The sequence below is a fragment of the Terriglobus albidus genome (genome assembly GCF_008000815.1).
Lineage (GTDB): Bacteria > Acidobacteriota > Terriglobia > Terriglobales > Acidobacteriaceae > Terriglobus > Terriglobus albidus_A.
Window position 1 is genome coordinate 115,343 of the sequence record NZ_CP042806.1, and the last position, 57,403, is coordinate 172,745.

General features: G+C 59.7%; 52 protein-coding genes (2 of these 52 cut by a window edge). 32 read left to right on the plus strand and 20 right to left on the minus strand.

Annotated features, from left to right (window positions below; all coding sequences use genetic code 11):
- Both FTW19_RS00475 and FTW19_RS00480 read left to right on the plus strand, forming a co-directional pair.
- On the plus strand, positions 1 to 929 hold the 3' portion of the coding sequence (locus tag FTW19_RS00475; protein WP_187143182.1) for a sensor histidine kinase. It extends 169 nt beyond the left edge of the window; 929 of the gene's 1,098 nt are visible here — the last part of the coding sequence; its start codon lies beyond the left edge, outside the window; its stop codon occupies positions 927 to 929.
- The gene (locus FTW19_RS00480) at positions 910 to 1,614 is read left to right on the plus strand and encodes a LytR/AlgR family response regulator transcription factor (protein WP_147645751.1); all 705 of its coding nucleotides are present in this window, start codon (positions 910 to 912) and stop codon (positions 1,612 to 1,614) included. Before FTW19_RS00475 ends, FTW19_RS00480 begins: the two co-directional genes overlap by 20 nt.
- A gap of 427 nt (positions 1,615 to 2,041) precedes the next feature.
- Here FTW19_RS00480 and FTW19_RS00485 read toward each other — a convergent pair whose 3' ends face one another.
- The 4 genes from FTW19_RS00485 to FTW19_RS00500 form a co-directional block, all read right to left on the minus strand.
- Positions 2,042 to 2,383 (minus strand): zinc-ribbon domain containing protein, encoded by a 342-nt coding sequence (locus FTW19_RS00485; RefSeq protein WP_147645752.1) that lies wholly within the window; start codon positions 2,381 to 2,383, stop codon positions 2,042 to 2,044.
- 241 nt (positions 2,384 to 2,624) lie between these two features.
- Positions 2,625 to 2,822 carry a 30S ribosomal protein S21 gene (gene rpsU / locus FTW19_RS00490; RefSeq protein ID WP_147645753.1) on the minus strand — a complete coding sequence of 66 codons (198 nt, stop codon included), beginning with the start codon at positions 2,820 to 2,822 and terminating at the stop codon, positions 2,625 to 2,627.
- 108 nt (positions 2,823 to 2,930) lie between these two features.
- On the minus strand, positions 2,931 to 3,254 hold the full coding sequence (locus FTW19_RS00495; protein WP_147645754.1) for a hypothetical protein: 324 nt from the start codon (positions 3,252 to 3,254) through the stop codon (positions 2,931 to 2,933).
- Positions 3,251 to 3,874 (minus strand): RNA polymerase sigma factor, encoded by a 624-nt coding sequence (locus FTW19_RS00500; protein WP_246153503.1) that lies wholly within the window; start codon positions 3,872 to 3,874, stop codon positions 3,251 to 3,253. Before FTW19_RS00500 ends, FTW19_RS00495 begins: the two co-directional genes overlap by 4 nt.
- A gap of 67 nt (positions 3,875 to 3,941) precedes the next feature.
- Between FTW19_RS00500 and FTW19_RS00505 the strand changes: the two genes are divergently transcribed.
- Both FTW19_RS00505 and FTW19_RS00510 read left to right on the plus strand, forming a co-directional pair.
- A complete protein-coding gene (locus tag FTW19_RS00505) occupies positions 3,942 to 4,379 on the plus strand; it encodes a hypothetical protein (RefSeq protein WP_147645755.1) in 438 nt (145 codons plus the stop codon).
- Between the two features lie 14 nt (positions 4,380 to 4,393).
- Positions 4,394 to 4,909, plus strand: a complete 516-nt coding sequence (locus tag FTW19_RS00510; protein ID WP_147645756.1) for a gamma carbonic anhydrase family protein — start codon at positions 4,394 to 4,396, stop codon at positions 4,907 to 4,909.
- A 288-nt stretch (positions 4,910 to 5,197) separates the two neighbouring features.
- Here the strand turns inward: FTW19_RS00510 and FTW19_RS00515 are convergent, their stop codons facing one another.
- Positions 5,198 to 5,977, minus strand: coding sequence for a DUF3050 domain-containing protein (locus tag FTW19_RS00515; RefSeq protein ID WP_147645757.1), 780 nt, complete (start codon positions 5,975 to 5,977; stop codon positions 5,198 to 5,200).
- Between the two features lie 6 nt (positions 5,978 to 5,983).
- A complete protein-coding gene (locus FTW19_RS00520; RefSeq protein WP_147645758.1) occupies positions 5,984 to 6,667 on the minus strand; it encodes a YdeI/OmpD-associated family protein in 684 nt (227 codons plus the stop codon).
- 345 nt (positions 6,668 to 7,012) lie between these two features.
- Between FTW19_RS00520 and FTW19_RS00525 the strand changes: the two genes are divergently transcribed.
- The gene (locus FTW19_RS00525; protein ID WP_147645759.1) at positions 7,013 to 8,164 is read left to right on the plus strand and encodes an IS481 family transposase; all 1,152 of its coding nucleotides are present in this window, start codon (positions 7,013 to 7,015) and stop codon (positions 8,162 to 8,164) included.
- Between the two features lie 187 nt (positions 8,165 to 8,351).
- Here FTW19_RS00525 and FTW19_RS00530 read toward each other — a convergent pair whose 3' ends face one another.
- Together FTW19_RS00530 and FTW19_RS00535 are read right to left on the minus strand one after the other, a co-directional pair.
- Positions 8,352 to 9,647, minus strand: a complete 1,296-nt coding sequence (locus tag FTW19_RS00530) for an Hsp70 family protein (protein ID WP_147645760.1) — start codon at positions 9,645 to 9,647, stop codon at positions 8,352 to 8,354.
- Between the two features lie 46 nt (positions 9,648 to 9,693).
- A complete protein-coding gene (locus tag FTW19_RS00535; protein ID WP_246153504.1) occupies positions 9,694 to 10,200 on the minus strand; it encodes a DinB family protein in 507 nt (168 codons plus the stop codon).
- An 84-nt stretch (positions 10,201 to 10,284) separates the two neighbouring features.
- Here FTW19_RS00535 and FTW19_RS00540 point away from each other — a divergent pair, with 84 nt between their 5' ends.
- Positions 10,285 to 11,556 carry an ArnT family glycosyltransferase gene (locus FTW19_RS00540; protein WP_147645761.1) on the plus strand — a complete coding sequence of 424 codons (1,272 nt, stop codon included), beginning with the start codon at positions 10,285 to 10,287 and terminating at the stop codon, positions 11,554 to 11,556.
- A gap of 152 nt (positions 11,557 to 11,708) precedes the next feature.
- Here the strand turns inward: FTW19_RS00540 and rpmB are convergent, their stop codons facing one another.
- Complete coding sequence (gene rpmB / locus FTW19_RS00545) at positions 11,709 to 11,897, minus strand: 50S ribosomal protein L28 (protein WP_147645762.1); 189 nt, start codon at positions 11,895 to 11,897, stop codon at positions 11,709 to 11,711.
- A 221-nt stretch (positions 11,898 to 12,118) separates the two neighbouring features.
- On the opposite strand from rpmB, the gene FTW19_RS00550 reads away from it, so the two are divergent.
- Complete coding sequence (locus FTW19_RS00550; protein WP_147645763.1) at positions 12,119 to 13,162, plus strand: galactitol-1-phosphate 5-dehydrogenase; 1,044 nt, start codon at positions 12,119 to 12,121, stop codon at positions 13,160 to 13,162.
- 3 nt (positions 13,163 to 13,165) lie between these two features.
- On the plus strand, positions 13,166 to 13,957 hold the full coding sequence (locus FTW19_RS00555; protein WP_147645764.1) for an SDR family NAD(P)-dependent oxidoreductase: 792 nt from the start codon (positions 13,166 to 13,168) through the stop codon (positions 13,955 to 13,957).
- A gap of 258 nt (positions 13,958 to 14,215) precedes the next feature.
- Here FTW19_RS00555 and FTW19_RS00560 read toward each other — a convergent pair whose 3' ends face one another.
- Both FTW19_RS00560 and FTW19_RS00565 read right to left on the minus strand, forming a co-directional pair.
- Positions 14,216 to 15,268: an IS110 family transposase gene (locus tag FTW19_RS00560; RefSeq protein ID WP_147645765.1), complete on the minus strand. Its 1,053-nt coding sequence runs from the start codon at positions 15,266 to 15,268 to the stop codon at positions 14,216 to 14,218.
- Positions 15,269 to 15,575: 307 nt separating this feature from the next.
- Positions 15,576 to 16,862, minus strand: a complete 1,287-nt coding sequence (locus tag FTW19_RS00565) for an MFS transporter (RefSeq protein WP_147645766.1) — start codon at positions 16,860 to 16,862, stop codon at positions 15,576 to 15,578.
- A 256-nt stretch (positions 16,863 to 17,118) separates the two neighbouring features.
- Here FTW19_RS00565 and FTW19_RS00570 point away from each other — a divergent pair, with 256 nt between their 5' ends.
- Positions 17,119 to 19,569, plus strand: coding sequence for a heavy metal translocating P-type ATPase (locus tag FTW19_RS00570; RefSeq protein ID WP_147645767.1), 2,451 nt, complete (start codon positions 17,119 to 17,121; stop codon positions 19,567 to 19,569).
- Between the two features lie 190 nt (positions 19,570 to 19,759).
- On the opposite strand, the gene FTW19_RS00575 is transcribed toward FTW19_RS00570, so the two are convergent.
- The gene (locus FTW19_RS00575; protein ID WP_147645768.1) at positions 19,760 to 20,134 is read right to left on the minus strand and encodes an MmcQ/YjbR family DNA-binding protein; all 375 of its coding nucleotides are present in this window, start codon (positions 20,132 to 20,134) and stop codon (positions 19,760 to 19,762) included.
- Between the two features lie 48 nt (positions 20,135 to 20,182).
- On the opposite strand from FTW19_RS00575, the gene tyrS reads away from it, so the two are divergent.
- The 5 genes from tyrS to FTW19_RS00600 all read left to right on the plus strand — a co-directional run bounded on the left by tyrS (position 20,183) and on the right by FTW19_RS00600 (position 28,545).
- Complete coding sequence (gene tyrS / locus FTW19_RS00580; protein WP_147645769.1) at positions 20,183 to 21,418, plus strand: tyrosine--tRNA ligase; 1,236 nt, start codon at positions 20,183 to 20,185, stop codon at positions 21,416 to 21,418.
- A gap of 165 nt (positions 21,419 to 21,583) precedes the next feature.
- Positions 21,584 to 22,414, plus strand: a complete 831-nt coding sequence (locus tag FTW19_RS00585; protein ID WP_147645770.1) for a hypothetical protein — start codon at positions 21,584 to 21,586, stop codon at positions 22,412 to 22,414.
- Positions 22,415 to 22,594: 180 nt separating this feature from the next.
- Complete coding sequence (locus FTW19_RS00590; RefSeq protein WP_147645771.1) at positions 22,595 to 25,261, plus strand: ribonuclease R family protein; 2,667 nt, start codon at positions 22,595 to 22,597, stop codon at positions 25,259 to 25,261.
- 134 nt (positions 25,262 to 25,395) lie between these two features.
- Positions 25,396 to 26,955 carry a flavin monoamine oxidase family protein gene (locus tag FTW19_RS00595; protein WP_147645772.1) on the plus strand — a complete coding sequence of 520 codons (1,560 nt, stop codon included), beginning with the start codon at positions 25,396 to 25,398 and terminating at the stop codon, positions 26,953 to 26,955.
- A gap of 441 nt (positions 26,956 to 27,396) precedes the next feature.
- Complete coding sequence (locus FTW19_RS00600; RefSeq protein ID WP_147645773.1) at positions 27,397 to 28,545, plus strand: hypothetical protein; 1,149 nt, start codon at positions 27,397 to 27,399, stop codon at positions 28,543 to 28,545.
- A gap of 145 nt (positions 28,546 to 28,690) precedes the next feature.
- Here FTW19_RS00600 and dusB read toward each other — a convergent pair whose 3' ends face one another.
- Together dusB and rpmE are read right to left on the minus strand one after the other, a co-directional pair.
- Positions 28,691 to 29,935 carry a tRNA dihydrouridine synthase DusB gene (dusB, locus tag FTW19_RS00605; protein WP_147645774.1) on the minus strand — a complete coding sequence of 415 codons (1,245 nt, stop codon included), beginning with the start codon at positions 29,933 to 29,935 and terminating at the stop codon, positions 28,691 to 28,693.
- 64 nt (positions 29,936 to 29,999) lie between these two features.
- Entirely contained in the window at positions 30,000 to 30,221 is a 222-nt protein-coding gene (rpmE, locus tag FTW19_RS00610) for a 50S ribosomal protein L31 (RefSeq protein WP_147645775.1), read from the minus strand.
- 355 nt (positions 30,222 to 30,576) lie between these two features.
- Between rpmE and FTW19_RS00615 the strand changes: the two genes are divergently transcribed.
- From FTW19_RS00615 to FTW19_RS00625, 3 genes are all read left to right on the plus strand, one after another.
- Positions 30,577 to 31,338: an ATP-binding protein gene (locus FTW19_RS00615; protein ID WP_147645776.1), complete on the plus strand. Its 762-nt coding sequence runs from the start codon at positions 30,577 to 30,579 to the stop codon at positions 31,336 to 31,338.
- Between the two features lie 558 nt (positions 31,339 to 31,896).
- Positions 31,897 to 32,415 (plus strand): DUF2393 family protein, encoded by a 519-nt coding sequence (locus tag FTW19_RS00620; RefSeq protein ID WP_147645777.1) that lies wholly within the window; start codon positions 31,897 to 31,899, stop codon positions 32,413 to 32,415.
- Between the two features lie 205 nt (positions 32,416 to 32,620).
- The gene (locus FTW19_RS00625) at positions 32,621 to 33,502 is read left to right on the plus strand and encodes an OmpA family protein (protein ID WP_147645778.1); all 882 of its coding nucleotides are present in this window, start codon (positions 32,621 to 32,623) and stop codon (positions 33,500 to 33,502) included.
- 162 nt (positions 33,503 to 33,664) lie between these two features.
- On the opposite strand, the gene FTW19_RS00630 is transcribed toward FTW19_RS00625, so the two are convergent.
- On the minus strand, positions 33,665 to 35,092 hold the full coding sequence (locus tag FTW19_RS00630) for an MSCRAMM family protein (RefSeq protein WP_147645779.1): 1,428 nt from the start codon (positions 35,090 to 35,092) through the stop codon (positions 33,665 to 33,667).
- Positions 35,093 to 35,202: 110 nt separating this feature from the next.
- Positions 35,203 to 35,601, minus strand: a complete 399-nt coding sequence (locus FTW19_RS00635; protein ID WP_147645780.1) for a hypothetical protein — start codon at positions 35,599 to 35,601, stop codon at positions 35,203 to 35,205.
- Between the two features lie 80 nt (positions 35,602 to 35,681).
- On the opposite strand from FTW19_RS00635, the gene FTW19_RS00640 reads away from it, so the two are divergent.
- From FTW19_RS00640 to FTW19_RS00670, 7 genes are all read left to right on the plus strand, one after another.
- The gene (locus FTW19_RS00640) at positions 35,682 to 36,635 is read left to right on the plus strand and encodes a PLP-dependent cysteine synthase family protein (RefSeq protein WP_246153505.1); all 954 of its coding nucleotides are present in this window, start codon (positions 35,682 to 35,684) and stop codon (positions 36,633 to 36,635) included.
- Complete coding sequence (locus FTW19_RS00645; protein WP_147645781.1) at positions 36,632 to 37,087, plus strand: M67 family metallopeptidase; 456 nt, start codon at positions 36,632 to 36,634, stop codon at positions 37,085 to 37,087. Before FTW19_RS00640 ends, FTW19_RS00645 begins: the two co-directional genes overlap by 4 nt.
- Positions 37,084 to 37,392 (plus strand): MoaD/ThiS family protein, encoded by a 309-nt coding sequence (locus FTW19_RS00650; protein WP_147645782.1) that lies wholly within the window; start codon positions 37,084 to 37,086, stop codon positions 37,390 to 37,392. The genes FTW19_RS00645 and FTW19_RS00650 overlap by 4 nt, the downstream gene beginning before the upstream one ends.
- Before the next feature lie 99 nt (positions 37,393 to 37,491).
- Positions 37,492 to 38,715, plus strand: coding sequence for a molybdopterin-synthase adenylyltransferase MoeB (gene moeB / locus FTW19_RS00655; protein WP_147645783.1), 1,224 nt, complete (start codon positions 37,492 to 37,494; stop codon positions 38,713 to 38,715).
- A gap of 624 nt (positions 38,716 to 39,339) precedes the next feature.
- Positions 39,340 to 40,308, plus strand: coding sequence for a class I SAM-dependent methyltransferase (locus FTW19_RS00660; protein WP_147645784.1), 969 nt, complete (start codon positions 39,340 to 39,342; stop codon positions 40,306 to 40,308).
- A gap of 192 nt (positions 40,309 to 40,500) precedes the next feature.
- A complete protein-coding gene (locus tag FTW19_RS00665) occupies positions 40,501 to 43,752 on the plus strand; it encodes a TonB-dependent receptor (RefSeq protein WP_147645785.1) in 3,252 nt (1,083 codons plus the stop codon).
- A 368-nt stretch (positions 43,753 to 44,120) separates the two neighbouring features.
- On the plus strand, positions 44,121 to 45,752 hold the full coding sequence (locus FTW19_RS00670; RefSeq protein ID WP_147645786.1) for an L-lactate permease: 1,632 nt from the start codon (positions 44,121 to 44,123) through the stop codon (positions 45,750 to 45,752).
- A gap of 13 nt (positions 45,753 to 45,765) precedes the next feature.
- On the opposite strand, the gene FTW19_RS00675 is transcribed toward FTW19_RS00670, so the two are convergent.
- Together FTW19_RS00675 and FTW19_RS00680 are read right to left on the minus strand one after the other, a co-directional pair.
- On the minus strand, positions 45,766 to 46,137 hold the full coding sequence (locus tag FTW19_RS00675) for a DUF120 domain-containing protein (RefSeq protein ID WP_246153506.1): 372 nt from the start codon (positions 46,135 to 46,137) through the stop codon (positions 45,766 to 45,768).
- A gap of 69 nt (positions 46,138 to 46,206) precedes the next feature.
- Entirely contained in the window at positions 46,207 to 48,480 is a 2,274-nt protein-coding gene (locus tag FTW19_RS00680) for a GH92 family glycosyl hydrolase (protein WP_147645787.1), read from the minus strand.
- Positions 48,481 to 48,748: 268 nt separating this feature from the next.
- On the opposite strand from FTW19_RS00680, the gene FTW19_RS00685 reads away from it, so the two are divergent.
- A complete protein-coding gene (locus tag FTW19_RS00685; protein WP_147645788.1) occupies positions 48,749 to 49,201 on the plus strand; it encodes a DsrE family protein in 453 nt (150 codons plus the stop codon).
- A 500-nt stretch (positions 49,202 to 49,701) separates the two neighbouring features.
- On the opposite strand, the gene FTW19_RS00690 is transcribed toward FTW19_RS00685, so the two are convergent.
- Positions 49,702 to 50,973 (minus strand): homoserine dehydrogenase, encoded by a 1,272-nt coding sequence (locus FTW19_RS00690; protein WP_147645789.1) that lies wholly within the window; start codon positions 50,971 to 50,973, stop codon positions 49,702 to 49,704.
- A 134-nt stretch (positions 50,974 to 51,107) separates the two neighbouring features.
- Positions 51,108 to 51,581: a nucleoside deaminase gene (locus tag FTW19_RS00695; RefSeq protein ID WP_147645790.1), complete on the minus strand. Its 474-nt coding sequence runs from the start codon at positions 51,579 to 51,581 to the stop codon at positions 51,108 to 51,110.
- A 59-nt stretch (positions 51,582 to 51,640) separates the two neighbouring features.
- On the opposite strand from FTW19_RS00695, the gene allB reads away from it, so the two are divergent.
- A complete protein-coding gene (gene allB / locus FTW19_RS00700; RefSeq protein WP_147645791.1) occupies positions 51,641 to 53,026 on the plus strand; it encodes an allantoinase AllB in 1,386 nt (461 codons plus the stop codon).
- Between the two features lie 289 nt (positions 53,027 to 53,315).
- Positions 53,316 to 53,825, plus strand: coding sequence for a 2-oxo-4-hydroxy-4-carboxy-5-ureidoimidazoline decarboxylase (gene uraD / locus FTW19_RS00705; protein ID WP_147645792.1), 510 nt, complete (start codon positions 53,316 to 53,318; stop codon positions 53,823 to 53,825).
- 12 nt (positions 53,826 to 53,837) lie between these two features.
- Entirely contained in the window at positions 53,838 to 54,176 is a 339-nt protein-coding gene (gene uraH, locus FTW19_RS00710; protein WP_187143183.1) for a hydroxyisourate hydrolase, read from the plus strand.
- A 132-nt stretch (positions 54,177 to 54,308) separates the two neighbouring features.
- Positions 54,309 to 55,163, plus strand: coding sequence for a factor-independent urate hydroxylase (gene pucL / locus FTW19_RS00715; protein ID WP_246153507.1), 855 nt, complete (start codon positions 54,309 to 54,311; stop codon positions 55,161 to 55,163).
- A gap of 313 nt (positions 55,164 to 55,476) precedes the next feature.
- Positions 55,477 to 56,676 (plus strand): allantoate amidohydrolase, encoded by a 1,200-nt coding sequence (locus tag FTW19_RS00720; RefSeq protein ID WP_147645794.1) that lies wholly within the window; start codon positions 55,477 to 55,479, stop codon positions 56,674 to 56,676.
- Positions 56,669 to 57,403 carry a (S)-ureidoglycine aminohydrolase gene (gene allE / locus FTW19_RS00725; protein ID WP_147645795.1) on the plus strand — a complete coding sequence of 245 codons (735 nt, stop codon included), beginning with the start codon at positions 56,669 to 56,671 and terminating at the stop codon, positions 57,401 to 57,403. Before FTW19_RS00720 ends, allE begins: the two co-directional genes overlap by 8 nt.
- Positions 57,400 to 57,403, plus strand: partial view of a M20 family metallo-hydrolase gene (locus tag FTW19_RS00730; RefSeq protein WP_147645796.1) — the start only. Its footprint extends 1,250 nt past the window's final position; 4 of the gene's 1,254 nt are visible here — the first part of the coding sequence; its start codon is at positions 57,400 to 57,402; its stop codon lies off the right edge, out of view. The genes allE and FTW19_RS00730 overlap by 4 nt, the downstream gene beginning before the upstream one ends.

Below are 57,403 nucleotides of genomic sequence, written 5' to 3' on the forward strand. Positions count from 1 at the left end.
TTATCTACGGCATCGTAGCCTCACATCTGCTGCATCTTGGCCTGCGCCGGTGGATCACGCTGCCGTTGCGCGCGATGTTGCCGCGTCTTGTGCCTCTGCTTCTCGGCGCGGCAGCGCTCATGAACGTCTTCATGATTGTGATCAACGATCGCCTGCTCCACATCACGCTGGGTAAGGTCAATCGTGGCATCGCGGCTTCTCTCTATGTGAACAACAGCATCATGCTCTTCGGCTGGGTCATTGTGTACGCCCTGATCCATACCGTTCGCGAGCGGCGCCGCGATGAGGCTCGCCGCCTTGAGCTCGAACTGGCCGCACAGGAGGCACAGTACCGCAGCCTCAGCGCACGTGTGAATCCGCACTTCCTCTTCAACGCCCTCAATACCATTCGCGCCCTCATGTACGAAGATCGTGCGCAGGCCGACCTGGCGCTTACCCGCCTTGCCAGTCTGCTGCGTGCCGGGCTGCGCGGCGAAGAGCGCCGCGAGATTCCGCTCAAGGACGAACTCGCGGTCGTCGACGATTACCTTCAACTCGAACAGATGCGCTTCGAACACAGACTGAGAGTCCGTTGCGAGATCACCGACGAAGCCCGGCGGGCTCTCATCCCTCCGATGGCTATCCAGCATCTGGTCGAGAACGCTGTTAAGCATGGCATCGCGCGCATCGAGCGGGGCGGCGAGATCATTCTGCGTTCCAGCATCGCAGATAGCACCCTGCAGATCGTGGTCACCAATCCTCTCCCCGCAGCAATATCTACTGCGACCGAAGTCTCCGGAACCGGACTTGAGAACTCGAGGCAGCGCCTGCGCCTGCTTTATGGAACGGATGCCGGACTCCATCTTCGTCTCGATGACTCAATCGCCACTGCAACGCTGACGCTGCCGCTCAAAGAAGAGGAGACCGACCATGCGCGCACTTCTGATTGATGATGAGCGCCGTGCGCGTGCCGAGATGCGCCGCCTTCTGGGGGCCCATCCCGAAGTGACCATTGCCGGCGAGGCAGCAAATGTCTCCGAGGCCAAGGAGATGATCACTCGCGAGCGGCCCGACCTGCTGTTCCTCGATGTAGAGATGCCCGGAGCCACCGGCTTCGATCTGCTCGATGAGATCGCAAGCCGCGAACAGACACCCGCCGTGATCTTCACCACCGCGTTCGATCGGTACGCACTGCGAGCCTTTGAGGTTCGTGCCGCCGACTACCTGCTGAAGCCGGTCACACCGGAGCGCCTGAAAGCCGCCCTTGAGCATGTCCGCACTGAAGATCGCTCCGAGCCGCAGAAGCTGCCTCTCGACCAGTTCTTTATCCGGGAAGGCGAGCGCGCCTGGATGGTACGCGCGGTGGAGATCAAGCTGATTGAAGCAGAGGGCAACTATGCCCGGCTTCACTTCGGCGAGAATCGCCCTCTCATTCTGCGCAGCCTGCAAACCCTCCAGGCCAGATTGGACGAGCACTTCTTCCGCGCTAACCGCAGCCAGATTGTCAACCTGCGATGGATCGCGCGGATGGAGCTGGAAGTTGATGGAGCTGTACGGGCAGTGTTGAAGGACGGAACCGAAGTGATCTTCTCGCGCCGTCAGTCACAGGCGTTGAAAGAACGTATGGCGATTTAAAGATTTGATAGGTCGGTCTTGGCCGTTTTTGGAGGAATCTGCTCTGCACAAATCGAAGCCGTCCCCTTAATCAAGGCATTCGCGCGTCGCGCGAACGTAGAAGCGATCTCGTCGGATTGTAAGGCAGACTTTCTAATAGTCATGCAAATCACTCGAATGAACTTGTTCATTCAGGATCTATCGCGTAATGCGCGATCGTCTTGCTTAAAGGTATGGCTTCAGCCATGCCGTACGAGGGCACGAAGGAGGAGCGGCTTCAGCCTCTGAGGTACCAAACCATTTGTGCAGAGCTATTATTTCTCCGCTACTCTTTACCCCAGCCGGCAAAGCTGGCCGGGGACCCCGTAGCTCCGAAAATGACAAACAAAGGACTCTGCAAGGTTCAGATCGCCGTGCGTTCCTTCGCTGTTTTTCTGTCGATACGGTTCTAAGCCTGCGCGATCGGCGTGCTGGAGGGATCGGGTACCGCAACCACTGCGGCTACCGGGCGCTTCTGCTGGAAACACTGGCGGCAGAGGACCGGACGTCCCTGCGTCGGCTTGAAGGGCACAGTCGTCTCTACGCCACACTCGCTGCACTGCGTACGTGTCTCTGTCCGGGTGCTGGGCGCAGAACCGGTTCCCCGCGCCGCTCGCTTTGCCTTACACGACTTGCAGCGCTTGGGATCGTTCTTAAACTGTTTATCGAAGAAAAATAGCTGTTCCCCGGCGGTGAAGACGAACTCACCGCCACAGTCGGAGCACTTCAGAATACGGTCCACAAACTCCATGGGGGCTTCTTTCATTACGTACGTAAAAGAAGGGATCACGCCAGACAGCGCGTAGAAACCATAAACCTATTTCTTTGTCAGTGCTTGGGCCCGGAGAGCCGTGGAACCGGCTCCGTATATCTCGTTAGACGACTTAGGTACGCCGAACGCCGCCGGAAAAAGAGAAGGACTTCGGCGGAGAAGTTCATCCTGGATTGGCAGGACCGCCGGCATCCATGCCGCGGTCCTGCCGGTACTACCGTTAGTCCTGCTCCTTGCGCGACTTCTTGCGGTTGCGCTTGCGGGCCAGGGCTTCCTTCACGCGCTTCTTTTCACCCGGCTTCAGGTAGAAGGAATGACGCTTTACTTCCTTGATAATGTCTTCCTGCTGCACCTTGCGCTTAAAACGGCGCAGGGCATTTTCAAGGGGTTCGCCTTCTTGAACTCGAACCTCTGCCAATGGAGATACACCTCACTCCCGTCCCGGTAAGGGATCACCTAAGAATATCCGATTTTCGCCCAATTGCCAGCAAATCCGGCCTTTTGCACTGTAAATAGTGCAACTGGATCACGCCGTTCGCCAGCGGGCGAGCCACAGGGTCAGCAGCGCCATTTCGCCGACAAAGATGACTTCCGCCACCGTGAAATTCGACGGCCTGGATGCAGCCACCACCAGCAGAGCGGCTGCCAGCAAGGCTACGCACACCATGGCCAACCGCCGCGAGTAGGTGTAGCGGAAGACCGGCATCACCGGCCGGGCCGGCGCCTGCTGCGGCAGACGGGATGCGAGACGAGCAGCGAACCCTTCAGGCACCGTGATCTGCGGTCCGCGGTCAAGGGCCTCCGCAATGCGGAGATCGAGATTCTGATTCCGGTCGAGATCTTCGGTCATACTCTTACCCTTTCGTTGATCGTAACAGCGGGCTTCGCTGCTTCCGGCTTCATCGCCTGCTCGACTCTCTGTTTCAGACGTGTTCGCGCGCGGTGCAGATGCGTCCGCACCGTATTAATCGGAAGATTCAGCGTCAGCGCAATCTGTTCGTAGGTCTGCTCTTCCTGATGGAAGAGGGTGAGCACCGTCCGCTCCATCGGCGTTAGCGTCATCATCTGCTGCTGCACCATCGACCAGAACTCTCCAGAGAGAAGCTGCTGCTCCGCACCAGGATCCCGATGTGCCAGGCGATTTTCGAGCGTTGGACCGCCATCCTCTTCGCCCGTCGACATGGGAAGCAGCGGATCGTCGACACGGCGTCGGCGCTTCCATTCATCCTGCGCTACGTTCACCGTGATGCGGTACAGATAGGTCGACAGCATCGCCTCTCCTCGAAATGTAGGCAGCGCGCGGTACAGCCGCAAGAACACCTCCTGCGCCAGGTCTTCCAGATTTTCCCGGCGGTTCACCAGCCGGGCGAGGGTACGGAAGACCTGCTGCTGGTGTTCCTGCACGATCTGTTCGAATTGGGCGCTGGTGTGCAAAGGCGGTAGGACTGAGATTGTCGCCGAAAGTTTCACCCCGGCGCCTGAAACTTTCTCTTCGACCTACAGTCTTACGCCCGCAGAACACAAGGAGCTACAGCAGATGGAAACACTACACACCCCATTCGTTATTCCCGTGGCGGCCTTCGCCATGATCGCCATTCTGGGCGTCGGAGGCATGATCTCCGGCTATCACGAGAAGAAACTCAAGGTCGAGCAGCGCATGGTGGCACTGCAGCGTGGTATCCCCCTCGAGCAAATCGAGAAGGTATTTGGCGCCGTAGAACGTGCCGAACAGGAGCGTGGCGACCCCTTGCGCGGCATGAAGAATGCACGCCGTGCAGCCCTGATTCTGATCGCCTGCGGAGCCGGCATCATCGCCACATGTCTTGTGCTGACCATGATCCTCCAGGTTCGGGAGATCCTGGCAGGCGCGGCAGGCGGCTTAATTCCGGCGGCGATTGGCATCGGATTTTGGATCGACTACAAGATCCAGGCGCGTGAGATGGAGCGCCTGGGTCTTATTGCCAGCGAAGAGTGAGTAGAATCGAGCGCATGATCCGCTCTTACCAGGGAAAGACGCCCAGTGTTGGCCAGGGCTGCTATATCGACCAGTCCGCACAGGTGATCGGCGATGTGATCTTAGGCGATCAGTGCTCGGTCTGGATGAACGCCGTCGTTCGCGGTGACGTCAATGCGATCCGCATCGCATCGAAGACCAACATCCAGGATTGCGCCGTCCTGCACGGAATGCGCCACGTCCACCCGGTCCATATTGGTGAGCTGGTCACCATCGGCCACTCAGCCGTTGTCCATGGATGCACGGTAGAGGACGCCGTCCTGGTCGGCATGCACGCCACCATCCTCAACGGCGCACGCATCGGCGAAGGCTCCATCATCGCCGCGGGAGCCTTGATCCCCGAAGGCACCGTGATTCCGCCGCGATCACTCGTGGCAGGTCTGCCGGGGAAGGTACGCCGCCAGCTCGACGACAAAGACCGCGAGATGATCTTGCAGTACGCCAACAATTATCTGGACTACACCAAGATTTATCTGGAAGAAACCAAGTAGTTGTTGGTTCCTGGTTGCTAGTTGTAGCCCATACACCGGGTGCCCCACATACGCAAAGCTTCTGTGGGAGGATCGAGCGAAGCTCGATCCGGGTGGGAGCCGTGGGCTTCCAGTCCACGGTCTATCGGCTCAATATAGAAATGGGCTTCAGCCCTGGGCCTTTTCCCCTAACAGGTAGAGAAAGCCCATCTACTTTTACGCCTTTATCAGCGGGCTGAAGCCCGCTGCTCCCACCCGATCAATCGTCTCTGTCGAGACGCCTTAGATGTCGCTTAGCAGCGATACGGTCTAAGCCAGCGAGTTCCACAACGCCAGGCGGGCTCGCAGCGCCGCCTCCGCCGCCTCCGCGGCTTCCCTCCAACGCATCGGATCGCTTCCACACAGCTTGGCTACCATCTTCAGAGCCATCGGTCCGTGCTCGCCGCCATCCACTTCAATATGACGGTTCAGATACCAAAGGAAGGTCTCGAGCTTCGGCTGCAGCTCCGGTGAAAGCCGATCGAGAAAACCCTGGAACATATCCGGGATCAGGTCCTCGCGTCCGAAGGTAAAGGCAGACGCGATGGCATGCAGCTTTCCGGTCTCAATCAGCGCAAAGGTGTGACGCACGAACGACGCGGCCCCCATGGGAGCAACAGCCGCTACCAGCGCTTTCTTCACGCCGCTGCCGCTACGAAGAAGCGCAAGAAAAGTATCAATGGACTGAGTCGAAGCTCCGGCCGAATGCATTGCGAGCAGATACAGCTCAAAGTGCGACATGTGCTGATGGGCATAGACATCGCTCTCCTCGCCCAGAACGATCTGGTTGACCAGATGGCAGGAGACCGGATCAGCCGAAGGCAGCCAGGGAACGTCGACACACGTAAGACCGCGCTGCAGCGCCTTCAGCAGCGACATAAAATCCCACACCGCGTAGACGTGCGTCTCCATGAAGCGATACAGGTCGTTCATGGTGTGGAAGGAGGAGAAGAGAGGATGCGCGGCCAGCTCATTGTGCAGCGGTTGAATCCGTTGCTGAAGTTGCGCTAACTGCTCGGCGGCAAAGTCTACGTTCACGTCGTTAAGCATCGCATGCTATCTCAATTTTTTCTCTGCAACCTTCACTGCTTCTTCCACCACCTTGCGAGCCCGCTTCTCTCGACTCTCGGGGGTACGGTAGTAGAAGATCGCCAGCAGGCTATTGCGGCGCTGCACCTTCGTCATCAGATTCCATCCCCTCTCCGCCAGCGGGTTCTGACGGAAGAGCATGACCAGGATCGGTGGCGTAATCTCCTCACCCTCCATCGTCAGCATCACGCGCTCAAGGAACCGCTCCGTGCGCTCTTTCAGAGCCTCCGGCGTCTTGGGCTCTGCCATATAACGCGCGATGTCATGCTTGGCCGAGTCAGAGAACTCGTCATAAAACTTTTTCAGCGCGCGGTCTTTCTTGAGGTAGGGCACGAGCGTAGGCGGCACGCCGAAGTCACGCTCCTCCAGATCGGGTTCCATGGTGATGGTGACCACGGAGCCCGGCGCCGCTTTTGCCCCCTTCTGCATCGTCTTGTTCACCAGGAGAAAGAAGCCGCCTCCACCGCTTTTGGGAAAGAGCGAGCTGCGAAAGGCATGACCGTTGACATCACCTCGCACCCGCAGCCGCTTCCGCTCCGGCCAAACCTTCGCCGGGTCAAAGGGAAGATACGCGACGACCCATCCCAGATTTCCCTGGAGGTGCTCCAGCGTAGCTTTGAAGGTCTTGGGTTTGTTCTTCGACGGCGGCATGGAGGCCATTATATGAACGGGTCTGTGGTGAGCGTTAGAAAGAAGTAGAATTCGTTACCTCAGCGGCTAAAGCCGCGTCTCTTTTAGCCTCTGTTGCGGGACGGCTGAAGCCGTCCCCTTAAGCAAGGCATTCGCGCTTTGCGCGAACTAAAAGCAAAGTCTTCAGGTGAGTTACAGAACTTGCATTGGAATTCGATGGATGTTTTCCTAAGTGCGATCCAAAGGCAAGATGATTCTTTTGTTTTGCTTAAGGGCACGGCTTCAGCTGTTCAGTTCCATGACATCCTTTACACCTTGTCTCCAGACATCCTTTACAGGTTTATGCCTGTTTAGGGGTGTTTTTGGATGGCATGGAGGAAGGTGGAAGTGGAAGCGCAGCGATTGCGGTTTGTGGAGGCGGCGATGATTGGAGAGCGATCGTTTTCGTCTCTGTGTGTGGAGTACGAGATTAGCCGTCCGACGGGTTATCTGTGGCTGAAGCGATACCGTGAGCATGGAGCGGCCGGCATGCAGGAAGCCAGCCGCAGGCCTCTGCTGAGTCCCCGTCAGAGCCCTGCCGAGTTGGAAGAGCAGATCGTGTCTTTACGGCGCCAGCATCCTGACTGGGGTGCACGTAAGCTTCGCGTTCTGCTCGGCCGATCTGGGGTGAAGGTGCCATCGTCGACCGTACATCGAGTGTTGCGTCGGCACGGTCTGATCCACCGGCTGGACAGCCATCCACAGGCCACTGGCAGCTTCTGTCGCGAGGCGCCTAATCAGCTCTGGCAGATGGATTTCAAAAGCCCTAAGGGATGGAACGCGCATCTTGGCCCCTTATCCGTGTTGGATGACCACAGCCGCTATGCCTTGGTGTTGGAGCAACTGTCCTCGGGTGAAGGTCTCGTCGTCCAACAGAGGCTGGATAAGGCGTTCTCTGACTGTGGGTTGCCCGAGGCCATGCTGATGGATCACGGCCAGCCCTGGTGGAACGCGCAGTCACCAGGAGGATGGACGCAGCTATCCGTGTGGCTGATGCGGCTGGGCATCCGGCTGTACTTCTCCGGAGTCCGCCACCCGCAGACCCAGGGTAAGGTGGAACGCTTCCACGGTGCCCTGGAGCGGGCACGGAGAAGGTGCGGGCCGATGGATACGCCGCCTGGCCAGTCATGGCTGGACCGCTTCCGGGAAGAGTACAACCATGTTCGTCCCCATGAAGCGCTGGACATGGAAACGCCAGCAGACCACTGGCACCCCAGCCAGCGAGAGTACACCGAACCACGTAACCCCGCGTATGCCCCGGATGCCGAAGTGCGCGAGCTCAACAGCAACGGAGCGCTCTGGCTGGACGGACGCAGCTGGCAGGTAGCCGGAGCCCTGGCTCATCAGCCTGTCCGTCTCGCTCGCATCGATCAACGCATCCTGATCTTCTACGGTGACACGCCCATCCGGGAACTCGACCTCACGGGGCAGGGTTCCACGATCGTGGAACCCTGCCCCGCAAACTCACTCAATCTGTAAAGGATGTGTGGAGACAAACTGTAAACCATCTCTGGAGACTAGACAGCTTCAGCCGTGCCGTAATAATCGCGCAAAAGATGCGGCTTTAGCCGCTGAGGTACCGCTTTTTCACGGTAGCCCGCAGTGAAGACTGAACAACAAAAGCAGATTTCTCCGCTACGCTGCGAAATGACAAACAAGCCGAACGTTACGTACTCAGCGACAGACCATGCGCCACTGAAGTGAACTCGTTGCCCGTGCGCAGCTTGCCCTCGCCGATCATGCGATGAAAGATAGCCCGCACCGCGGGGACAAAGCTGGTGCCTCCGGTCAGGAAGACACGATCGATCTGTTGCGGTTGTATCCCCGTACTCTCAAGCAGACGCGCCACCGCTCGCTCGATCGCGTCCAACTCATCGGCGATCCATCCCTCGAACTCACTGCGCTTCACCGTCGCCTGCAGCTCCAGGTCATCGTCCCGGAAGAAGAACTCGGCCGTCTCCTCGAGCGACAACTGCACCTTCGTCCGCTGCACGGCCTGGTGCAACTGGTAACCGAGATCGCGATCGATAAGCGTAATGAGTGCCGTGATCTTCTCCGGCTCGAGGGCCGACCGTTCTGCTCGTGACAAGATCTCCATCACATTGCGTGTCCGCAGGAACGAGAGATAGTGCCAGCGTTCCAGGTTGGCGAAGATCCAGTTGGGCACGGCGGGCAGCAGCTTCTTCAACGAATGCGCCAGCGTATCTGCCCCCAGTGCCGGCGAGACCAGCTTGCGCACGATCTTTGCATCGAAGGCGTCACCCGCAAGTCCCAGGCCCGAGGTCCCGAGCATCGATTTACCCCGGTCTGCCTGTGTGCGGAACGACGGCCCCACATGCAGCAGCGAAAAGTCCGAGGTGCCGCCGCCGAAGTCGCCGATCAGGATCAGCTCGTCGTGATCCAGGGAGGACTCGTAGCTATAGGCCGCACCGATCGGTTCCAGTTGAAAGTGCACCTCTTCGTATCCGGCGAGTTCGAAAGCATGGCGCAAACGCGATTCGGCGAAGGCATCATCCTCCTCCGACTCCGAGCCGACAAAACGTACAGGCCTGCCCGCCGTTACGCTGCGTATGGGATGACCGAACTGCCGCTCGGCAGCTATCCGTACGTCCGTCAAGATACGCGCGATCAGATCTTCGAGGGTGTACCTGCGGCCAAAGACCTCCGTACCGGTCAGTGACCGCGATGGCAGATAGGACTTCAGCGACTGGATCAACCGTCCCTGCGTTCCCGAGGACTCATGGTCGGCAGCGAGATAGTGCTCGATGCCACGCGGCCCAGTGTAGGAGTGCACCAGCGGACGCCCCTTCTCCCGCACCTGCTCCAGATACAGCAGTGACCGGTACGACGGCGTCTCTCCCGCCGGAGCAGCGAAGTGCGCGAGTGTCACCTCGCTGCCGTCTGCGCGGGCGATGGAGGTGTTGGTTGTGCCGAAGTCGATGCCGATGCGAAACGGACGCATCCGATTATTATTTCGCAGATTCGGTATTTCTTTGAGCCTGTCGTCGTTATGACTTCAGCGACGCTACCAGTTTCTCCATGTGGGAGACGTGGTGGAGGTCATGACCGGCGATGGTCGCGAGTTGCACGGAGAAGGGTGTGAATCCGCGTTCAGGATGCGAAGCTCCGCGCTGTTTCTGCTCGTCGGTCACGGTCGAGAGGAACTTCAGGTTCCAGTCACGGAAAGCCTCGTAGAACGCCACGGCGGTCGCGTAGTCGTATGCCGCATAGTGCTCGGCCCACTTGTCCTGGTCGAAAGGCTGCAGCACAGGGTTGTCGACGGCTAATGTCTGGCGCAGGCGGAAGCCGAAGGCCATCTCACAGTCGGCCAGATGCGCGAAGATCTCGCGGATACTCCACTTGCCCGGAGCGGGCGGCGAATTGAGCTGTTCGGCGCTTAGACCCGCGACCAGAGCCTTCAGCTTTGCCGGCGTGGTGGGCAGCACGGTTGCGGGATCGTTATCTCCGAGGGCGGCAGCATAAGGATTAGGAGCCATGGGGGAAGCATAGAGCATTTTCCCTTGCCGCTGTATGCCCTTCCGGATACCAGAAAGATGGAAAACGCCCTCGGCGCTGGCAACGATGATTGAATAAGAAATATGGCCAACATCGCCGGCAGCGAACAACAGACGCCGATTCGCCTGCCATGGAAGATCTTCTGGGTGGGACTCATTGTCCGCGTCCTCTACATAACCCTGGCCCACACCTACCGCATCCGTCTTTTTGAAGACCACTTCCAGTTCGGGTGGGAGGCCGGCCGCGTCGCCCGGGCGCTGGTCACCGGCTATGGCTATGCCGACCCCTTCCAGGGACACACCGGCCCTACCGCATGGCTGCCTCCGCTTTATACCTTCCTCATCGCTGCGTCATTCAAGCTCTTTGGCATCTATAGTCCTCTATCCGCGTGGTTCATTCTCACGATCAACAGCGTCTTCTCCGCGCTGACGGCACTGGCGGTCTACGAGATCGGCTATCGCTGCTTCAACCCGAGGGTCGCTCTGTGGTCCGCATGGTTGTGGGCACTGTACCCCGCAGCCATGCAGTTCGCCGTGAAGTGGGTCTGGGAGATGACCCTCACCTGCTGCCTTTTCACCTGGATCTTCGTGCTCGCCCTGCGTATGCGCGACAACGGCGGCACATGGCGGCAGTGGACCATCTTCGGCGTATTGGGCGGCCTGTTGGCGTTGACCAACGCCACGCCTACGGTCTTCCTTCCGGTAGCGGCGCTATGGGTGCTTTGGGGTGTTCCCGGACATCGGCTACAGGCTTTCAAACGCGCCATCGTTGCGGGCGTTGTTGCGGGTTCCCTCCTGGCTCCGTGGGTAATTCGCAATTATCTGGTCCTGCATGCCTTCATTCCTATCCGCAGCAACTTCGGCGCGGAGAACTATATGGGGAACTCTCCCTGGTCTGTTGGTTTTCCCTGGGGCACGACTGTTCCACTCGAGAACACTCGCATCATCGACGAGTACCACGCCAAAGGCGAGGTGCAATGGGTAAGGGACCGCGGCGCACTGGCCGAAGAGTGGATTCGCACCCATCGCCCCGAGTTCTGGAGACTGAGCGCACTGCGTGCCTACATGTTCTGGGCGGGCGTTCCCCAACCGGTCATTCCGCACAAGGAGTACGTCGAGTATGGCCGTGAGCTGAACTTCACCTTTGGGACCGTGGTCGGAGTGCTGGGACTGCTGCTGGCGATCAAGCAACGACGCAAGGCTGCCTGGTTAATGGCGCTGGCATTCCTGATCTATCCCCTGCCGTATTACTTCGTGACCGTACAGGCGAGGTTCCGGCACATTCTGGAGCCTCTGATCATGATTCTGGCGGTAAACCTGTTCCAGAGCGCGGAGAAGCGGAAGCTGGCACTCTAATCGGGTGCCCCGGGTCCCGCTTCTGGGACCTGGGTATTCGAGCGCATCACGTCGCTGCACCGTTTATGGTGCAGCATCCCTGTACTTAACGCAGAAAGCCCGGCAGGCTACGCGCTTGCCGGGCGACTGAGAACTTGTTCTTCTGAAAAGGCTTAGGCCTTGACGACCTTACCGGACTTGATGCAGCTGGTGCACACGCGGATGCGCTTGCTGGCGCCGTTCACAACGGCCTTCACCGCCTGCAGGTTTACGTTCCAGCGACGGCGGGTAACGTTGTGCGCGTGCGAAATGTTGTTGCCAAACTGCGGTCCCTTGCCGCAAAACTCACAGGTCTGTGCCATGACAAATCTCCAGGTCGTCTCCCGACAATCAGGTTTGACGAAGGTGTTTTCGCGCAGTGGGAGGGCGTTTCGCCTCGCTTTGGGCCGCCAGGCCACCAGAACGGGGCCGCGGGCTTGCTGCGGAAGTTAAAGAATACCGTATTTTGGGCCTAGGGGCAATCAGCAGGACAGGCATACAGAGCACCTCGTATGCTTATCCCCAACAGGAGAAAGCACAACGCATGAAAGCCCTGATGCTTGAGGCGTACGAACATCTGCAGGTCATCGACATGCCCGTCCCGGCCGTTGCCCCCGACGAGGTTCTGATCAAGGTCGCCGCCTGCGGCATCTGCGGAAGCGATGTTCACGGCTACGATGGCGGTTCCGGCCGCCGTATTCCACCCATCGTTATGGGCCATGAGGCTGCCGGCATCATCGCCGCGGTCGGCTCCGACGTGCAAGGCTATAAGGCCGGCGATCGCGTCACCTTCGACTCCACCGTCTACTGCGGCAAGTGCGAGTTCTGCAAACGGGGCGAGGTCAACCTCTGCGACAACCGCCAGGTGATGGGCGTCTCCTGCGGCGACTATCGCCGCCATGGCGCCTTCGCCGAGTTTGTCGCCGTGCCCGAACGTATCCTCTATAAGCTGCCGGAGAACTTCCCCTTCGAAGAGGCAGCCATGCTGGAGGCCGTTGCCGTTGCACTGCACGGAGTCCGCGTCTCGCAACTGAAGCCAGGCGACTCTGCCCTGGTGATCGGTGCCGGCATGATCGGTCTCCTGACAGCGCAGGCCGCTCGTGCCGCCGGAGCACGCTCTGTCACCATCGCCGATGTCGATGCGGCCCGCCTGCAGATGGCCGTCGATGTCGGTATTCCGGACACGCTGCATCTCTCGGGCAACGATCTGATCGCCGAAATCCTGCGCCGCACCGGCAATCTGGGCGTGGATGTCGTCCTCGAAGCCGTTGGCCGTGCGGAGACCGTTGTCGCTTCTATCGAATGTGTACGCCGCGGAGGCACCGTCGGCCTGATCGGCAATATTCAGCCCGAGGTTCCGCTGCCGTTGCAGCGCGTGGTCACCCGTGAGGTCCGGCTGCAGGGCTCCTGCTCCTCCGCAGGAGAGTACGTCGAAGCTATTCGCCTGATGTCCGAAGGCGCCATCACGGTAAAGCCTCTGATCTCCGCAGTCAGCACACTGGAAGAGGCTGCCGACTGGTTTGCGCGTCTGCATGCACGTGAGGCAGGTCTGCTCAAGGTCGTCGTTGCACCCGGTAAGGAGAACTAAGCGTTGAGCGAGAACCTCTTCGATCTGACAGGACAGGTAGCCGTTGTTACAGGGGCATCGCGCGGCCTGGGACAGTACTTCTCTCGCGCCTTAGGACGGGCTGGCGCAAAGCTGATCGTCACCAGCCGCAAGGCCGGCGACTGCGACGCCTTCGTGGAAGAGCTCGCCGGCATGGGCATCACCGCTCATGCGCTGACGCTCGATGTGCGTGACGAGAAGAGCATCACAGCTTTCGGTCCGGCGGCCGATGCCGTCTATGGCAAGGTCGACATCCTGGTGAATAACGCCGGATGCAACATCCGTAAGCCCGCGCTTGAGGTCACGTGGGAGGACTGGAACACCATCCTCGACACCAACCTGCGTGGAGCCTTCTTCGTCGCACAGACCATCGCACGTGGCATGATCACCCGCGGCTACGGCCGCATCATCAACGTCGGTTCAGTCACCAGCGTGTGCGGGTCTGCAGGGTTGGGGCCCTATGGGGCCAGTCGCGGCGGCATCAAGCAGTTGACGATGAGCCTTGCGGATGACTGGGGACCACACGGTGTAACGGTCAACGTCCTGGCTCCAGGTTGGTTCAAGACCAGCCAGAATCGCGTGATGTATGAAGACGAGGGCTGGGTGCAGTATCTGGTCGAACGTATCCCTCTGAAACGTCCGGGAGCTCCTAACGATCTGGACGGTGCAGTGGTCTTCCTGGCCAGCGAGGCTTCGCGCTATGTGACCGGGCAGACGATTCTTATCGACGGCGGTATTTCGGTGGGTAATACGAGGGCGCTGGTAAAGAAGAGCTAGGGGTATGAATACTCCGGGTGCCCCTCGATAAGGAAGAAGACTGTGTCAAGGGTAAAAAGAGCGTACGTCATTATTCGATGCGAGAGCACCGTTTGAGAGTCCAGAGGCAAGGGGTTAGAGGACCGGTAGCTTCTGGGGTAACTCAACGCTGCATCACATCTCTGTGGGGCCTAGCCCCACCAACCATCGATTCGACCGTATGTAACAGGCCATGATGCTTCTATGCGGACATCCAGCCTGTGCTGGATGCGAGAGCGCTCACTCAACGTCACGACCATGGATGGCCAGGGGCACCCCCGAGCTGCTCTCGATATGGGCGATCTCTGGATAGCGTTTGTTCAGCCTGAGCATCCAGTAGAGCCGCACTGCTAACCTCCTTGCTGCCGCCACCTTAGCCACTGCTTTCGGCTTGTGGTGGCAGCGAGCCTGATACTGCTTTCGAAATCCTTCATCCAGCCGGCAGGCCGTCTGTGCTGCTTCCACCAGCAACTGGCGCATGAACCGGTTGCCCTGCTTGCTGATGGCTCCCAGTTTGCGCTTGCCGCCCGAGGTGTATTCGCTGGGGATCAGGCCCAGATAGCTGGCGACCTTCCCGCTGTACTCGAACCGGCTCACATCGCCGATCGTCAGTACGAAGGCCATCGCCGTGATCGGACCCACTCCCGGCTGGCTCATCAACAGCTCCGCCTTCGCATCCTCCCTGGCCGCCTGCACGACTGCCTCATCCAGCTCCTTGATCTGCTGATCCAGACCCTTCATCAGCTCCAGCAGATCCTCCCGTCGACGAGCACTCCAGCCCTCCAGAGGAAGCTTTTCCAACTCAGCCCTCCCCCGAACGCTCCACAGCCGCGACTGCTTCTGTACGCCACGGTTCATCGCCAGGTGCTGCAGCCCGTTCTTCACCCGGGTCCGGATCTCCACCAGCTTGTGTCGGTGGATCAGCAGCTGACGAAGATCCCGCTGCTTGGCTGAAGGCGTCCACAACCGCGGAAACCGGTCCTCCACCAGCAGCTTCAGGATATGGTCCGCATCCCGGCGGTCCGTCTTCTGCTTCCGTACATAGCTGGCTCGGATCTTCGCCGCATCTCCGACCCACACCGTGTGACCCAGACTGCCTAGCAGATCAATAAACCACTGCGCGTTGCCGCACGACTCGATTCCTACAAGCGCTCCCGGAGACAGAGACCGGTAGAACCGTTCCGCCTCCCCATCACCGTTGACTAGCTTCGCTTCCCGGTACTCGCCAGTCTCCTGATCTAAAAATGAAACCTGCTGCCACTGCGGATGGAAATCACAACCTACAATCTGCATAAGAAGGCTTCTCCTGATCTTCCCGATAGGTCAGTCCTCTAACCCTTACCTATCTCGATCTTCGCTGAAGCCTTCTTCCTTATCCCATCAGGGTCCCGCTTTTGGGACCTGGGTCTCGCGCCACGCGCGACTGGCTTGGAACGAGGCGTGCGGTAGAAAAGCAGATTTCTCCGCTCCCTCCGGTCGCTGCGAAATGACAAACAGAAAACGATTCGAGCTTCGCTCGAATTTCCCACATAAGCTTCGCGTATCCACCCCAACGAACTTTGTTCGCTGGGGACCCCGGTATGTGGGGCACCGGCCTGCTCTAAGCCTCTAACGCGCGGCGCACATCGATCGGCTGAATCCGCCCCAGCAGGAAGGCGTACGACAACACACCGATTACCAGATACGCCGCGGCGATACCGAAGGCCCACGTAAAGTTGTGAGTCGCCTGCACGGTGTAACCGGTCAGAATCGGCGCCGCTATGGCAGAGAGCTGGTTCGAGAAGTTCATGATGCCGCCCACCTTGCCGGTGCTTGTATTCGGCACCAGCAGCGAGGGCAGGCTCCAGCAGATAGGCGACGCCGCGGAGAGACCTCCGATCGCAATCGAGATCGGCACCAGCGCCGAGACGGGATCATGTGCAAAAGCCGCGCCCACCAGCCCCAGGCCGCACGTCGTCCCGATCAGCAGTACCGAACGCCGCACTGTGCTCGCATCTTTGCCGCGACGTATCAAAAAGTCGACCAGCACACCACCGATGAAGAAGCCGCAGGCCGTGGCGATCAACCACGGCATAGAGGTAAAGAGAAACGACTGCCGCAGCGAGATATGCAGTGTCTCTGCAAGATAGGTCGGCAGCCACGTCAACAACAGATAGAAGACGTAGTTGTACGACCCCGCGCCGATTGCCAGACCAATCACCTTGCGCTCGCGTAACAGGCGGGCCAACGGAATCGGCGGAGCCAGGATCGCAGCCGCATCCTCTGTTGTCTCGGAACTCGGGTGGATGACGTTGCGCATGGTGAAGCGATCCGGCTCGCGATAGAGCAGCGCAAACAGACCGAGATACGCAAACGAAAGTGCAGCCGTGAAGCCAAACGACATCCGCCAGCCGACGCGTAACAGCAACAGCCCGAGCAGCGGCACACCGATCCCATTGGCGAGCTTTGCCGCACTGTCGAAGATCGCCGTCGCCAGCGATCGTTCATGCTGCGGAAACCATGCGCCGACGGCCTTCGCATTCGCCGGAAAGGTAGGAGCTTCGCCGATACCCAGCAGCAGCCGCGCCGCGAAGAACAGCAGCACACCGGGTGCAAACGCCGCAGCAATCGAAGCTATACCCCAGATGGCAATCGAGTAGAGCGAGACCTTGCGCACGCCGAAAGCATCGAGTATTACGCCAGTCGGTAACTGACACGCGGCATAGGTCCACGAATATGCCGCTGAGAGCTGTCCAAAGACCGAGGGCGTAATTCCAAACGTCTGCACCAGAGCGTCGTGCGAAACCGAAAGATTGACACGGTCGAAGTAGTTCACCAGGACGCCGACGCCGAGCAGTATTCCAACGGTCCAGCGATATGACGCAGCATTGCTGTTTTCAGTTTTCATCGGGCATCGCGACTCTATCACGCCAAAGCATTTTTCCTGTAGGGGCAGAATAGGGCTTCCGCATCTATGGGCGTTTTCCGCAATGAAAACGCCGCTGCACTTCTCTTCCGGGATACCCAGCAACAGGAAAAATGCTGAAAGCTACGGCTTGCTTACTGCCCCGATCACGACTCTCAGGTGTAATGCCGCGCTCGGTCGCCCGTTCTCCCTTGCATCACCCCATGCGGCGGAACGTCGCATAATCGAGGAGATGGCGATGGAGCATGAACACCACGGCAGCAGTCAACAGGGCGCGAAGTCGTCCCCTTTCAACATCGTCAGTCAGCCGCAGAAAGATCCCGTCTGCGGCATGATGGTGAACCCGGCCACCGCTCCTGCGAAGGCCGAATACCAGGGCAAGACCTATTACTTCTGCTGCTCAAGCTGCGCCGCAAAGTTCAAGACCGATCCTGAGAAGTATCTGAACCCAAAGCCAGCGGCTCCTCCGACCGCTGCTGAGGCCTCGGCGGAATACATCTGCCCCATGGACCCCGAGGTCAGCCAGAAGGGACCTGGCAGTTGCCCAAAATGCGGCATGGCGCTTGAGCCTGCAGTGCCCGTCGCTCTCACACGCATCGAATACACCTGCCCGATGCATCCGGAGGTGATCAGCGACCATCCTGGTAACTGCCCCAAGTGCGGTATGGCGTTAGAACCGCGGACGGTCGAAGTTGCGGAGCAGGAAAACCCCGAACTCACCGACATGCGCCGCCGCTTCTGGATCTGCGCCATCCTCACGGTGCCGGTCTTTGTTGCCGCCATGAGCGGCATGCGTGCTGAACATCTTTTCGGCGGGAGCACACTTCACTGGCTGGAGATGGCGCTCAGCACGCCGGTGGTGCTGTGGGGAGGCTGGCCCTTCTTCGAGCGGGCCGTGCAGTCCGTCCGCACACGCAACCTGAATATGTTTACGCTCATCGGCCTTGGGGTCGCTGCTGCCTATGGCTACAGTGTGGCCGCGCTGTTCTTCCCAGACCTCTTCCCTGCTGCCTTCCGCGATGAGATGGGGGAGGCTCCGGTGTACTTTGAGGCCGCCTCTGTCATCGTGGTCCTCGTACTGCTGGGTCAGGTACTTGAGCTGAAGGCACGCGCACGCACCGGAGAGGCAATCCGCAGCCTGCTTGGCCTCGCAGCGAAATCCGCGCATCGCATCAAGGCAGATGGAACAGAAGAGGATGTCCCACTCGACCTGGTTCACCCCGGCGATCTTCTCCGCGTTCGCCCCGGCGAAAAGATTCCCGCTGACGGCGTGGTGACGGAAGGTGCAAGCTCAGTCGACGAGTCGATGATGACCGGCGAACCCATACCGGTAGAGAAGCATGCAGGTGACCGGGTGACCGGAGCGACGATCAACGGTACGGGAACGCTGGTGCTGCGAGCCGAGCGCGTCGGTCGCGAGAGTCTGCTTTCCCAGATTGTGCAGATGGTCGCCGAGGCACAGCGCAGCCGAGCGCCGATTCAGCGTCTTGCCGACCAGGTTGCGGGCTACTTTGTTCCTGCTGTTATCCTCGCGGCTGCACTCGCAGCCGTTGCGTGGGCTCTCATGGGACCGCAGCCGCGGTTGGCTCACGCACTCATCTCCGCCGTCGCCGTCGTGATGATCGCCTGCCCCTGCGCCTTGGGACTGGCAACGCCGATGTCCATCATGGTTGCCAGCGGCAAGGCTGCACACATCGGTGTGCTCTTCCGCAACGCTGAAGCCATCGAGACGCTGCGCAAGGTCGATACTCTCGTTCTCGACAAGACCGGCACGCTCACCGAGGGCAAACCTCGCGTCACCGCAATCAAGTCCTATGGCATAGAGGAAGCTCGTCTGCTGCGGCTGGCGGCCAGCCTGGAGAACGCCAGCGAACATCCGCTGGCTGCTGCGATTGTTGCTGCCGCCAAGGAACGCGGCCTTGGACTGCTGCCGGTCAGGAACTTCTCCTCGATCACCGGCAAGGGCGTTCGCGGACATATCGACAATGCCACCATCGCACTCGGTAACAACGCCCTGATGCAGGAACTGGGAATCGATACGTCCTCCACAGAAGCTGACAAGCTGCGCTGTGAAGGCCAGACGGTCGTCTTCCTGGCGCAGGACAACGCGCTGCTTGGCACTCTCGCTGTCGCCGATCCGATCAAAGCCACAGCGCGCGAGGCCTTGCGCCAGCTGCACAACGAAGGGCTTGCGATTGTGATGCTGACCGGCGACAGCCGTGCGACGGCAGAAGCTGTGGCCTCGCAACTCGGAATCGACCAGGTCATCGCCGAGGTATTGCCCGCCGGCAAACGCGAGGCGATTGAGAAACTGCAGCAGGCGGGGCATGTTGTCGGCATGGCAGGCGACGGCGTGAATGATGCCGTTGCCCTGGCAAAGGCGGATGTGGGCATCGCGATGGGGACCGGCACCGACGTCGCCATGCAGACCGCGGGCGTCACGCTGGTGAAGGGCGACCTTAACGGCATTCTGCGTGCCTACCGGCTCAGTGAAGCAACCATGAGCAACATCCGGCAGAACCTGTTCTTTGCCTTTATCTACAACGCCCTGGGCGTACCTGTTGCTGCAGGAGCGCTATATCCCCTCTTCGGCATTGTGCTGAGCCCGATGATTGCTGCCGCGGCGATGAGCTTCAGTTCGGTGTCGGTGATTGCGAATGCGTTGCGGTTACGAGCTGCGAAGATCTAGGGGCTTATCGACAGAGGAATAGAGAAGCCATTGTTCTCTGTGGGGAAGATTTTGATTTGTCATTTCGTAGCGAAGCGGAGAAATCTGCTTGTAACCCCGCCGAAAAGACATGGGTAGAGAAGCAGATTTCTCCGCTCTCTTCGAGAGCTACGAAATGACAAATCAAAATGGACACCCGGAATTCTGGTGATCAGAGCGCCGCCTTTACCTTCTTCGGCAGCTTGTCGAAGACGCGCGTATGCGCCTGGCGCAGCAGGTCTTCCAGCTCGGCCTTGCGGAAGACATTCCACCCGGCCAGGGCGACCCACTTCGCCCGCGCCAGGTAGGGCGCCGGCATCACGCCTTCGATCTCCAGCAGCTCGTGAAACCGCTCCGGATCGGCGGCGAAGCTGAAGACCACCGGCTGGCGCCCAAGGCGTGACTCGTCATCCAGATTGATGAGGGCGAACATCTTGCCGCCCTTGGTCTTATCGCCTACCCAGAAGACGAGGTTGTCGCCCCATTGGCGGGTCTCCGCGACGTGAGGCAGGGAGCGCAGGAACTTGCGGACACCTTCGACATCCATGCCCGCAAGTATCCCACGCCCGCCTTCTATACTCGAAGGTGCGACATCATGACCTTTCCATCACTGCAGGAACAGCTTGACCTCATCACCAAGGGCGCGGCGGAGATCATTCCGCTGGAGGACCTGGCCAAACGCATCGAGAAGTCGATCGCGACCGGTACCCCCATGCGCATCAAAGCCGGCTTCGACCCCACGGCGCCTGATCTGCACCTTGGCCACACCGTGCTGATGCGCAAGCTGAAGCACTTTCAGACTCTGGGCCATACCGTCATCTTCCTGATCGGCGACTCGACCGCCCTGATCGGCGACCCCACGGGCAAGAGCCAGACACGCAAGCCGCTCACGCGCGAAGAGATCGACGCCAACGCCGAGACCTACAAGGAACAGGTTTTCAAGATTCTGGACCCGGAAAAAACCGAGGTTCGCTACAACTCCGAGTGGCTCGATCAGCTCGGCTACGCCGGCATCATCAAGCTGACGGCGCAGTTCACCGTCTCGCAGATGCTGGAGCGCGAAGACTTCCATAAGCGCTTTCAGGAAGAGCAGCCCATCCACGTCCATGAGCTGCTGTACCCGATGGCCCAGGGCTACGACTCGGTCGCACTGAAGTGCGATGTGGAGCTGGGCGGCACCGACCAGAAGTTCAACCTGATGCGTGGCCGCGATCTGCAGCGCACTCACGGGCAGGCTCCGCAGATCATTCTGATGACGCCCATCCTCGAGGGCCTCGACGGCGTGCAGAAGATGTCGAAGTCGCTCGGCAACGCCATCGGCATCAAGGAGCCGCCGGGAGAGATGTACGGCAAGCTGATGAGCATCTCCGACGAGCTGATGTGGCGTTACTGGGTCTTCCTCACCGACCTGCCGCAGTCTGCCATCGACCAGATGCGCACCGATGTCGCTTCAGGGGCGCTGCATCCCATGCAGGCAAAGAAGAACCTCGCGCGCACCATCACGGCCGGATTCCATTCCGAAGCAGAAGCAGCGCACGCCGAGGAGAACTGGGCGCGTACCTTCCAGCAGAAGGCCATCGCCGACGACCTGGAGGAGGTGCAGATCTCTTCGGAGACGCTCGCCATCACGGACTCCACCGTGCGCGTCGCGAAGCTTCTCGTCGCTCTGGGTCTCGCTGCTTCCGCAGGAGAAGCGACGCGAAAGGTGGCAGAGGGCGCAGTGCGGATCGACGGCAATGTCCATAAGGATGCCTTCCTCACGGTCACCGAATTGCCGGCCCGTATCCCCGTGCGCCTGGGAAAGCGCGCGAAGCTCGCAGTGATCGCCTGACTTTGACTATTCCGCAACCCGGGAGCCCTGTTTTAGACTGGTCCCGGGTTGCCTGCCTCTCCGGAGATAGCCCAATATAATCAATAGCTTGCGCGCGGCCCGTAAACCACCCGCGACAAAGATGCATCCAACTGGGTCAGCAAGTCTAAGGAGGAACCCGTACTGATGGGTACCCGATCGATTGCCGCTGTTGCAGCCCTGATTATTTTTGCTCTTCCTGCTCTCGGACAACAGGACCCCGCCGCCCAGAACATGGCGCGCCAGGTCATGCAGACGGAGATCGACGCCGACCACGCTGACCATACGCGGTGGCAGTACCGCTCGCACTATCAGAAGCCTGGCGAAGATGCGCTCTTCTACGTCATTGAGACGGATAGCGGAGCGATAAAGAAGAAGATCCGTACCGATGGCCGCCCCTTAACCCCGGCCGAACTCGCTGCAGAAGACCGTAAGATCACCGAGTTCGTCTCCAGCCCCAGCGAACAGGAGAAGCAGCGCAAGAGCGGCCGCGAAGATGACAAGCGTGCCGAAGAGATGCTGCGTATGATGCCGGATGCTTTCTACTGGTCGATAAAGTCCGAGAGTCCAGAGGCGACCACCCTCGCCTTTGTACCCAATCCGAACTTCACACCACCCTCGATGGAAGCCCGTGTCTTCGCCGCGATGTCCGGCGAGATCGTCCTGGATAAGGCACAGCATCGTCTGAAGCTGATGCACGGCACCCTCACCAACGACGTCACCTTCGGATGGGGCCTCTTCGGCCGCATGAAGAAGGGTGGCACCTTCTCAGTAGAACGCCACGAGGTCAAGCCTGGCGTCTGGCTTATTGTCGAAACCCACGTCCACATCGAAGGGAAAGCGCTGCTCTTCAAGTCCATCTCCGAGCAGGAAGATGAAGTCAAGTCCGGCTTCCGCCTCACACCCGACGCCATGACGCTGCAGCAGGCCGCCTCTGAACTGAAGTCACAGCCACCGGAGACGCTTGCTCGGCGGTAACGAGAGATACATGCTCGCTCGATAGAGCATTTTCCCTGTAGGTGTAGTGTGGGGCTTCCGCATCTATGGGCGTTTTCCGCGATGAAAACGCCGCTGCACTACTCTTCCGGGATGCCCAGCAACAGGGAAAATGCTCTAAAGGGCGCGGTCACCTCCGCGCCCGTTATGCTTGAGGGGACGATGGCAGGCCGAAACTATCCCCAGACCGACCGCGACCTCCTCCGGCTCATCGAACGCTCTCCCGGTGGACGCGCAGGCTACAAGCAACTCATCCGCGAGCTCGGCCTCGGCGGAGGCCGCGAACGCCGTCTGCTACTCGAACACCTTGCCCGCATGACTGCCAGCGGCGCACTGCAGAAGGTCAATCACGATCAGTGGGCAGTGCCGAAGCCAAACGACCGTGGGACGCAGGCCAGAGCGACCTCCACCAGGCGCGGCCGGTATCCCACGGCCGCATCGTTCAATCGCGACAACCTCGTCTCCGGGAAGCTCGACCTGCATCGTGACGGCTTCGGCTTTGTGCGCGTGCCGGGCGAGGACGACATCTTCATCCCACCGCCTGAGATCAACGGAGCCATGCAGGGTGACCAGGTGCTGGTGGAGGTTGGCCCACCGCAGCGCGATGGCCGCCGTTCCGGACGCATCGCCCGCGTACTCAACCGCAAACACCCGACGATTGTCGGCATCTTCCACTACGCCCGTCCGCAGAAGCGGCATGACTCTCCGCTGGTGCGCGGCAACTATGTCACACCGCTCGATGAACGCATGACGCAGCCGATCCTTATCCCTGACGGGTTGGAGGTCCCTCTGCAGAAGGAGGGCTCGCCGCATCGCGTGCTGGGTGAAGAGGCACGCGCGCAGCTTGAGGAAGATTGGCGCAACCTCGAAGGCATGGCCGTCGATGTCGAGATCACCGACTTCCCCACGACGGCTCGCCCGGCAACCGGCCGCGTCATCGAAGTGCTGGGCGACAAAGATGCCTTCGGTGTCGACGTCGAGATCATCATCCGCAAGCATCATCTGCCGCACGTCTTCCCTGACAACGTCCTGGGAGAGGCACGCGCGCAGGCGGCAGAGCTTAACGGAGAGTACATCCACGAGCTCGAATCGACGCCGTGGAATGGATTCGGAACACGCCCGGGTGAGAGCGGCCGCATCGACTTCCGCAGCTTCCCCATCGTCACCATCGACGGCGAAACCGCGAAGGACTTTGACGACGCCGTACACGCCCGCCTTCTGCCCAGCGGCAACTGGGAGTTGCAGGTCCACATCGCCGACGTCGCTGAGTATGTCCTGCCTGGAGGCGCACTCGATCTGGAAGCGCGGCTGCGCGGCACCAGCGTCTATTTCCCTGACCGCGCCATTCCGATGCTGCCGCAGGAGCTCTCCAGCGATATGTGCTCGCTGCGTCCGCACGAGAATCGGTTGGTTCTCTCCTGCGTCATGGAAATCGACCAGCGCGGCGAGGTGCTGCGCTACCAGGTGATGGAAGGCATCATCCGCTCCGCACAGCGCATGACGTATACCAACGTGCAGCGCGTGCTCGATGAGGACGCCAATGCTCTGCGCGAATTCGCCGACCTGCTGCCCGAGTTCAAGCGTATGGAAACACTCTCGCGCCTGCTGAATCGCAAACGTGTGCGCCGCGGCTCCATCGACTTCGATCTTCCTGAACCTGTGGTGCAGTTCAACGAGGCTGGAGAGATGCAGGGGATCGTGCGCTCCGAACGCATCTGGGCGCATCGCCTGATCGAAGAGTTCATGCTCTCGGCCAATGAATGTGTGGCTACCTGGATTGAGTCACAGGGCGTGCCGGGCATCTACCGCATTCACGAACCTCCTGACGCGCGGCGCGTTGTCGAGTTCGAAGAGACGGCGGCCGGCTTCGGCTACTCGCTCGGTATCGGCAATCTGCCGGTGCGCAAGGTTCAGACGCGCGGTGACCGGCGCGATGCACGCGGCAGTGGACGTGCCGCAAAGACTCACGAGGTCACCGAAGAGATTCCGGTGACGCCGCGCATGTACCAGAAGCTGACCGAGCGCATTGCGGGCAAACCCGAAGAGCGCATCCTCGCCTACCTCATGCTGCGCTCGCTGAAACAAGCAGCGTACTCCGAACAGAATGAAGGCCACTTCGCGCTGGCCTCGCCGACCTATACGCACTTCACCTCGCCCATTCGTCGATACCCGGATCTGATCGTGCATCGCATCGTGAAAGACCTGCTTCACAGCGGAGCCAATTCCATGGGTGGCGCCGTGCTGAGCGATAAGCCGTCCCCGTGGGCAAATCCCCGCTTCACGAAGCACGCGGCTGACCTGGAAGGTCCGATCATGGCCAGCGAATTGGCGGCCATCGCGCAGGAGTCGAGCGAGCGTGAACGCGGCTCCGAAGATGCCGAGCGTGAGCTGATCGAGTGGAAGAAGATCAAGTTCATGCAGGACCGTGTCGGCGAAGACTTCGACGCGATGATCCTGTCGGCCACCAAGTACGGCCTCTTCGTGGAGCTCGACGGTCTTTTTGTGGAGGGCCTTGTCCCGATCGACTCGTTGCGCGACGACCGCTATTACTTCAATGAGAGCTCACGCCGCATCTGCGGAGACCGCAATGGGCGCTGCTATGCCATGGGGCAGAAGGTGCGGGTATTGCTCGATCGCGTGGACCGCGTAAATCGCCGCCTGCAGTTCGCCATTCTGGAAGACGAGAGCGGTCCACTCGCGCCTGCGGACGGAGAGCGTCCAGCGAAACCCGGTGCCCATCCGTATAAACCGCCGAAAGGTGCCGGGAAGAAGCGCTCGAAGAAGTCGATTCAGCGGGAGAAGAAGGCGAAACGCGGTAAGAAGCGGTAGACATCATCGTTTCTGTCGATGGATGCCATCGTAAGAATGGCGGATTCATCCTCTTGTAACGAGCCCCTCCGCGCCCGATAATGAGCTCAGTCGTTCTCCGTTTTACAGTCCAGACGTAAGAAAGAGGCCATTCCATGAGCCCTACCCGTCGTGTCTTTATCCAGCGGATGGCGCAGCTCGGAGGCTACTCCGCTGCTTATTCCACAATGCATCTTCTCGGCCTGATGCCCGCTTCCGGCGCTTCTCCTCTCCCGGAACTCCCTGCAGATTTCGGCAAAGGGAAGAAGGTCGTCGTTCTCGGAGCGGGTATCTCCGGCCTGGTAACGGCCTACGAGCTTCGCAAGGCAGGCTTTACGGTTACGGTCCTGGAGGCCCGTCATCGGCCCGGTGGTCGTTCATGGTCTGTGCGTAACGGCACGACCGTCGAGTTCGTGGATGGCACGAAGCAGGAATGTAGCTGGGAAGAAGGCCACTATCTCAACGCCGGCCCGGCACGCATTCCCTCGCATCACACGCATATCCTCGACTACTGCCAGGAGCTGAACGTTCCGCTGGAGGTAGAGATCAACTTCTCCCGCTCTGCGCTGATGCAGTCGGATTCGCTGAATGGCGGAAAGGCCGTGGAAGAACGGCAGGTAGTGCATGACACCCGCGGCTACATCGCCGAGCTGCTCTCGAAGGCCATCAGCGGGCATGCACTCGACCAGGAGCTGACGAAGGACGATGCCGAGCGCATGTACTATTTCCTGCGCGGCTTCGGCGACCTTAATGGGCAAAGCAAGTACACCGGCACAACTCGCGCCGGCTTTGTCGCACCGCGCGGCGCCGGGCCTGCCGTTGCGAAGCTGCATGATCCCCTCAAGCTCAGCGAGCTACTCGCCGCCGATCTCTCCAAGGGAGTTCTGTACGAAGAGCAGATCGACTGGCAGGCGACCATGTTCCAGCCGGTCGGCGGAATGGACCGCATCGGCTACGGCTTCGCTAAGGCTCTGGGCGAGATCATCGTCTACGAGGCGCCGGTCACCGAGATCACCACAGGGCCTAACTCCGTGACCGTGGCATATATGAAGAAGGGCGCGGCACAGACCATTATGGCCGACTGGTGTGTCTGCACCATGCCGATCCCGGTACTGGCGAAGACGAAGAACAACTTCACTGCCGCGACGCAGAAGGCCTTCACCGGCATCCCCATGACGACCAACTACAAGATCGCGTGGGAGTCGCCGCGTTTCTGGGAGAAGGAGAACCGCATCTACGGCGGCATCAGTTTTCCCCGCCAGACCGTCGACCTGGTCTGGTACCCATCCGACAAGCTCTTCTCGAAGACCGGCATCCTTATTGGCGGCTTCAATGCCGAACGCGATGATGTCTCGCGCCAGTTCACGCCCTTCGGTGCACTCTCACGCCAGGGCAAGCTCGATGCTTCCCGTGCCGCGGTGGAGAAGCTGCATCCGGGCAAGTCTTCCCTGCTTACAAAACCCATCTATGTGAGCTGGGAGAACATTCCGTATTCGCTTGGCTGCTTCGCTAACAATCATCTCGACGGGACTGAAGCTGCCTATAGCCAGCTCGATAAACCGGAAGGTCGCACGATCTTCGCGGGTGATTACCTGTCGCATCTGGTGGGATGGCAGGAGGGTGCGGCGTTGTCAGGACATCGCGCGATCGCAAGGATTGCTGCGGAGAAGGTTTAAGAAGATGTCTCATTCTGCTACCCAAAAGTAGGTGGCCCGGCGCGGGTGAACAGGGTGAAGCACGTCATTTTGGCGGTCGTCCAGGGAATCAATGCGAAATACGATAATAGTCGTTGATGTACGACATAAATCGTAATACTCTTCTTAGCTGTGAACCTGATCGCACTTCAGCCCGAATTGTTAAAGCAAAAACGCAGGTCACGCTTCAAAAGCCTGCTACTTCTCCTTTCTGTTTTTCTTCCGACGCACTCGACCAGCGGCGCGCAGGAACAAGGAGCTGCTCTCGCGAAGGATGATCCTGTAGCGGCCTACGAAGACGCGATTCGCCCATTTGAGATTGTAAGAAACGCTCCGCAAAACTGGTCAGAGATTGAGCTTTCAGCCCTGGCTGCGGCTCGCAAGCGGGCCAAAGAAAGCTGCCTCGCAATCAGGATGCCGCAGTTGGAGAAGAGTCAGCTGATTCCATACGCCCGTCTCTGTGCCTTTGGCGAAATGTGGGAGTCCGTATACGGCGCCTCTGAGAGATATCTCGCAGTGATATCGCAACAGAGCGGAACCAGCGATCAGGAAGACGTTCATGGCCGAGGGGTTGGGCTTGGGCTGCAGGTTCAGGCCGATCTCAGGCTGGGAAAACCAGAGGAGGCCGCCCGCGCGAGCCGCACGATGTTGCGCACTCTGCCCTACGATCTGTATACGGCTGAGGCCTTGAGTTCGACGATCAACTATCTGCGGTGGAGCGAACCGGAGAAGGCGCTCGCCTTGCAGCAGGATCGTCAACCAATGCTTCTCACCAGGCTGCGCAATGTGAACACCAAAGATGAGATCAATGGAACACCGCTGGAGGTCGCGCCCTCAGAGCTGTATCGAGAAGCGATCATGCTGCCCGCAATGCTGCAGGCGGAACACAACACCAGTGCAGCAAAGACGCAGTTTGACACCCTGGAGTCGAGCCTGCCTTCTTTGCTCCCACCCAAGGACGGGCGCGTCGTCTCTGAACTGCGCAGCCGCTACCGCCTGCTTGATACCAGGCTGCCGGCGATCAAGACCGGCACATGGCTGTTGGATGTAAAGAACCTGGGGAAGCATCCGGTGGTCGGCACTCTCGGCGCAACGACGGTGTTCTTTGTCTTCCCCGACTGGTGTATCCAGTGCCTCACGCTTCGTCCGCAATTAATAGCGGCATGGCAAAGGTTACGACATGATGAGATCCGCTTCTTCGTGCTTCTCGCTCAGGACAGTGATGTTCCCGTAGCTCCCGATCAAGAAACAGCGGCGTCGCGAAAGACACTCACGGGACGCAATGATGCCGCGCCGCGCCTTGCGCCTTTTCCAGGCCAAAAGCCGGATCTTCCCCATTTCGATATCAAGGTTGCGGGCGATAACAGTCCGGCATCCCTGCTTGCGGGGACACCCACATTTGTGGTGCCGTCAGAGACTCTGGGCAGTTTTTTCACCTCTGAGATTCCATTCTTTGTCGTCACAGACAGCCATGGCATCGTTCGTGTCGTGCAGGCTGCAGACAGTACCGCTCTGGACCCCGGCGGCATGCTCGACCAGATGGTGAGCCGTATTGCACATCAGCAGCCGTAGAACCATGCAAATCGTTGCTACTGGAGGTGAGGAAAGCAGAGCCGTCACTTCTCTCCAGATGACAAAGAAAAGCGGTTCGCGCGTTGCGCGAATACCCAGGTCCCTGAGGGGACCCGGGGCACCCGGTGTATGGGTTACTCAGAGACTAGTCGCAGCCGGCGCCGAGGGCTTCCAGGGATACTTCTTCAGCGACGTCTTCCGTAACCGGCTTCATCTTGCCGTCGAAGAAGTCCTCAACGGCGATCATCACGTCCTCGCCCACCTTAGCCTCATAGATCGCCCTGCGCAGTGCGGCTCCGCCGGCTACGCCGTGCGTGAACCAGCTTGCGAACTGCTTCATCTTGCCGATGGCGTCGCGGCGGGCCGACTCGCGGTCACGCTTGCGGCGCTTTTCTTCGTCGGTCTCGGCACGGCCAGGAGTTGCGAACTCAATCTCCGGATGCTCCTGCTCGATCTCTTCGAGCAGCATCTCGAAATAAGTCCGGATCATGCGATAACGATCCATCTCTGTCGGCTGATCGTAGCGGCCGGTCGCGGTGTACTGCGCAATCTGGCGGAAGAGCCACGGATTCGCCGGAGCGGCGCGGCCGATCATCACCGCATCGCAGCCGGTCTCCGCCACCATCGCAGCAGCATCTTCCGGCGTGCGGATATCACCATTGCCGATGACAGGGATCTTCACCGCGTCCTTGACCTGCGCAATCCACTCCCAGCGTGCCTGGCCGCTGTAGCCCTGCTCGCGCGTACGGGCGTGCAGCGCGACGGCGTTCAGACCGCAATCTTCGGCCATCTTCGCTAGAGGAACACACACGATATTGGCGTCGTTCCAGCCCATACGGAACTTCACCGTAAACGGGATGGTAACTGCGGAACGGATCGCCTGGAAGATTTCACCGATCAGCGGCAGATCGCGCAGCAGGCCGCTGCCGCCATTGCAGGAGGTCACCCGCTTAGCCGGGCAGCCCAGGTTGAGGTCGACGATATCGAAGCCGGCATCTTCCACGATGCGGGCGGACTCGGCCAACGTGACCGGGTTGGAGCCGAAGAGTTGCGCCGAGATCGGGTGTTCGTCCTCGTAGTAGGTGAGATAACGCTTGCGCTTGGTCTCGCGCATACGGGCCAGACCGTCGGCGGAGGTGAACTCCGTCATGATCAGGCCACAGCCCGACTGCTGGTTGGTGACCGTCTGGTTCACATCACCGGAGGAGTCCGGCGTAAACATGCTGGCATTGCGGATGAAGCGCCGGAAGACCGTATCGGTTACTCCAGCCATAGGGGCAAGCACCGTCCCCGGAGCCACCCGGACCTTGCCGATGGTGAACTCGGCAGGAACGGCGACCCCGTTGTCGGGCATGACGTACTCGGTCGGGTTGTCCCAGTTCTTCTTCATACTGTCCGCGCAAAAACCAAAGGCCCTCGCCGTAGCAAGGGCCTCGGCCTTGATGCGTTTGTAGTTACTTGGCGGCGGCGCCAGACTTCTCGAACTTGCGGCGGAAGCGCTCAACGCGTCCGGCCGTGTCGATCAGCTTCTGCTTACCGGTGAAGAAGGGGTGGCAGTTGGCGCAGATTTCGACCGTCAGGTCGCCCTTGTGCGTCGAGCGGGTCACAAAAGTGTTTCCGCAGGCGCACTTTACGTTCATATCGGTGTAGTTGGGGTGAATTCCCTGCTTGGGCATTGAAAATAAATCCTTTTCTTGTGTTGCCGGGCTGTATTGCTATAAACCGGCTTGTTTTTGTCCAGCTCCCGGGGGCGGTTCGCTTGCTGCGGCAAAGATCACGCAACATCGATGTGCCTGTCGACTACGGGCGCTCTGTTAAGTATAACCCGGGTAAAACCGGGGTTGCACCATAGGTGGTGCAGTGGGTGAGGGCTGCGGACGTTTCCGGGAGGTCAACTTTTAGGACAGAAAAGCAGATTTCTCCGCTTCGCCGCGAAATAACAAGGAAAAGCGATATCGGCCAGCAGGAAGTTTTCCTAGATCGATAGGGGTTTTCCTAAGCCTTGCGGACAAGCATACTCATCTCATAGGTATGAGTGTCGTTTGCCCCATCTGCGAAGGAGCCGGTCTCCGCATCCTCACCCGGCCGGACGGGGAACAATACGCCACCGCCTGCGGTTGCCAGACGCAGCGCCGCGCTTTGGCGAATCTGGAACGTGCCCGTATCCCCCGCCGTTACGAGCACTGCACCCTCGACAACTACGAGACCAGCTTTCCCAGCTCGCACCGGTCATTGCTCAAGGCTCACCTTGCGGCGAAAAAGTTCGTTGAGGGGTATCCGCTGGAGACAGACGGCTCCGGCCTTTTGATCACCGGCGCGATCGGTGTAGGGAAAACCCATCTGGCGGTAGGCATTCTGCAGGCGCTCATCATGGAGCGTGGAGCCACCGGACTTTTCTACGACTACCGTGAGCTGCTGAAGGAAGTGCAGCATAGCTACAACCCGAAGGTTTCGGCCACGGAACTGGAGATTCTGAAGCCGGTCTTCGATGCCGAGATCCTGGTGCTGGACGAACTCGGGGCCTCCAAACCCACTGACTGGGTCTGGGATACCGTGGCTCACATCCTGAACACGCGCTACAACGACAAGCGCACCACCATCATTACGACAAACTACGCCAATCAGGCTCCGCTCGGAGTGGAGGCACCCACCCCACGCAACGTGATGCGCGACGAGACCCTGGGCGACCGCATCGGCGAACGCATGCGCAGCCGCTTGCAGGAAATGTGCGTCATTGTGGAGATGCAGGGCGAAGACTTCCGCCAGAAGATCAAGCGGGCCACACTGGCGTAAGAATTGTCGGGGCGTGCGTAAAAGTGTCCAACTTACGGGACACCAAGGCGGTTAAGCTACCAGAACTCCAATCACAATCAATACCGCAGCTGCGATAGCTACGGTGCGATAAATCGCCTCGTCTACTCGCTGTCTGCGGGTCGTCTCGGTCTGCATCTCTGCGCTCCTGAAAAAACTGCAAATGGGGGAAAGCTACGTTCGCTCTCTATATCTCTTTGAACGCAATCTTCCCTCCTTTAGATGCGCTCGCTTTGCAAAAATTTCGTGAGAATTTCCGAAGGTACCTGGGCGCATCCGACATACACAGCTAGAGCATTTTCCTGTAGGTGTAGTCAGGGCTTGTGCATCTATGGGCGTTTTCCTCAATGAAAACGCCGCTGTACGCTCGCCCGGGATACCCAGCAACAGGAAAAATGCTCTAATCGATGCTTCTAGACTCTGCCTGGGCTGTCATTTCGCAGCGATAGCCAGGCTGGTGAAGAGACGACCGCCGAGTACCCACGCTAACCCAGACTTGTGGTCTGTCGGAATTCATCGATACGCCCTACAATCTCTTCCATGGCCGACGACGCGCTGTTCACACCTCCGCCCACAGAACCTCGCAGCTCAATGCGTACGCCGCTGCTGATCGGTGGCGGTGTGGTGCTGCTGGCCGTTGTCCTGATGCTCATCTTCGGCCACCACAAAGTGCAGGCTCCGACGACGGTGGCTCCGCTGGATAGCTACGCTGCCAACCTTCCCTTAAGCGGGATCGAAATGTCTGAGGCGACCTCGCCCTTCGCCGGCGGCCGCTCCACCTATATCGATGGCAAGATCACCAACACCGGCACCCGAACCATCACCGGGGTGACCGTGCAGACGATCTTCCGCTCGGACGATGGACAGACGGTCTCACTTCAGACCGTCCCCCTGATGTTGATTCGCACCCGGATTCCCTATGTGGACACGCAACCTATCTCGGTAGCTCCCATCGCTCCCGGCGCAACGGCAGAGTTCCGGCTGATCTTCGAGGGATTGCCGCAAAGCTGGAACCAGCAGCAGCCGGAGTTGCACATCACGAGTGTGCAATCAAAGTAAACCCCGTGAATTTACTGCAGCACAGGGAATATTTTTCCCACTGTAATTGTTCACGGTGCGGACGAATCGGCGCCATTCTTCCGTAAGTTACAGATTCTAAATAAGCCACCCTTTTGGCACGATAGCTGCTCTAAGAAGTGTACGAAAGCGTTGTGATGGTATTTGTTTTGGGTAAACCGTCGCGACTCTAAAAGGAGCTATCGATATGAAATACGCTCGTGCCTTTTCCGGTTTGTCTGCCGTCGTTTTGACCGGCGCTCTTGCGTTTCCGGCTTACGCTCAGCAGAACAGCACCGCTTCCCCCGCTCAAGGTCAAAAGCAGGACGCAACGGATAACACAACGTACGCCACCGGTCAGCCACTGCAGACAGAGTCGAAAGAGGGCTTTTGGGGACATGTGAATCCCTTTGCCCGCAAGAAGTGGGTACATCGCCAGGTTGACCCGGTCAAGGACCGTGTCAATGAGCTCGATCAGCTCCAGGCCAAGAACGCCAATGACATCCGCGACGTAGACTCCCGTGCAACGGCAGGCATCAACAAGGCCCAGTCCGCTGCCGACCTGGCCGACCAGCACGCGCAGGACGCCGGTAACCGTGCCGACAAGGCCAACCAGGTTGCCTCCAGCGCCAGCACCCGTACAGATGCGCTGCATGGCACCGTCCAGAACCTCGACCAGTTCAACAAGGTAAGCGACTCCTCCATCCCGTTCGCTAAGGGCAGCACGAAGCTCGGACCGAAAGGCAAGGCGGAGCTCGATGCCGTGGCCGAGAAGCTCGCCACCGAGAAGGGCTACATCATCGAAGTGCAGGGTTACAGCGGTTCTGGCGTAGCCAGTTCGCAGGCAATGGCTGATTCGGTCGTCCGTTATCTGGTCACCGAGCACCAGGTCCCGGTTTATCGCATCTATAGAAGTGGCCTCGGCCGTAACACCGCCAAGGCTGAAGAGGGTCAGGAGAAGCCAATCCGTAACGGCGTATACGTATCGCTGATGCACAACAGCATCGCCAGCATGGATTCGAAGTCGGCGACCGCAGCTCCCGCAACACCGGTTACGGGAACCTCGACGCCGGACACCTCAAACCGCTAAGTCTCTCCCCCAGAGCGCGGCGGGGCTGCTAAAGCCCGCCGCGAACCATCAGGATCGTTGGAACGCTGCCAATCAAGAGCGCGTCCACACCAAGCTCTCCTAACCAGAGAGAACCAAGGCAGATTGGCCCTCCTCCCGGAGGGCCGTTTTTTTGCTTAACGCTTATTGCTTGGGCTGCTGCTTCGGCCGCTCCTTCGGTTTGTCTCCCTCGTCATCTTCGTCGGTCGTAAACAGCTTCCCCAAGGCCCCTCCTACGGCTGTATCCGTGTCGACCTCCTTCGCCCCTGCCCTCTTCGCCGGGGGAGTCCAGTCGGTCTGGGCGACGCTCAGGCGCACCGAATCCGCATCGTTGTCCTGCAATACGACCTCGGCGGTGGTATCGGTATATTTGCGCAGGATCTCCTGATTGGGAATCGACATGCCCAGGAGATTGGTCTTGCCGGTCGTACGGGCGTCAGCGACATCGCTTGCCTTGAGGGTGTACGTACCGGACGGCAGATAGTCGTAGTGGAAGCTGCCGTCGTCGCGCACTCCTGCTTTGAGCGAGACCGCCGGGTCTTCTTTACTGGTCAGAATCACGGTACCGCTATTGGGAGTGTGACCGTCCGAAAGGGCGACGACGTGGCCCATCAGGCTGTGCAGCGTATGACCGGGTACCGTAAGATCCGTACCCGAGCGCTCTGTGCTGCCGCTGAGTTGGAAGCTCTTCGCCGCCTTGCGATGGAAGGTGTCACCGGAGTACGCGATCAGCCGTATGCCATCGCCACCCTGCCCAAGGTTCCGCAGGCTGACACCGATCGGAAGCGCCTGCAGATATGCCCGCACGATGTACTCTCCCGGAGGCAGGCCGGAGAGGCGGTAGCGGCCCTGGTCATCCGTGATTGCGGCATCTCCCGTCGCGACAGCCAACTGCTGTTGCACCGCAATCATTGCGTTGAACTCTTCCTGATCCTTCGCGCGCTCCGGTGTCACAATCCAGCCCACAGCCGGTGAGCCATCGTCGTACAGTATCTTGCCGGAGACGGCAGCACCGCGGTCGAGGCGCAGGTCCACGTGCACCTCTTCGTCGCCGGTGATCGTAATCGTGGACACTGCCGAGCTGATCCGCGACATCACCGCTGGAACTGTACTTGCCAGGTCTTCATCGGAGAAATTGGCCAGTGAATCGACATAGCCGCGATACACAGCATGCACGTAATACGTGCCGGGCTTCACCCCTGGAAAGCTGTACTCCCCGTTCATCCCGATGGTCGCAGCGCTCAACAAGTCGCCCGCATGGTTCATGGTGCGAGCCGCCGCAGCCTGAGCGCGCTTTTGCTCTTCGGTTATCGGAGGCTGCTTGCGTCCGTCGGCCGCCATAGCCGATTGCATGCGTTTGGTAAAGACATCGCCCATACCTTCGTCATGGGTCGATTTCAGGTAAACCTTGCCGAAACGGGCGGGGGCGTTCGTGTCCGCGCAGATCACCCTGCCGGAGACCGTGCCTCCGGTCACCGAAGGCGTACCAGTCTGTGCGTCGAGCGCGGAGTTGAGCGTGAGGGAAACCAAGGCAGAAGCAGACAGCAGGGCCAGAGAGCGCAGCGGGCGCATGAAGTATCACTCCAGGATGACGTTGTACCCCTGAAGACACAAAGGCCGGCACGCAGTCGCGGGCCGGCCTGGAAATTCCTCTGTTTTTAACGAGTGTCCGTCCCGTCCGCCTAAGACCGCCCCAGGACCCGGTCGTAGACGTAACGGTCGCTGGTGGTACCCAGAGCTTCGTTGTACAGCACCAGGGCGCCCATCGACTCCTTCAGCTCCTCGCTGAAACGGTGCAGGTCGCGCAGATTGTCCGCTGTGGCGGGAATCTCGACGTGGCCGGCCTTCAGGAACTTCTGGTAGCCCTTGTCGACCAGGCGGGCGATGTTGCCCTTCAGTAACCAGCCCGGACGGACCGTAATCTCGGCGGTTCCGTCGGCTGCCGCACGGATCTCGGCCGCGCAACCGTACTTGGAGATCCGCTTTGCACCGTTGGCGCCGGCGGAAACATCAAACTTGTGGTTCCCCAGCGTGGACAACACGGTGTCGAACCTGGGCTGCTGCTGTGTCTTTCTGGCCATAAGCGGATAAACTCAACAACAGTGTCGCATATTGCTGCCCACCCCGGGGCGGCCCGGCGACAGGAACGGAAACCAGAGTTTTGCTGACGGAAACCAAAATCTCCGGCGCCAACACCTCTACCCTTGGCACCTCTGTGCTCGATCGGGTTGGGAATACACCGCTCGTCCGTCTGGACCGCCTGACAGCCAGGCTGCCTGGCGTCGTCCTGCTGGGCAAAGCCGAGTGGGCAAACCCCGGCGGCAGCGTGAAAGACCGTCCCGCCTCGAACATCGTTCTGTCCGCACAGCGTGAGGGCAAGCTCACTGCCGGAAAGCACCTGCTTGACGCTACCAGCGGCAACACGGGCATCGCCTATGCCATGCTGGGCGCGGCCATGGGCTTCCCGGTCACGCTCTGCCTGCCGTCAAACGCCTCGCCTGAGCGTAAGAAGATCCTCGCCGCCTATGGCGCGAACATTGTTCTGACTGATCCGGCAGATGGCTCCGACGGAGCTATCCGCAAGGCGCGTGAGCTGGCCGCCGCCGAGCCTGACAAGTACTTCTACGCCGATCAGTACTCGAACAATAACAACTGGCAGGCGCACTACAAGACCACTGCCAATGAGATCTGGCAGCAGACCGAAGGGCGCCTGACGCACTTCGTCGCCGGTCTCGGCACCTCCGGCACCTTTATGGGCACCACGCGCCGCCTGCGCGAGCTGAACCCGAAGATCCAGTGCATCTCGATGCAGCCGGACTCACCCTTCAACGGACTTGAAGGCCTGAAGCATATGCCGACGGCGATTGTCCCGCCGATCTACGATCCCAAGCTTGCGGATCGCCTGGTGGAAGCTTCTACCGAAGAGGCTTACGTGATGGCAAAGCGCATTGCCCGCGAAGAGGGCATCCTGATGGGTATCTCCTCGGCCGCCAATGTGGCCACGGCGCTGCACATCGCCGAGGAAGAGGTCGCCGCCGGACGCGAAGCCATCATCGTCACCATCCTCTGCGACTCCGCGGACAAATATCTCAGCGAACGGTTCTGGCAGGAATGAAACTCCACATCACACAAACCGATTACGATGCCCTCCGCGCCCACGGCGAGGAGACGTATCCCCATGAGTGCTGCGGCGTTCTGCTGGGCCATGCCAAGGACGATGGCAACCATGTCTCCGCGATCGTCCGCGCCGGGAATACCCGTACTGACAGCGCGCACAATCGATACAACATCAGCCCCATGGAGCTGATCAAGATTCAGCGCGAAGGCCGCAAACAGGGCCTGGATATCGTGGGCTTTTACCACTCGCATCCGGATCATCCGGCGATGTGGTCTTCGACCGACTTCGCCGAGGCTCACTGGTTCGGCTGCTGTTACGTCATTACCAGTGTCGACAAGGGTAAAGCAAACCTGACCAATGCCTTTCACCTCGCCGGCACGACGGAAGATGACAAAGCTTTTCAGCAGGAAGAGATTCTGATCACAAAAGCAGTTGGAGAAAACGCATGAAGATCAACATCCCGACACCGCTCCGGGCGTTCACGGACAAGCAAGCCACCGTGGAGGTAAACGGCGCCACGGTTCAGGCCGGGCTCGATGCACTGGTCGCCGCCCACCCAGAGCTGAAGAACCACCTCTTCACCCCGGATGGCAAGCTGCGCAGCTTCGTCAACGTCTACCTGAACGATGACGACGTCCGCTATCTGCCCGCCGCCGAAGCCTCCGCGGTCAGCGCCGACGACGAGCTCACCATTATTCCTTCCATCGCAGGCGGGACCGGCCTCAGCGCTTCGCGCGCTCTTTGTTGTCGTTAGACAACAACCCCTTCCGACATTTTTTTCTTGTCATCCTGAGCGTAACGAAGGACCCGCTTTTCGGGCCCCCCACGACTCAGTCAGCCGAAGGACCATACCATGCCTACCATGCCTGATTTGAAAGAAGTCGCACTCCCCGAACTGTCGAACGATGAAATCTCGCGCTACTCGCGCCACCTGATCCTGCCCGAGGTGGGCTTTGAAGGCCAGCAGAAGCTAAAGGCCGCCAAGGTCCTGTGCGTTGGCACCGGCGGCCTGGGCGCTCCGCTTGCCTACTACCTCGCCGCTGCCGGCATCGGCACGCTTGGCCTGGTGGACTTTGACGTCGTCGACGCCAGCAACCTGCAGCGCCAGATCATCCACTCGACCTCGACCGTCGGCCAGCTGAAGGTCGACTCCGCCGAGAAGAAGCTCAAAGACCTGAACCCGTACATGAACGTGGTGAAGCACAACGTCATGCTGCGCAGCGACAACGCCCTTGAAATCTTCAAGGACTACGACATCATCGCCGACGGCACCGACAACTTCCAGACACGCTACCTGGTGAACGATGCCTGCGTGCTGCTGAACAAGCCCAATGCCTACGGCTCTATCTTCCGCTTCGAAGGCCAGGCTTCGGTCTTCGCCACGGAGGAAGGCCCCTGCTACCGCTGCCTCTATCCGGAGCCGCCACCGCCGGGACTGGTTCCCTCCTGTGCCGAGGGCGGCGTGCTGGGCATTCTGCCCGGTCTGGTCGGCGTGATCCAGGCCACCGAGGTCATCAAGCTGATCCTCGGCATCGGCGAACCGCTCGTCGGCCGCCTGCTGCTCGTGGATTCGCTGTCGATGAGCTTCCGCACGCTGAAACTGCGCAAGAATCCGAAGTGCCCGATGTGCGGAACGCACGAGATCAAGGAGCTGATCGATTACGACCAGTTCTGCGGCATCGCTCCGCCGACGACCACCGGCCCGCTGGAAGTGGCGCAGCACGCAGCGGTAGGCAACGTCGCCGTGCAGGACGGCATTCCGCAGATCACTGTGGAAGAGCTGAAGGCCAAGCGCGACCGCGGCGACGACTTCGTCCTGATCGACGTTCGTGAGCCGCACGAGTATCGCATTGCGAACCTGGGAGCTCCGCTCTATCCGCTGGGGGAGATCGGCTCGAAGCTCGGTGAGCTGGCGCAGTACAAGGACAAGGAAGTCCTGCTCCACTGCCGCTCCGGCGCGCGCAGCCAGAAAGCCGCACTCGAACTGAAGGCTGCCGGCTTCTCCAACGTAAAGAACGTCGCCGGGGGCATCCTGGCCTGGGCCGAGAAGATCGACCCGACCATGCCGAAGTACTAAGCACTCTCTGCTAACAAACTCCCGTTTCAGACCTGGTAGATACGGCTCTGAACGGGAGTTTTTTGTGCTCCTTCCCTGGTTGCGCTCGTAATCGGTACGACCGAGAAACGATCTGGACTGAACCGGGTGGGAGCAGCGGGGTCCCCGGCCAGCTTTGCTGGCTGGGGCATTCAGCGGGCTTCAGCCCGCTGATAAAGACATAAAAGTAACTGGGCTTTTTTCCTAACGAAGAAAAGAAAGCCCAGGGCTAAAGCCCGTTTCTTATAGAACCAACAAACGCGGGCTGAAGCCTGCGTCTCCCACCCGATTCGGCTCGAATAGCTCATCCCCGCGAACCAAGTTCGCCTGCAGGTGTAGTGCAGGGTCCGCATCTATGCGGAGTTTTCCGCAATGAAGACGCCACGATACCCCGCAATCGGAAACATGCTCTACCATGCCGGAAGCTGTTCACTCTATAGATCTTCTCGATATACGGAAAATGTTTTGTAGCGTCATCGTTTCTTCCGGGCAACCCGAAGGAAACCCGGAGGCATCCAGAGCAACCAAGCATTAGTTGATGGATACCGCGCCGCGCGCACACTTGAGCCTCAGCGACGGGATCACCACGCAGCGGAGGATCTTCCGGTGAATCGCATCATGCGCAGTCCGTCTGTACGGACAACGCTCTCCTCGTTATTTCACGCCCTTCAGAGCGGTCTGCACGTTAGCGTCACTCCTTCACACTTCTACTTTCCCGTGCCCGACCTGAACTCCTTCCGCGGGAAGGACTGGAAAGAACGCCGTCCCTGTAGCGGCATCGACTTTCATTTCGACGAGCAGATCCAACGGCTGCAATACGACCTGGCGCCCTATCTCGCCGAGTGCAAGTTCCCCGAGAGCTCGATCTCCAACAATGGACATCGCTCGTTTCACTTCAACAACGGCTTCTTCGAGCATGTGGACGCAGAGATCGCGTATGCCTTCGTACGCCGCAACAAGCCTCGCCGCATTATCGAGATCGGTAGTGGAAACACCACGATGGTGCTGGCCGCAGCCTTGCGTGCCAATCGAAAAGAGGGCTTCCCAGGTGAGTTGATCAGCATCGAGCCGCACCCGGCGCCGTATCTCAAACATGGCATCGATGGGCTGACCCAGTTGATCGAAAAACCGGTGCAACAGGTCCCACTCGAGTTCTTTCATCAGCTCGAGGCCAACGATATCCTCTTCATCGATTCCACACACGTCGTCTCGGTCGACAGCGACGTGCTCTATGAATGCCTGCGCATCCTGCCTGAGGTTGCCGAAGGTGTCCTGGTTCACCTTCACGACATCTTTACGCCAATGGATTATCCGCAGAAGTTCGTGATGACCAATCTCTGCTTCTGGGGAGAGCAGTACATGCTGGAGGCATTCCTATCCTTCAACCAGGCCTTCCGGGTCATATGGTCCGCAAGCGCGCTCCAGCACGAACACTGGAATGAGCTTGAGGCCGCCTTCCCGGCATGGAAAGACAGCTACACCCGCATGCCTGCGCAGCTAAAGATCTACGCGCCTACGCTGGATGGAAGGAATGTGTGGCCTAACAGCTTCTGGATCGAACGGGCTGCTCGATGATGCAGATGGCGTTGCCTGATGTGGTACCCGGCATAGACAGTCGTCATCGGGGTTAACTATCCTTTCAACTGGTTTGTTAATTCGTCGTTTCCCCCAACCTGTCTTGCCCAAAAGAAATTGATTCGTGCAGATGTGCAGTAAGCACACGATTTCGAACCCCCTCTAATCCCCAAAAATTGAGGCCCAAATTTGATGAACACCCAAAAGCTCTTAAGGCTTTTGTTCTGCGTGCTCGCGCTGTGCTTTGCCATGTCGTCGAGCGTGTATGCACAGGGAGGAAGCGCCGTACTAAGCGGGACTGTTACCGATCCCTCAGGCGCCGCCGTTTCCAATGCACGTGTAACTGCTACAAATACTGAGACCAACCTGGTGCTCACCTCAGAGACCAATGCGTCCGGTCTCTATCGTTTCCCCACCATCCCTCCCGGCCACTACACCATTGCGGCCGAGATCTCCGGCTTCCAGAAGTTCCAGCAGACCGGCGTGCTGCTCACCGTCAGCCAGCAGGCTACGCTCGATATCGGCTTGCAGGTTGGCAGTGAGAGCGAGACCGTCAACGTCACCGCGGGCGCGGCGCTGATCAACACCACCAATGCCGAGGTCAGCAACACCGTCGGCGAACAGGCCATCCGCGAACTCCCGCTTAACGGACGCGATCCGTCAAGCCTGGTACTGCTCTCCCCCGGAACCGTGAACGTACTCAACACCGGCGCAGGCACCCTGCAGGGCGAGACCACCTTCCCCAATGAGACCGGCGCCTCCGCCGGCGGCGGACGCCAGGGCAGCACCCTCTATCTGCTGGACGGCGTGCCCAACATGGACACCTACATGGCGCTCGCGGCGCCTTCACCAAACGCGGACGCTACGGCCGAGTTCCGTGTTATCTCCAACAACTTCGACGCGCACTATGGCTTCTCGCCGGGAGCGGTTGTCAGCATCGAGACCAAAGGCGGCACCAATGCCTTCCATGGCGGGGCCTTTGAGTTCCTGCGCAACAGCGCACTGAACGCAGCCGATTACTTCTCGAAGAAGGTCGATCCGCTGCGCCGTAACCAGTTCGGTGGATTCCTCGGCGGCCCGATCAAGCAGAACAAGCTCTTCTTCTTCGCGAACTACCAGGGCACGCGCCAGTCCACGACGGCTACTTCGAACAGCACCAACACGCCCACCGCTGCCATGTTGAATGGCGACTTCTCGGCGTATCCGAAGACGCTTGGCGGCGGCTTCGTCAACAACCGCATCGATCCCAGCCTCTATAACCCTGCCGCCGTACGCATCGCCAACACGGCGCTGCCGCGCGGACAGGATCCGGCCAGCGGCCTGGTCTACTACACCGCTCCCGCATCGGTAGAGAAGTTCGACGAAGGCACCGGCCGTCTCGACTACTCCATCAATGACAGACAGCGCCTCACCCTGCGCAGCTTTATCCAGTACTACAACCGCGCCGAAGCATCCACGCCCGGAAACATCCTCACCGTTGTCCCCGGCAAGCAAGGCAAGCTCTTCAACGAGGTGTTGAACCACAACTGGACCATCACGCCCAGCCTGGTCAACGCTCTCTCGCTGTTCTGGAACCAGGAGCACGTCTACAACGCAGGCACGCAGCGCGACAGCTCCGGCAACGCTTTCTGTCTCTCGAAGTACATCAACGTCAGCGACCCAGCAGGCGCGTGCTACTCCGAGGGCCTGAACGCCAACGGCGGCTTCAGCACGCCGTACTCCGAGTACACGGGCGAGATGCGCCGTTCGTGGGGCTTCTCCGACTCCGTCACCAAGATCATCGGCAACCACACCGTCTCGTTTGGTGTGGACCTGTGGCATCAGCGTGCGCGTGAGTTCACCTACTATCCCGCGGCGCCGATCATCGGCTTCAACGGATACTCCACCGGCTCCGGTCTGGCGGACTTCCTGCTCGGCCGCGTCGGCACCTTCACGCAGGGCGCAGGCGAGATCGCCGATGTCTCCGGCAACCTGCTCGGGGCATTCGGACAGGACCAGTTCCGTCTGCGTCCGAACCTGACCGTTACGCTCGGCCTGCGCTGGGATCCGAACCTTGCGCCGGCCTCGAAGGACGGACGCGGCGCGGTCTACAATCCGGGCCAGCAGAGCACCGTCTTCCCCAATGCACCGAACGGTCTTGTCTTCCCCGGCGACCGTGGCGTGCCCAACAGCCTGGCGCAGAACAGCTATGGCTACTGGGAGCCTCGTATCGCGTTTGCCTACCAGGCCAGCCCGAAGACCGCCTTCCGCGCCGGCTTCGGTATGTTCACCGCGCCGCTGCCTTACTCGGCCTACAACCACGTAGCCGACGTAAGCCCGTTCAGCCCGACGTTTACGTTGAACGGAAGCGCATCGAACCCCATCAACTTCTCCAACCCGTGGGCGAACTTCTCTTCGACAAACTTCACCAGCCCGTTCCCGCCCTTCGCCTATGACAACGTGCGGCCCTCGCCGAACTACGTCTTCCCGGCGCAGACCACGGTACCGGCGGCCTTCCGTCCGAACTTCAAACTCGGCATGACGCAGAGCTGGAACGCGTCAGTCGAACAGCAGTTCAGCGGAGACCTGGTGATGCACCTCGCCTACGTCGGCAGCCAGTCGTATCACCAGACGCTGATCATCGACGCCAACCCCGGCCAGATCGCTGCGAGCGTACGCGGAACACGCGGACTGACGAACTACGGCCAGATCCTCACCATCAACAGCAACGGCACCAGCAGCTATCACTCACTGCAGGCGCAGTTCGAGAAGCGTTTCTCGCACAGCTTCCAGGCGCAGAGCAGCTTCACCTGGTCGAAGAACATCGACATCGCCGCCAGCGGCAATGCGTCGTTCACCGGCAACGGCATCTCCAACCCGTATGACCTGCGCTTCAACCGCGGCCTCTCCGACCTGAACTTCCCGTTCGTCTCGGTGACCAACCTGGTCTACTCCACGCCGAAACTGAAGGGATGGAACCCGATCGCCCGCAATGTGTTGGGCGAGTGGGAGATCAGCGGTATCTACACCATGCAGTCAGGCCGTCCCTTTAGCGTGAGCGGAGGCAACGGCAACAACAACTCCGGCGCGCTGATCTACGGCGACCGGGCAGACAGCGTTCCCGGCGTCGTTGTGCAGACGCATCAGGGCAGTAAGCAGCAGTGGTTGCAGCAGTACTTCACCACCGCCGGCTTCGCTCAGAACGCGGTTGGCACCTTCGGCAACTCCGGACGCAACATCCTGAAGGGACCGGGCACCAACTACAGCGATGCGGCACTGATGAAGAACTGGACAATCCAGGAGCGGTACAAGATCCAGTTCCGCTGGGAGCTCTTCAACGCCTTCAACCGCGTCACCTTCGGCCAACCCGATGCCAATCCGTCCAGCGGGACTTATGGACGTATTACGGCAACCGGACCGGTCAAGCCACGCGTGATGCAGGGCGGTCTGAAGGTTACGTTCTAACAACAATCCTGAAACGGGATGCGGATGTGCTGCTAAGCAGCACATCCGCTTTTTATTTAAGAAGACACCGGGTGCCATATCTCGGCTATGCCGAGATATGGGTATTCGCGCTTAGCGCGAACCGTCTTTTGCTTTGTCATCGTCTTTTTACTTGTCATCCTGAACGAAGTGAAGGACCCGCTTTATCGTCCCGCCACCGGGATCTTCGGTAGAGAAGCAGATTTCTCCGCTCCCTCCGGTCGCTACGAAATGACAAACAAAAAAAGACGATTCGAGCTCGTGGCCCCTCATAGTTTGACCACTCCAAACGCCTCACCGTACCATGGCGCGGAAGCGTTCCATACTCCACTTCGTGAGCCGACACTCGAATGCCGTGGCCGCAGGACTATCTGCTCTATCACCTGGGACTCGGCTGGTCGGCCGCCCTCGCCGCTCTACCGATCTTTACGTTGCTGCTTCTACTAGGTGTTCTGCGCAAGCCTTCCTGGATGGCAGGGCTGTCGGGACTGGCCGTCACCTTCGTGCTGGCCATCGGCGGATATCACATGCCCGCGCTGCAGGCGGTCAGCGCTGCGGCACACGGAGCGGCCTTCGGCCTCTTCCCCATCTCGTGGATCATCTTCTGGGCCATTGCCCTGTTCCGCATCACCGAGTCCACGGGCAAGTTCGAGATCATTAAGGATTCCGTCAGCCGCCTTACGCCGGATTTGCGGCTGCAGGCGCTACTCATCGCGTTCGCCTTTGGAGCCTTTCTCGAGGGCGCTGCCGGCTTCGGAGCACCAGTGGCCATCGCCGCCACCATGCTGACCGGTCTCGGCTTCTCCGCCTTTACCGCCGCCGCTATCTGCCTGCTGGCCAACACGGGACCCGTCGCCTTCGGGTCGATCGGCATTCCGGTTGTCACTCTCGCGGGAATCACCGGCCTGCCGCTCGATAAGCTCAGCGGAGCCGTCGGCAGCTTCTGCGCTCCAGTCTCGTTCATTCTTCCCGCGTACCTGATCCTCGCGATGTGGGGCCGGGCTGGTTTCGCCGGAGTCTGGCTGCCATGCCTCGCCGGAGGAGCCGCGTTTGCGTCCGTGCAATGGAGCGTCTCGCACTACATTGGGCCGCAACTCACCGACATCCTCGCCTCACTCACCGCAATCGTTGCCCTCGTCGCTGTGATTCGCCTCCGCCGGCAGGAGCCGGATGCCAACTATCTGCACCCCGGTGACACGACGGAGACGACGACCAGCGGCTACACCGCTACTCAGATCTTCGTTGCATGGATGCCCTACGGCCTGCTGGTGCTCTGCGTGCTGCTCTGGGGATACCAACCATTTCAGAAGCTGCTGAACCGCGGCAGCATCCTGATCCCCTGGCCCTACCTGCACAACATGGTGCTGCGCATGCCGCCGCTGGTGGCCAAGGCCGCACCATATCCGGCGGTCTTCAACCTGAACTGGTTTTCCGCCTCAGGCACCTCCTGCATGACGGCGACCGTTCTTGCGGCCCTGCTGCTGCGGGTGAGGCCGATGGAGTTCCTCCGCATCCTGATCTCTGTGGTGCGCACACTGGCGCTGCCTACGGTGACTGTCACCTCGGTGCTGGCGATGGCCTTCCTAATGAACTACTGCGGAGCCACCGCCACCCTGGGCCTGGCCTTCGCGGCAACCGGAGTGCTCTTCCCATTCTTCAGTGCACTGCTCGGCTGGCTCGGAGTCTTCCTTACCGGCTCGGACACCTCCGCCAACGCCCTCTTCGGCAGCCTGCAGGAGGTCACGGCAAATCGCCTCGGCCTCGACGCCGTGCTGATGGCCGCAGCCAACTCCGCCGGCGGCGTAATGGGCAAGATGATCAGCCTGCAGACCATTGCGGTAGCAGCCGCGGCAACGAACATGTCGCTGCACGACCAGTCAAAGCTCTTCCGCTTCACGTTGAGGCACAGCGTCTTTCTCGCTGCGGTCATTGGCCTGCTGGCTGTGGTGTATGTTTATGTCTTTCACGTGCGCTGGCTCTAACCGCGGTTTCAGTTCATTCACTGAAGACCTCAATCTCCACGACATCACCATCTTGCAGATGAAAAACATCGCGGAGCTTGATATCGGTTGCCACCTCAACAATAGTCCTGGGATGATCACCGCGGCCTTGCTCGTTGGCATCCGTTCTAAGGATGAACCCAGGCCTCCCGAGGATGGAACAGGGAACAAGATTCACAGAGACGGTGCCGCCATACTCGTGCCCTTCGAGCCGCACCGGCCTCTCTGGCAATCGATACGGAGTTTCAAGCTGGATGTTGAGTGTTCCGGGAAACAAGATCATTCCTGTCTTCGCCAGATAGTGATCGCGCAGCTTCTCGATCCAATAGGAGAAGTTACCAATTCCCGAGACCACCCTGCCACACAATATCAACGACCCAACTCCAGAAGGACGGGTTGAATATCCCACATAAACTTCGCGAGATTTACTCCAAGCTCACATCGCCGCAGCCTTCGGCCGATACGCACTTCCCCACTGAGACGGCTTCGACCCCATTACAAATTTCACTGTAGCACCCGCCTGGATCTGCTCCCAGGTCAGCACTGGTTCGGTCAGCGGCTTGCCGTCGATAGTGGCGGACTGGATGTACTGGTTCTCTGCCGAGTTGTTTTCGGCCTGCACCGTAAACGTCTTTCCGTTTGCCAGCTTCAGGCTCATCTGGCGGTAGAGCGGCGAGCCGATCATGTACTCTCCGCTGGCGGCGTTGACGGGATAGAAACCCATGGCCGTGAAGATGAACCAGGCGGACATCTGGCCGCAATCATCATCTCCAATAAGCCCGGCGGGGCCGGTCTTGTAGTGGGCTGCCGCAATCTGGCGGACGCGCTCCTGTGTCTTCCAGGGCTGGCCGGCGAAGTCGTAGAGATAGCCGTAGTGGTGGCTGGGTTCGTTGTTGTGATCGTTGTGGCCGCCGGCGAAGTGCTGGTCGAGATACTTGGCGTAGTTCTCGGCGCCGCCCATCAGGTCCATCAGGCCTGCCTGGTCGTGGAAGGCTCCCCAGGTGTAAACCCAGGCGTCGCCCTCGGTCCAGCCGGCGATGGAACGATTCGCATTGGTGTCGCCGCCCTCGCCGCCGCTGATCGGAGCCCAGCTACCGTCGCTGCGCTTGCCGTTCATCAGGTGCCGGGCGGGGTTGTAGAGATGGCGTGCGTTGAGGGAACGCTGCATCAGCTCCTTGTACTCGCGGTCTTTGCCGAGCATCTTAGCGATCTGCGCGACGCACCAGTCGTCGTAGCTGTCTTCAATGGTGCGGCTGGCAGCTTCGTCGATCTTGTCGACCGGAATGTAGCCGAGGGTCTTGTAATAGGTCAGGCCGGCGCGGGCCTCATACGGAGTCTTCACTTCGCGGTCGAGCCAGCGGCGGGTCGTATCTCCATCCGGAGGCACGGTGGCGTCTTTCCATGCCGCCTGCCACGCGGTCTCCTTATCGAAGCCGTGGAAGCCCTTACGCATGGCTTCGGCGACGAGCGAGTCCGCATGCGTGCCGATCATGATGTTGGTGTAGCTGGGGTTGGGCCACTTGGGCATCCAGCCGCCCTCTTTGTAGTCGTTCAGCAGGGCCGTCACCATGCCGTCAATGTGTTCCGGTGAGGTGAGGGTGAGCCAGCTCCACTCGGCGCGGAAGGTGTCCCAGATGGAGTAGGCGGTGTAGCTGGTGCCTTCGTGCACCTTGTCGTCAAAACCGGAGTAGTAGCGGCCGCCCTCGGTCATGATGCGCGGGAAGAGCTGCGAGCGATAGAACGCCGTGTAGAGACGCACCTTGTCGGAGTCCGCGGCGCCCGTAACCTGCAGATGTGCCAGCTTCTCCTGCCAGGTGGCGTGCAGCTTGTGCTGCAATGCTTCAAAGTTCCAGTCGGGCATCTCGGCCTTCAGGTTGGCGCGCGCCTGATCCAGGCTGATGAACGAGGTGCCTACGCGCAGTTCCACCAGCTCGCCGGGAGCAAACTCGACGTAGGCTCCGCGATAGTCCTTTGCATCCTTACCGTAGGTCTCGCCCGACTTGGGCAGCTTGCGGAACTGCACGACGAAGTAGCCCTTGAAGTTGGGCAGCGCGGCAGCGCCGGCGTTGGGCATGCTGCCCGGTCCCAGATGGGCGTCCATGCGGTGCGGGTTCCAGCCCGTAATCTCACCCTTGGCGAGATCCACTGCCGCCCAGCCATTGAAGTTGGGCCGTGAGGCCTCGACCAGGATGCGGGCCGCGCCCTTCGCCGGGAAGCGGAAGCGCATCATGCCGCTGTGCTCGGTCGCCGTCATCTCCGCCTTGAGGGTCTGGCCCTCGCCGGCATCGAGCGTCACGCGATAGATATCCGGGTGCGACTGTTCATCCTCATGGCGAAACTTCATGGCGCGTGCTTCGGGTGCTGTACGCAACTCGCCGCCTACCTGAGGGATGACGGTGACATAGCCGAAGTCGCCCATCCACATCGCCGGCTGATGCGTGCCCATGAAACCCGACATGGTGGCGTCATGCCACTCATACGAGAGCACGCTGATCTTGTTCTGCCGCGTCTGCGGAATCCATCCGGTCATGGCAAAGGGAGGCTCGACCAGCGGCAGCGTGCGGCCGTAACCCTCAGGGGTCTTCTCACTGCCGATCAACGGGTCGACATATTGCACTACGTCCGTGGAAGCGGGCTTGGCCTGGGAGGGCTTGGCCTGAGCAAGCAGGGCAGGAGAGACGGCTAGAAGAGCGATTGCGAGGTGTTTCATAGCAGGAAGAAGGATAGTTGAAGTGATTGAATGATTGGAAGATTGAAGGATTGAATAATGATGAATGCGCGTTTGTTGAATAGTTGAATCGTTGAATGGTTTGGCTCCGGGTAGCTTTACTTCCCCTAAGAACGAAAAGCAGATCCCTTCGGGATGACAAAAATACAAGGAATCCTGCACAGCGCATACCCGTACGGAAACCATTCAACTATTCAACCATTCCACCATTCAACTAAACTCAACTTTCACCTCGAAGGAGACTTACCGCATGACACGCCGTAGCTGGATCTTCCGCCTCTCGTCGCTGCTTCTTATTCCCGCCGCTCTGATCGCGCAGCAGCCCGCTACGCCTCAGAATCAGCCGACGCAACGCATTCTGATTCATGTGCACTCCGATCAGCCTGCGGACTGGCAGGCGGCGCTGAAGAAGGCCAACGACCTGATGGCTTCCAGCGCGAAGCCGTATGACACGCGTGTCGAGATTCTCGCTACGGGCGATGGGCTGAAGTTGATCGACAAGAAAAGCGCTCTGGGGAATGACGTGACCAGCGCCGTCGGCAAGGATGTCAGCTTCGTTGCCTGCCATGCGTCGATGCGCTCCAACAAGATGACGGACGATCAGTTGCAGACAGGTGTTGGCACCGTGCCTTCCGGCGGACGCGAGATTGCAGCCCGTAAGGCTGAAGGCTGGACGGTGATGGATGATAAGTCGTTGAAGTAGGATTCCGGTGTCTGACGAGCCCCACCCGCAACGTGAGTGGGGCTCGTTGTTTTGAGAAGCAGATCCCTACGGGATGACAAAACGAAAATATGGTCCACGCGTAGTTGTCTTGCTGTATTTTGTCTTGCTTAAGGGCATGGCTTCAGCCATGCCGTATCAAGTGAGGCACGAACAGGGCTTTAGCCCCTGAGGTCATCTCGTATCGGCGCACAAAATTGACCTCAGCGGCTAAAGCCGCATTCCTTTTTGCGCGGGTACGGCACGGCTGAAGCCGTGCCCTTAGACAAAACATTCGCGCGGTGCGCGAATTGATTCTTTTGCTCATGCGAAAGAATCGATGACAAACAGTTCCTTCGCTAAGTCACCCCCAGCGAACAAGTTCGCCGGGGACCCCGAACGCGCAGGATGACAAGCAAAAGGATGGTTCGCGCATCGCGCGAATGCCCACATAAGCTTCGCTAATCACCCCATGTGGGACACCCGGCGCATGGGCTATCTCTCTAGTCTTCCGCTTTGTCTTCGATGCGCAGCATCTGCAGGCAGAGGGGCTTCTCAAGCATGCAGTCCATCTTGGCGATGGATCGCACTGCCCTCTCTACGACAGAGGTCAGACAGGGCTCGGTGGTTACGACAAAGGGCAGGCGGTCTTTCGGATAGCCCGGACGCTGCAGGATGGAATCGATGTTCGCTCCAACCTTGGCCAACGCTCCTGCGATAGCAGAGACGATGCCCGGCTTATCGCTCACCACAAACCGCAGATAATGCGGAGCGAGGAACTCGCCCACCACAGCGCGCTTACGTACCGGCTGATGCACCACACCGCACTGCTGAGCAACAGCAAGCAGATCGCTGACGACGGCTACCGCCGTGGGATGCGCTCCGGCGCCGTGACCGCTGAAGACCACATCGCCGCCGAAGCGGCCGCTGGTCACGACCATGTTCTGGGTGCCGTGGCTCCATGCAATGGGCGACTCGGTCGGAACCACCATCGGACCGACGCGCGCATGCACCACGCCATCCTGGACCTGGGCGCGGCTTACCTGGCGGATGGTGCAGCCAAGCTCTTTCGCATAGTGGAAGTCGACCGCCGATACCTTGCTGATGGACTGCGTCGGCACCTCATCAGGATTCAGCTCGGCGTGCATCGCCACCCGCGACAGAATGCAGAGCTTGGCACGAGCATCGTAACCGTCGACATCGGCAGAGGGATTCGCCTCGGCGTAACCAAGCTTTTGCGCCTGGGCCAGGACTTCGGCGTACTCCGCACCCTGCTCCATGTGGCTCAGGATGAAGTTGCAGGTACCGTTGACGATGCCGCTGATGCGGACAATCTCGTCACCGCCGATACCCTGCAGCGCGCCGGGAATAACAGGCACGCCACCGGCGACAGCAGCGCCGTACAACAGCGAGACGCCCTTCTTTGCCGCTAGCTTCTCCAGCCCGGCTCCGCGGTAGGCGATCAACTGCTTGTTGGCCGTCACCACGCTCTTACCGGCGGCGATGGCCTTCTTCAGCCAACCCTCAATGGGCTCGAGACCGCCGATCAGCTCAACGACAACATCAACATCGCTCTTCAGGATGACGTTGATGTCATCGGTCCAGATGACCGTCCTTGGCAACTTCTTCGCCTGCGGACGCGAGAGCTTGCGTGTGTAGTCGCGGTTGTAGACGTGCGTGACTTCAATGTCAGCGAACCGCCGCGCCGCCAGCACATCGGCTACACCGCCGCCCACCGTACCGAATCCCAGAATTGCTACCTTCGTCTTCGCCATACTCTCTTGTCAGTCTTTCGCTAGAGCATTTTCCCTGCAGGTGTAGTGTAGTGCTTCCGCATCTATGGGCGTTTTCCGCAATGAAAACGCCGCTGCACTCCTCTTCCGGGATACCCAGCAACAGGAAAAATGCTCTAGTAGTCGATCTTCTTTTCGCTTGCGGTCCAGGCACGGAAGCTTTCAAGCGCCTCATCGTGCAGCAGTTGACGGATGGGAATAGCACGCTGGTCGAGCGGCTTTTTCACCTCGTCGTATAGAAAACTGTCGTCGAATCCGACTGCGGCTGCATCCGCGGCGGTATTGCCGTAATAAATCGCCGAGCATCGCGACCAGTACAACGCCGCCAGGCACATGGGGCAGGGTTCGCAACTGGTGTAGACCTCGCAGCCTTCGAGCGAGAAGGTTCCCAGCTTCTCGCATGCGCGGCGAATCGCGACAACCTCGCCATGAGCCGTGGGATCGTTCGTGCTGGTGACGAGATTCATTCCTTCGGCGACGATCTCACCGTCTTTCACCACCACGCATCCGAATGGACCACCGCGTCCAGTGCGAACGTTCTCCGTTGCCAGCGCGACGGCGCGCTGCATGAATCTTTCGTGACCGTTCATGTCATCCACAAATGCTTGAAAATGCACGATTGACGCGCAAAATCACGGCATAATTGATTATGGCACAGGCCTTCCGATCGAACCGCGTTATGCTCCCCCAGCCGCAGCCGGCCGCGCTGATGCAGCGGGCCACGCTGATCGTGGACGATGGCGTGATTGCGCAGATCGTTGCTCACGATGCTGTTCCGGCGGAAATTGAGGTCGTCGACTTTGGCGACCATGCCCTGCTTCCCGGCCTGATCGATGTGCACACGCATATCAACCAACCGGGGCGCACCGAGTGGGAGGGCTTTGAGACAGCTACGCGTGCCGCAGCCGCAGGCGGCTTCACCACAGTCGTCGATATGCCGCTGAACTGCCTGCCGGAGACCACCTCCGTCGATGCACTGGAACAGAAGCGCATCGCGGCGAAGGGGTTGGCCTACATCGACTGGCTTCCCTGGGGAGGCCTGGTCGGCCCGGGCGATGACTCCACCTCAAACCTCGATGACCTGGAGCCGCTGGTTGAGGCCGGCGCCGCGGGCTTCAAGTGCTTCCTGATCTACCCCGGCTGCGAAGGCCTTACCCACCTCTCGCTGGCGCAGCTTCGCCGGGCTGCACCGACACTCGCGCGGCTGGGTAAGCCGCTGCTCGTGCACGCTGAGCTGGAAGGTCCGATCCTGGAAGCGAGCAAGGCCCTGTATGCGCAGCACGCCGACTGGTCGAAGTACACAACCTATCTGGCATCGCGGCCGGATGAGGCAGAGCTCTCCGCCATCCGCGCGTTGATCGAGCTGGTGCGAGAGTTCCGCTTCCGGCTGCATATCGTTCACCTCGCCACCGCGCAGGCCGTGCCCATGCTCGCCGCGGCCAAAGCCGAGGGTTTGCCCATCACGGTGGAGACCTGTCCGCACTATCTCTGCATCAGCGCAGAAGAGATTGCCGATGGAGCCACCCAGTGCAAGTGCGCGCCACCGATCCGCAACAAAGCGAACCAGGAGGGGCTATGGCAGGCGCTGGGCGATGGCGTCATCGACCTGATCGCCACCGACCATTCGCCTTGTCCGCCGGAGATGAAGCCTGCCGGGCCGTTCGATAAGGCCTGGGGAGGGATTGCGTCGCTCTCCACGGCGATTCCTGTTATCTGGACCGAGGCTCATAAGCGTGGTTTCGCCTTGCAGGATCTGGTGCGCTGGTTCGCGATTGCTCCGGCCAAACTTGCTGGGCTGAGCGCAACCCAGGGAGAGCTGGCTGTGGGCCGGCCGGCGAACTTTACGATCTTTGCGCCGGAGAGCATGTGGACCGTGACAGAACATCGGCTGCACTATCGTCATGCCATCTCGCCTTATCTGGGACGTACGTTGAAGGGTGAGGTCGTCGCGACGTATCTGCGTGGAGAGCCTGTGTTTGCGGAACAGGATTTCCCGCATATGCCGCATGGGCGGGATTTGTCGATTTCGTTGTAATTTTCTGTTTGTCATCCTGAGCGTAGCGAAGGACCTGCTTTCTGCTTGTGGGGCGGGAAGCAAAGCGGGTCCTTCGCTCCGCTCAGGATGACAGCTTTAAAAACAGTTCGAGCTTCGCTGAATCTCCCATCCATCGCATCGCGATGGGTGGGAATCTCGGGAAGCGAGATCAGAGAATGCGAAAGCCGAGCCTGGCTCTCAACTAGCCACAGCCTTAACACTTCAACTTTTAACTCCCACCCACACCCCTCACCAGCCACGATCTTTTTTGAGACAATGACACCCACCGATGAATCCTGTTCTTGATCACTGGAACGCGTTGCCCGCCGATCAGGCCAAGGCTGAAATTCTGCCCGCCAATGGCTCGCACGAGTGGGCTGAGCAGATGGTCTCGCATCGTCCTTATCCGAATGAGCAAACGCTCTTCGAGGTCGCCGATCACATCTGGTATCACCTGGATGCCGATGCCCGGCAGCAGGCCTTCGACTCACATCCACGCATTGGCCAGCGGCATGCCGCCAAAGAGGCGACGGAGAAATCGCTGGCTTGGTCGTCGCAGGAGCAGACGCTCTCCGACGATGAGCGTCTGAAGCAGGAACTGGCCGAAGCCAACAAGCAGTATGAAGAGAAGTTCGACCGCATCTTCATCGTCTGTGCCACAGGCAAGACGCAGCAGCAGATGCTGGAGATCCTGCGTCAGCGTCTTAACAATGACGACGAGACCGAGTTTGCAGAGGCCGCCGAGCAGCAGCGCCAGATCACCCAGCTTCGCCTGCGCAAATGGCTTGCAGGCAATTGAGGAGCAATCACTATGTCCATCTCCACTCACATCCTCGATACCGCGGCAGGCCGCCCGGCCACTCATGTCGCCGTCAGCTTGCGTCGTTTTGAAAACAACACATGGAAGGCCGTCTCTGACGCGTGCACCGACAACGACGGACGCGTCCGCGCTCTGCTTCCGCCCGAGACCCAGCTTACTGCCGGTCTCTACCGCGTCACCTTCGCCACCGGAGAATACTTCGCCGCCCGTGGACAGCAGACGCTCTATCCGATGATCGAGATCACCTTTGAAGCCCGTCCAGGTGAGCAGCACTACCACATCCCTCTGCTGCTGACCGCGAACGGCTTCACCACCTATCGCGGGACGTAGCGAGGATGGGTAGAGATGCGGATTTCTCCGCTCCCTGCGGTCGCTACGAAATGACAAACAAAAAGCCGACCGCAGTGTTATTTATCACCTGGAAAATGCTCTATCGCAGTCGGTAGGGAGGCTGTACCTTATATGCCTATGGTCAAGCTCGCTCAAAACCGTTACGGCAAATCCCGCGTCCGCCTTCTGAAGGTCACCCGTCATGAAGGGCATCATCATGTCGATGAGTGGACGGTAGAGGTACTGCTGCAGGGCGACTTCATCAGCGCGCATGTTGAAGGCGATAACTCGAAGATTCTGCCGACGGACACGATGAAGAACACCGTGTACTACATGGCGCACCGGTCTAGTGCCACCTCCATGGAACAGTTCGCCGAGGAGCTGATCGACTTCCTGCTCTCGCGCAATCCGCAGGTGCTCGCTGCTGAAGTCACGGTCCACTCGGCGCTGTGGAAGCACATGAAGGTTGACGGCAGCCTGCATCCCACGGCCTTCATCCGCGGCAGCGATGAACAGCAGACCACGCACGTCGTCCGCCATCAGCCCGGCGGGTTCCAGGTCACCTCCGGTCTCAGCAACCTGGTCATCATGAAGACTGCAAAGTCGGGCTTTGAGGATTACATCGTCGACGAGCTCACAACGCTGAAGCCAACCAGCGACCGTATCTTCGCCACTGCCTGCACGGCGACCTGGAAGTACATTCACGCCGCTCCACTGCACTACAACCAGCTGCGCGAGCGCGCGCGTGAGACCATGCTGCATACCTTCGCCGGCCACGAGTCGAAGTCGGTACAGCAGACGCTCTATGCCATGGGCGAAGCGGTCCTGGAAGCGGTGACGGAGATCAGCGAAATTACGCTCACCATGCCTAACAAACATGCCCTGCTCGTGGATCTCGATCGCTTCGGGATGAAGAACAATAACGAGATCTTCGTTCCGACAGACGAACCCCACGGGACGATCCAGGCGACGCTTGTTCGCATGTAGCGCGAGCGATTGAATAATCGAATGATTAAGTCATTGAATAATGAACAGCCGGGCGCCTCATGTCCATTCGAGACATGGGATATTCGAGCGAAGCTCGAACCAGGTGGGAGCCGTGGGCTTTTAGCCCACGGTCAATTCGCTCAGATAGAAATGGGCTTTAGCCCTGGGCTTTCCGCTGATCGACAGAAGAGACCCGGGGCTAACGCCCATCTACTTCTATCTTTTATCAGCGGGCTGAAGCCCGCTGCTCCCACCAGTCACGCTCTGGCCATATCAGACCAAAGGAACTTGTCTACACACTCTGGCAACTCGCATGTCCGCTGATCGTATCCTTTCCCGCTGCCGCGAGCTCGCCGCCATCACTGATGTTCCTGGCGAGACGACGCGCACCTATCTTTCTCCGGCGATGCGGCGAGCGAATGAACAGTTGATGGCGTGGGTTGCGGCTAAGGGCTTCACCGTGCGCTATGACGCCGCGGGAAATCTGCGCATCGTGCGTGCAGCCCCCATCGAGACTAATCGCACCTTCATCGTTGCGTCGCATCTCGATACGATTCCCAACGCCGGAGCCTTCGATGGTCCGCTCGGTATCGTGCTTGGCCTGGCGTTGCTGGAAGAGGCTCCGCCGCTGCCCTTCCACCTCGAGCTCATTGCCTTCAGTGAAGAAGAGGGCGTTCGTTTCGGCTTCCCCTTCATCGGGAGCAAAGCACTGACCGGCGAACTTACGGATGATCTACTGGCGCGCGTCGATGGCAAGGGCACATCCGTGCGCCAAGCCATTACCGCCTATGGCTTGAACCCGGAGGAGTTGGGCGAAGCTCAGCTGCACAGCGGGCACTTCGGTTATCTGGAATTTCACATTGAGCAGGGGCCTGTTCTCGAGCATGAAGACCGCTCGCTCGGGATTGTCACTGCCATCATTGGCCAGTCGCGGCTTCAGCTTGTCTTTACCGGCAAAGCCAATCATGCGGGCACGACGCCAATGCATCTGCGTCACGATGCTCTGGCCGCCGCCGCCGAGTTCGTCCTAGCCGCCGAAAGACTGGGCCGTAACACTCCAGGCCTGGTAGCAACCGTCGGTCAGCTGTCGCCGCAGCCAGGTGCGGGCAACGTGATCCCCGGAGAAACCGTGCTCTCGCTTGACGTCCGCCATGCAGACGATACCGTGCGCCATGGCAGCGTGGAGACTCTGCTAAAAGCCGCTCACGCCATCACCCAGGCTCGCGGCATGGTTGTCTCGTTCGCAGCAAAGCTCGATCAGCCGGCCGTCCCCATGGACCCGAAGCTGACCGCCCTGCTCGCCGAAGCGGCCGCACCATGCCATCCGCTCTCCATGACCAGCGGGGCGGGTCACGACGCCATGATCGTCGCTCCCCATCTGCCGGCCGCCATGCTTTTTTTACGGACACCAAATGGACTTTCACATCATCCGGATGAAACCGTGCATCCGGAGGATGTACAGTTAGCCTTTGAAACCGGACTCCGGTTTCTGGAGCGCATCGCCGATGTTTAACCTGGGACACTCTCGCAGCCGCACCGCCGGTGATCACTTCCTGCTCACGCCGGACACCTTCATCCGCTCGCCCTTTCCGGGAATGCGCAACGCGGTGGCCATCGTGCACGTCTCTCCGGCTGCAGGGGCCGGTTTTACCCAGTACACGGCCGAGATGGCCGCTGACGGCTTGCTCGGCCACGCAGCCGCACAGCGCTTTTTCTACGTGCTCGAAGGCAGCGTCTCCCTGGTAGCCGAAGGCCGGCGGTACACGCTGAACGCCAACGGATATGCCTACATTCCCGAAGATCTGGAGCACAGCATCACCAGTGCACAGCCGGCAAAGCTCGCCGTCATCGAGAAGAAGTACCAGGTGCTCGATGGGGTAGAAGCCCCCGCGCTTTTGGTCGGTGACGAGACCAAAGTTGCCTCTACCGCGCTGAACGGGGATGAAGATCTGCAGGTGCGCGCTCTATTGCCCGGCGATACGGCATTTGATTTCGCCGTCAACACCATGAGCTACAAGCCCGGCGCAGCGCTTTCGCAAACCGAGATTCATGTCATGGAACACGGCCTGCTGATGATGACCGGCGGAGGCATCTACAAGCTCGCCGATCAGTGGTATCCGGTAACTGCGGGCGACTTCATCTACATGGCTCCGTACTGCCCGCAGTGGTTCGGAGCTCTTGGTAAAGAACCGGCAAAATATCTCATCTACAAAGACTGGAACCGGCACCCGCTCGCATGA

Coding starts and splice junctions, on each gene's coding strand:
- FTW19_RS00560 (WP_147645765.1), bottom strand. CDS start 15,268: ATGCAGATTGTAGGTTGTGATTTCCATCCGCAGTGGCAGCAGGTTTCA.
- rpmE (WP_147645775.1), bottom strand. CDS start 30,221: ATGCCCAAGCAGGGAATTCACCCCAACTACACCGATATGAACGTAAAG.
- allE (WP_147645795.1), top strand. CDS start 56,669: ATGTTTAACCTGGGACACTCTCGCAGCCGCACCGCCGGTGATCACTTC.
- dusB (WP_147645774.1), bottom strand. CDS start 29,935: ATGAAGAAGAACTGGGACAACCCGACCGAGTACGTCATGCCCGACAAC.
- FTW19_RS00515 (WP_147645757.1), bottom strand. CDS start 5,977: ATGCTTAACGACGTGAACGTAGACTTTGCCGCCGAGCAGTTAGCGCAA.
- FTW19_RS00685 (WP_147645788.1), top strand. CDS start 48,749: ATGACACGCCGTAGCTGGATCTTCCGCCTCTCGTCGCTGCTTCTTATT.
- allB (WP_147645791.1), top strand. CDS start 51,641: ATGGCACAGGCCTTCCGATCGAACCGCGTTATGCTCCCCCAGCCGCAG.
- FTW19_RS00570 (WP_147645767.1), top strand. CDS start 17,119: ATGGAGCATGAACACCACGGCAGCAGTCAACAGGGCGCGAAGTCGTCC.
- FTW19_RS00695 (WP_147645790.1), bottom strand. CDS start 51,581: ATGAACGGTCACGAAAGATTCATGCAGCGCGCCGTCGCGCTGGCAACG.
- FTW19_RS00485 (WP_147645752.1), bottom strand. CDS start 2,383: ATGGAGTTTGTGGACCGTATTCTGAAGTGCTCCGACTGTGGCGGTGAG.
- FTW19_RS00630 (WP_147645779.1), bottom strand. CDS start 35,092: ATGCGCCCGCTGCGCTCTCTGGCCCTGCTGTCTGCTTCTGCCTTGGTT.
- FTW19_RS00480 (WP_147645751.1), top strand. CDS start 910: ATGCGCGCACTTCTGATTGATGATGAGCGCCGTGCGCGTGCCGAGATG.
- FTW19_RS00720 (WP_147645794.1), top strand. CDS start 55,477: ATGTCCGCTGATCGTATCCTTTCCCGCTGCCGCGAGCTCGCCGCCATC.
- uraH (WP_187143183.1), top strand. CDS start 53,838: ATGTCCATCTCCACTCACATCCTCGATACCGCGGCAGGCCGCCCGGCC.
- rpmB (WP_147645762.1), bottom strand. CDS start 11,897: ATGGCACAGACCTGTGAGTTTTGCGGCAAGGGACCGCAGTTTGGCAAC.
- FTW19_RS00670 (WP_147645786.1), top strand. CDS start 44,121: ATGCCGTGGCCGCAGGACTATCTGCTCTATCACCTGGGACTCGGCTGG.
- FTW19_RS00510 (WP_147645756.1), top strand. CDS start 4,394: ATGATCCGCTCTTACCAGGGAAAGACGCCCAGTGTTGGCCAGGGCTGC.
- FTW19_RS00590 (WP_147645771.1), top strand. CDS start 22,595: ATGGCAGGCCGAAACTATCCCCAGACCGACCGCGACCTCCTCCGGCTC.
- FTW19_RS00585 (WP_147645770.1), top strand. CDS start 21,584: ATGGGTACCCGATCGATTGCCGCTGTTGCAGCCCTGATTATTTTTGCT.
- FTW19_RS00625 (WP_147645778.1), top strand. CDS start 32,621: ATGAAATACGCTCGTGCCTTTTCCGGTTTGTCTGCCGTCGTTTTGACC.
- FTW19_RS00620 (WP_147645777.1), top strand. CDS start 31,897: ATGGCCGACGACGCGCTGTTCACACCTCCGCCCACAGAACCTCGCAGC.
- FTW19_RS00665 (WP_147645785.1), top strand. CDS start 40,501: ATGAACACCCAAAAGCTCTTAAGGCTTTTGTTCTGCGTGCTCGCGCTG.
- FTW19_RS00505 (WP_147645755.1), top strand. CDS start 3,942: ATGGAAACACTACACACCCCATTCGTTATTCCCGTGGCGGCCTTCGCC.
- FTW19_RS00635 (WP_147645780.1), bottom strand. CDS start 35,601: ATGGCCAGAAAGACACAGCAGCAGCCCAGGTTCGACACCGTGTTGTCC.
- FTW19_RS00550 (WP_147645763.1), top strand. CDS start 12,119: ATGAAAGCCCTGATGCTTGAGGCGTACGAACATCTGCAGGTCATCGAC.
- FTW19_RS00540 (WP_147645761.1), top strand. CDS start 10,285: ATGGCCAACATCGCCGGCAGCGAACAACAGACGCCGATTCGCCTGCCA.
- FTW19_RS00530 (WP_147645760.1), bottom strand. CDS start 9,647: ATGCGTCCGTTTCGCATCGGCATCGACTTCGGCACAACCAACACCTCC.
- FTW19_RS00525 (WP_147645759.1), top strand. CDS start 7,013: ATGGCATGGAGGAAGGTGGAAGTGGAAGCGCAGCGATTGCGGTTTGTG.
- moeB (WP_147645783.1), top strand. CDS start 37,492: ATGCCTACCATGCCTGATTTGAAAGAAGTCGCACTCCCCGAACTGTCG.
- FTW19_RS00520 (WP_147645758.1), bottom strand. CDS start 6,667: ATGCCGCCGTCGAAGAACAAACCCAAGACCTTCAAAGCTACGCTGGAG.
- FTW19_RS00495 (WP_147645754.1), bottom strand. CDS start 3,254: ATGACCGAAGATCTCGACCGGAATCAGAATCTCGATCTCCGCATTGCG.
- pucL (WP_246153507.1), top strand. CDS start 54,309: ATGCCTATGGTCAAGCTCGCTCAAAACCGTTACGGCAAATCCCGCGTC.
- FTW19_RS00645 (WP_147645781.1), top strand. CDS start 36,632: ATGAAACTCCACATCACACAAACCGATTACGATGCCCTCCGCGCCCAC.
- FTW19_RS00690 (WP_147645789.1), bottom strand. CDS start 50,973: ATGGCGAAGACGAAGGTAGCAATTCTGGGATTCGGTACGGTGGGCGGC.
- FTW19_RS00615 (WP_147645776.1), top strand. CDS start 30,577: ATGAGTGTCGTTTGCCCCATCTGCGAAGGAGCCGGTCTCCGCATCCTC.
- uraD (WP_147645792.1), top strand. CDS start 53,316: ATGAATCCTGTTCTTGATCACTGGAACGCGTTGCCCGCCGATCAGGCC.
- FTW19_RS00680 (WP_147645787.1), bottom strand. CDS start 48,480: ATGAAACACCTCGCAATCGCTCTTCTAGCCGTCTCTCCTGCCCTGCTT.
- FTW19_RS00565 (WP_147645766.1), bottom strand. CDS start 16,862: ATGAAAACTGAAAACAGCAATGCTGCGTCATATCGCTGGACCGTTGGA.
- FTW19_RS00535 (WP_246153504.1), bottom strand. CDS start 10,200: ATGCTCTATGCTTCCCCCATGGCTCCTAATCCTTATGCTGCCGCCCTC.
- FTW19_RS00595 (WP_147645772.1), top strand. CDS start 25,396: ATGAGCCCTACCCGTCGTGTCTTTATCCAGCGGATGGCGCAGCTCGGA.
- tyrS (WP_147645769.1), top strand. CDS start 20,183: ATGACCTTTCCATCACTGCAGGAACAGCTTGACCTCATCACCAAGGGC.
- FTW19_RS00650 (WP_147645782.1), top strand. CDS start 37,084: ATGAAGATCAACATCCCGACACCGCTCCGGGCGTTCACGGACAAGCAA.
- FTW19_RS00575 (WP_147645768.1), bottom strand. CDS start 20,134: ATGGATGTCGAAGGTGTCCGCAAGTTCCTGCGCTCCCTGCCTCACGTC.